The following is a 55,875-nucleotide window of genomic DNA, read 5'->3' on the forward strand; positions in this document are numbered from 1 at the left end:
GATACAGGTATCGCAGTCGGGCGCGCAGGCGCAGGCTGTCGTCCTTGGGGTCGGTTTCGGTCTGGGACACGCTGGTTTCCGGGACGCAGGGTTAGGCCTATATGGCCTGCATGACCCGTCCTTTCGTCAAGATGAACGGCGCCGGCAATGACTTCGTCGTCGTCAATGCGCTGGAACAGCCGTTCGCTCCCAATGAGGATGAGATTCGCGCCTTGGGCGACCGCGCGACGGGCGAAGGCTTCGATCAGTTGATCTCCATCGAACGGTCGGAAACGGCCGACGCCTTCATGCGGGTCTGGAACGCCGACGGCTCGATGGTCGAGACCTGCGGCAACGCCCTGCGCTGCGTCGGCTGGCTGTTGATGCAGGCCAATGGCGCGGACCGCGTCGTCATCGATACGGCAGGCGGCCCGACCACCGCCACGCGCGCCGGCGACCACCGCGTGACGGTGGATATGGGCAAGCCTCGGCTGGACTGGACCCAGGTGCCGCTGGCCGAGGAGATGGACACGCGCGGGATCGAGCTTCAGGTCGGTCCCATCGACGCGCCGATCCTGCACACGCCGGGCGCCCTCTCGATGGGCAATCCGCACGTGGTCTTCTTCACCGACCGTCAGGACGACGGCTTTGTCACCGGGTCCGGCTCGCTGGTCGAGCATCACCCGATGTTCCCGCAGGGGGTCAATGTCGGTTTCGCCAATGTGCTGGGCCGCGACCATATCCGCCTGCGGGTCTGGGAGCGCGGGGCCGGCCTGACGAAGGCGTGCGGCACCGGCGCCTGCGCCGCCCTGGTCGCCACGGCCCGGCGCGGCCTGACCGACCGCAAGGCGACGGTGGTCGTGGACGGCGGCGAACTGGTCATCGATTGGGATGCCGAGAACGATCACGTCCTGATGACCGGGCCGGTCGAGATCGAGCGCACGGGCATGCTGTCGATCTGACGACTTGACGCTGACGCCAACGTCAAGCCTCTCGGCTGATTGCCAGGCTTCCTCCGCGTCAAGGGTTGGCGCGGCCGTTCCCACACTCTAGGACACGAAGGGTTACAGCCCCGACGACGCCCTGGACGACCGATGCCCGATCAAACCGAAAAACAGACCTTCTCCGATCAGGAAGCCCTCGACTTCCACCGCATCCCGACGCCGGGCAAGATCTCCATGGCGCCGACCAAGCCGATGGCGACCCAGCGCGACCTGTCGCTGGCCTATTCGCCGGGTGTGGCCGTGCCGGTGCTGGCCATCGCCGCCGATGCGGACAAGGCCTATGATTACACGGCCAAGGGCAATCTGGTCGCCGTGATCTCGAACGGCACCGCCATCCTCGGCCTGGGCAACCTGGGCCACATGGCTTCCAAGCCGGTGATGGAGGGCAAGTCGGTCCTGTTCAAACGGTTCGCCGACGTCGACAGTTTCGACGTCGAGGTGAAGACCACCGATCCGGACGAGTTCATCACCGTCGTCAAGAACATCGGCGACACCTGGGGCGGCATCAATCTGGAGGACATCAAGTCCCCGGAATGTTTCGTCATCGAAAGCGAGCTTCAGGACCTGCTGGACATCCCGGTATTCCACGATGACCAGCACGGCACGGCCATCATCTCGACCGCCGGCCTGATCAACGCCTGCCACGTCGCGGGCAAGAAGCTGGACGAGGTCAAGGTCGTGCTGGCGGGCGCCGGGGCGGCGGGCCTGTCCTCCATCGCCCTGATGAAGGCGGCGGGCGTCAAGGCCGAGAACACCGTGATCTGCGACCGCGACGGCGTGGTCTATCAGGGCCGCGAACACGGCATGGACCAGTGGAAGGCCGCCCACGCGACCGACACGCCGCTGCGCACGCTCGCGGAAGCCATGGTCGGCGCCGACGTGGTGCTGGGCCTGTCGGCCAAGGGCGCGATCACCAAGGAGATGGTGGCCTCCATGGCCCCCAATCCGATCATCTTCGCCATGGCCAACCCCGATCCCGAGATCACGCCCGAGGACGTCCAGTCGGTGCGTTCTGACGCCATCATCGCCACCGGCCGCTCGGACTATGTGAACCAGGTCAACAACGTCCTGGCCTTCCCCTATCTGTTCCGGGGCGCGCTGGACGTGCGCGCGCGCCGCGTGAACCATGAGATGAAGATCGCCTGCGCCCAGGCCCTGGCCGCCCTGGCGCGCGAGGATGTGCCGGACGAGGTCGCCGCCGCCTATCGCGGGCGCAAGCTGAAGTTCGGGCCGGACTACATCATCCCGACGCCGTTCGATCCGCGCCTGATCTGGTACATCCCGCCCTTCATCGCCCAGGCGGCGATGGATACGGGTGTGGCCCGCGTCCAGATCGAGGACATGGACGCCTATCGCAACGCCCTGCGCTCGCGCGTCGATCCGTCCGCCGCTCTGATGCAGAAGATCAGCTCGGCCGTGCGCGGCGGGCCGAACAAGCGCGTCGTCTTCGCCGAGGGCGAGGAACCCGCCGTCATCCGCGCCGCCTGGGGCTTCAAACAGGCCGACCTGGGCACGCCGATCCTGGTCGGGCGCGAGGACCTGATCCGTCAGAACGCCGCCGAGGCGGGGCTGAACTTCGACGAACTGGGCATCGAGATCACCAACGCCCGCGTCTCCGAACACAATGTCGAGGACACCGACTGGCTGTACGAGAAGCTGCAACGCCGTGGCTATCTGCGCCGCGACGTTGCGCGGATGATCAACCAGGACCGCAACTATTTCGCCGCCACCCTGGTCGCCAAGGGCCGGGCCGACGCCATGGTCGCGGGTGTGACCCGCAACTTCAACATGGCGCTGAAGGAGGTCGGGCGCGTTCTGGACGTCGAGGACACCCTGATCGGCCTGTCGATCCTGCTGGCCAAGGGCCGGACCCTGTTCGTCGCCGACACCACCATCCACGAACTGCCCAACGCCGAGGAACTGGCCGACATCGCCGTCAAGGCGGCCGAGACGGTGCGCAAGCTGGGCCGCAACCCGCGCGTGGCCTTCCTGTCCTATTCCACCTTCGGCAATCCGCCCGGCGACCGCGCCGAGAAGGTGCGCGAGGCCATCCGCATCCTGGACAAGAAAGGCGTCGATTTCGAATACGAGGGCGAAATGCCGCCGGAAGTCGCCCTGGATCCCAAGGGTCACTCGGCCTACGCCTTCAACCGCCTGACCAAGCCGGCCAACATCCTGGTCATGCCCGCCATCCATTCGGCCGCCATCTCGACCAAGCTGGTCCAGGCCCTGGGCGGCGCGACCGTCATCGGCCCGCTGCTGGTCGGTCTGGAGAAGCCGGTTCAGATCGTGTCGCTGGGCGCCTCGGTCAGCGAGATCATCACGGCCGCCACCTTCGCCGCCTATGACGCCGGTCCCGCCTTCCAGGGGTCGGGCCTGACCTCGGCGCCGCGTCCCCCGGCGGCCGTGGTCGAACGTTGAGCGAAGCCTCGCCCTTTCCACCTGCCGCCCCGCCGCCCCGGCGGGTGGAGCCGGGCTTCTATCTGGTCGCCACCCCGATCGGGAACCTGCGCGACATGACGCTGAGGGCGCTGGACGTTCTGGCCGCCGCCGATCTGGTGCTGGCCGAGGACACCCGCGTGACCGCCAAACTTCTGGCGGCCTATGGGCTGAAGGCCAAGCTGGAACGCTGCGACGACCACGCGTCCGGTCGCGCCGCCGAACAGGCCATCGCCCGCCTGCGCGAGGGTCAGGTCGTCGCCCTGGTGTCGGACGCGGGCACGCCGCTGGTCAGCGATCCCGGCTTCGTCGTCGCCCGTGCGGTGATCGCCGAAGGCTTGCCCCTCCATCCTATCCCCGGCCCGTCCAGCCTGCTGGCGGCCCTGTGCATCGCCGGCCTGCCCGCCGACCGGGTGCTGTTCGCCGGCTTCCTGCCGCCCAAGACCGCCGGTCGCACCGCTGCGCTGGAGGCGCTGAAAGGTCAGCGCCAGACCCTGGTCTTCTTCGAGAGCGGACCGCGCCTGAAGGACAGCCTGACCGACATGGCCGCCGTGCTGGGCCCGCGCCCCGCCGCCGTGGCCCGGGAGTTGACCAAACTTTATGAAGAGTGCGTGCGCGGGACGCTGGACGACCTGGCCGTCGATCCGCGCCTGGACGGTCCCAAGGGCGAGATCGTCGTGGTCGTCGGCCCCGGCGAGGAGGTTCAGGCGACCGAGGCCGACGCGGACGCCGCCCTGATCGACGCCTTGCAGACCCTGTCCACCGGCGACGCGGCCTCGGAGGTCGCCAAGGCCCTGGGGCTGAACCGCAAGATTCTCTATCGCCGCGCGCTGGAGCTGAAGGGCAAGTGAAACCGCGCCTGTCGCGCCCCACGCCAGTCCGTCGCCCCAAGGCGGCGTGGCGTCAGGCGAAGGGTGGAGCGGCGTTCAAGGCCGGTCACGCCGCCGAATGGATCGCGGCCCTGTGGCTGATGTTGCGCGGCTATCGGGTACTGGGCTTTCGGCTCAAAAGCCGGGCCGGCGAGATCGATTTGCTGGTCTGTCGCGGCCGGATGCTGGCCGTGGTCGAGGTCAAGCGCCGCGCGACGATGGATGCGGCGATGCTGGCCCTGAAGCCTGATCAGCATGACCGGCTGATCGCGGCAGGCGAGGCGATCCGGCGCAATCGGCCCGGCCTGCAACGTCTTGATTTGAGAATTGATATGGTGGCGCTGGCTCCCTGGCGCGTTCCACGTCATCTTCGCAACGTCGAAAGGCGCTGACGAAGGGATCGCATGACGCGCGAGGAGGCCGAGGCCATCCTGACCGCGGCCGGTCAGGCCGAAGACGACGCCTTCCCCCTGCTGGAGGCCGCGATCGCCTGCGCGATCCACGACCAGCCCTTGCGTGATCCTGAGCCGGTACGCGCCCTGGCTCACAACGCCTGCGAGCGGCTCAAGGAGCGGATCGGCGGCGAAAGCCCGGACGACGCCCTGTCCGAGACCCTGTGTGCGGACCTGAGGCTGAACGGCGACCTGATTCACTTCGACCATCCGGGCAATACGGACATCATCGCGGTCGCCGAGCGGCGGCGCGGCCTGTCCGCCGCCCTGGCCGTCTTCTATCTGCATGCGGCGCGGGAGGCCGGAATTGCGGCGGCGGGCGTGGACTTTCCCGGCCATTTCATGATCCGCGTCGAGACGCCGGAAGGCCCGGTGGCGCTGGACCCGTTCAGCCAGGGGCGGCTGATCCTGCCCAGCGAGCTGACCCGCCGCGCCCTGCGCGCCGGGCTGATGCCGCACGTCGCGGATCGGCTGGACATCCTGATGGCGCCGGTGACGGATCGGCAGTCGTTGATCCGGCTGCAGAACGTGCTGTTCAGCCGCGCGATCCGGGGCCGGGACTATGAGGCCGCCGAACGCTCGGCCCTGCGCCGCGCCCTGCTGGACCCCGAGGACCACCGGCCCTGGCTCGACGTCGCCTCGGCGCGCGAGAAACAGGGGGCGCTGGCCGGTTCGCTACAGGCCCTGTCCCGCGCCCACGGGCTGGACGGGGTCGAGGAGGCGCGGCGTTTCACGACGTTCGAACGCGTGCGGATGCAGTTGAACTGAGCAAAGATTTCTCCCTCCCCGCTCCGGGGAGGGTCGTCGCGCCAGCGACGGGGTGGGGGCGGCCCGGCAGGGACGCACCTGCGTGATACAGAACAGGTTTGTGGGGGACGTCGCCTTGCCGCCCCCACCCGACCTCGCTTCGCTCGGCCACCCTCCCCGAACGGTGAGCGAGAAATTCTCAGACCGTCTCGCCGCGCAGCAGGCGGGGCAGGTCTCCGGTCGCGCCGCCTGCCTCCTGCATGAAGGCGCGGCGCAACGGGCCGATGCGGTTGACCGCCGCCATGCCCAGGTCGCGCGCCAGACGCACCGGCGCGATGTCGTTGGAGAACAGTCGCACGAAGGCGTCGAAGCCTGCCGCCAGGGCCGCATTGTCGAACCGGCGCCAGCGGGCGTAGCGCTCCAGCACCGTCTCGGCGCCCAGGTCCTCGCCCAGGCGCGCGGCCTCGGCCAGAACCTCGGCCAGGGCGGCGGCGTCCTTCAGGCCCATGTTCAGCCCCTGGCCCGCGACGGGGTGGACGCCGTGCGCCGCGTCGCCGATCAGGGCGATGCGCGGCGCGACCAGTGTCTCGGCCAGGCTGAGGGCCAGGGGATAGACGAAGCGCGGCCCCTCGACCGTCGCACCATCCAGAAACTCGCCGAACCGCCGCATCAGATGGGCGCGGAATGCCTCGTCGGAGGCGTCTCGCAAGGCCTCGCCCCGCCGTGTCGTCTCGGTCCAGACCAGGCTGGCGCGCTGGTCCGTCAGGGGCAAGATGGCGAAGGGGCCGCTGGGCAGGAAATATTCGTGGGCGACATTGCCGTGGTCGCGGCCCAACCGCACCGTGGCCACCACGCCGCTCTGGCCATAACCCCAGCCGACCGTCTCGATGCCCGCAGCGCGGCGCACGGTCGAACCCCGGCCCTCGGCGCCGACGACCAGTGGCGCGATCAAGGTCGATCCATCGACCAGGATCACGGTCGCCTTGCCCGCGTCGGTCTCGACCCTGGCGACGGTCGCCGGCGCCCGGACCTCGATCCCCGCGCGCGTGACGGCCTCGGCTAAAGCGACGCGGATGCGGCGGTTCTCGACCATATATCCCAGCGGCTCGCCCCCGGTGCGCCCGCCGATCTCGTCGGCGTCGAAGCGCAGGAAGGCCGGCGAGGCCTTGCGGCTGGCCGCGCCAGGCCTGCGTCCGTCCGTCACCAGAATATGGTCCATCCGGCAGGCGTGCGGCCGCAGACTTTCGCCCAGACCCAGGGCGTCCAGCATGCGGAAGGTGGAAAAGGCCACGGCCGTCGAACGCCCGTCGAACGTCGGCGCCATCTGGACGCTGAACGGCTGCGGATCGATCATGACGACCTTCAACCCGCCCTGCGCCGCCGCCAGGGCGAACGCCGCCCCGGTCAACCCCGCGCCGGCGATGACGATGTCGTAACGTTCGGTGTCAGCCATGACAGGCTTGTCGCGCCGCCGACGCCAAAGGTCCAGAGGGCGGTTTGTCCGTCGCCAAGGTCAAGCTGGTAAACAGCCCCTTAACCCTGAGGGTGCGACAAGGGCGGTCGAACGTCAGCCGCCAGGAAGGTTCGCCCCTTCATGTCCACCGCCCTCGTCATTGGCCGTCAGGCCTGGATCAGCGCCCGCATCCTGTGGGACGCGCCCTTTGTCGTGCGGTTCAGGGGGGTGCTTCAGGCTCTTTTGGCGACCCTGCTGCTGGTCGCCCTAGTGTCGTGGAATCCGGCGGACGCCAGTCTGAATGCGGCCTCCAGCCTGCCGACCACCAACTGGCTGGGGGCGAACGGCGCCCTGTTCGCCGATCTGTTCATGCAGTCTCTGGGTCTCGCCGCCTGGCCCGCCGCCCTGCTGCTGGTCGCCTTCGGCCTGGCCCGCGCGGTCGGCGATGCGATCCAGCAAAGGCTGAAGCCCACGCCGTTGAAGGCCCTGGCCGCGACCGGCGGGACGCTGCTGCTGTCCAGCGCCCTGGCCGCGCTGGCCGCGCCCGCCGCCTGGCCCCTGGCGGCCGGTCTCGGCGGTCTGTGGGGCGATGCGGTCACGGGTCTGGCGGCGCGCGGCATCGGCGCCCTGCATATTCCCGGCGGTCGGATCATCGCCGGCGTCGTCTTCCTGATCGCCGGCCTGTGGCTGGTCGGTTTCGCCATCGGCCTGCGCGCCATGGACTTCCTTGACGCCCTGCAGTGGGGCAAGTCGTTGCGCGCGCCCGCTGCGCCTCGCGCCAAGACCCCGCCCGCCCGCGACAAGGCGCCTGCCAAAGCTCGGACGCCCCGCGCCGCGCCGCCGCTGGACGAGGCGCCGCTTGCCCCGACCTATGCCGAAGATGCGCCCCAGACGGCCTATGACGACCTGCCGCCGTGGGAAGACGACGCCGTCCAGCCCGCGCCGCGCCCTTCGGCCGCCCGCCCTGTCGAGCCGCGCGTCGCCGCGGTCAAGGCGCCCAAGGCCCGCAAGGACGATGTGGACCAGCAGGCCTTCGACTTCGTCCGGCCCGAGGGCGATTTCGACCTGCCGCCGCTGGGCATACTGACCAAGCCGGCCCAGCGCGTCGGTGCGGTGGACGAGGATTCGCTGAAACAGAACGCCAAGATGCTGGAAGGCGTGCTTCAGGAGTTCGGCGTGCGCGGCGTGATCGACCAGATCCGTCCCGGCCCGGTCGTGACCCTGTACGAGCTGGTCCCCGCGCCGGGCGTGAAGCACGGTCGCGTGGTGGCCCTAGCCGACGACATCGCCCGGTCGATGTCCGCCCGCGCCTGTCGCATCTCGGTGGTTCAGGGACGCAACGCCATCGGCATCGAACTGCCCAACGCCAAGCGCGAGACCGTCTATCTGCGCGACCTGCTGTCCAGCGCCGAATACGACAAGAAGGGCCACCTGTTGCCTCTCGCCCTGGGCGAAACCATCGGCGGCGAGCCCTATGTCGCCGACCTGGCGCGGATGCCCCACTTGCTGATCGCGGGCACCACTGGCTCGGGCAAGTCGGTCGGGGTCAACGCCATGATCCTGTCGATCCTGTATCGCCACAGCCCGGCCGAATGCCGCTTCATCATGATCGACCCCAAGATGCTGGAGCTGTCGGTCTATGACGGCATTCCGCACCTGCTGGCGCCCGTCGTCACCGATCCGAAAAAGGCCGTCGTCGCCCTGAAATGGACGGTGCGCGAGATGGAGGACCGCTATCGCCGCATGTCCAAGCTGGGCGTGCGCAACATCGCCAGCTACAACGAGCGCGCCCGCGAGGCCCAGGCCAAGGGCGAGCATTTCGAGCGCACGGTCCAGACCGGCTTCGACGAGCAGGGCCGCCCCGTTTACGAGTCCGAGAAGATCCGTCCCGAGCCCCTGCCCTTCCTGGTCGTGGTCATGGACGAAATGGCCGACCTGATGCTGGTCGCCGGCAAGGACGTCGAAGGCGCCGTCCAGCGTCTGGCCCAGATGGCGCGGGCCGCCGGCATCCACCTGATCATGGCCACGCAACGCCCGTCGGTCGATGTCATCACCGGCACCATCAAGGCCAACTTCCCGACGCGGATATCCTTCCAGGTCACGTCCAAGATCGACAGCCGCACCATCCTGGGCGAACAGGGCGGCGAACAGCTGCTGGGTCAGGGCGACATGCTCTATATGGCCGGCGGCGGGCGCATCACCCGCCTGCACGGCCCCTTCGTCGACGACAAGGAAGTCGAGGACGTCTGCAAACACCTGAAGGCCCAGGCCGAGCCCGACTATCTCGACCTGATAACCGACGAACCGGACGGCGACGCGGACGGCGCTGTGGACGAAGGCGGCGGTGGTTCTGGCGACGACCTCTACGACCGCGCGGTCGCCGTCGTCACCCGCGACCGTAAGGCCTCGACCTCCTACGTCCAGCGCCGGCTCCAGATCGGCTACAACCGCGCCGCCTCCCTGATCGAGCGGATGGAACAGGAAGGCGTGGTCAGCCCCGCCAACCACGCCGGCAAGCGCGACGTGCTGGCCGGCCCGCCGCCGATGGTGTGATGGCCGACTTCCAAACTTTCCCTCCCCGCGGGGGAAGGTGATCGAGCCGTAGGCGAGATCGGGTGGGACGGCAGGGCGAACGTCTCTCGTCAGGTCGGTACGGCCTTGCCGGCCGCCCCCACCCGGTCGCTTCGCGACCACCCTCCCCGGAGCGGGGAGGGAAAAGATCGCGCGCAACCCTAAGCGCGCGTGTCCGTTCTCCACCCCGCTATCTCTCCCAAGCTTCAGCATTTCGATGAACAGGGCTTCATCGCAGCGCCGGAATATGGTCAGGCTCGCGTCATTCCGACGCCAAGCCGACCGGGCAAGACGGCAGGATCGACAACCATCCCGAACGGGAGACGGACTTCATGACCTCCAAGACGCTCGCCATCGCTCCGACCGACCTTCAGCGCCGTAGCCTGCTGCTGGGCGCGGGCCTGCTGACCGGGTTCGCCGCTCTGGGCGTGTTCGACGCCGCCCAGGCCCAATCCAACCTGTCGGCCGAAGACCGCGCGGTGGTTCAGCAGGCGCAGGGCTATCTGCAGGCTCTGACCTCGGCGCAGGGGACTTTCACCGAGACAGGTCCGGGCGGCCAGACCCGCCAAGGACGGTTCTATCTGCAGCGTCCGGGCAAGATGCGGTTCGAATACACCAGCCCTGCCGGGCTGCTCGTGGTGTCGGACGGCTATAACGTCAAACGTTACGACCCCCGCCTGAACAATTTCCAGCAGGTGCCGCTGGGCCGCACGCCGCTGTCCACCTTCCTGGCGCGCAACGTCCGTCTGGACCAGGGCGTGCGCATCGAGCGCGTGACGCGAATGGCGTCCGGCGCCTTCGCCATCACTGCGCGCGACGCCAACCGTCCGAACGACGGACAGGTGATCCTGGCCTTCGCCGGCAATCCGATGCGCCTGCAGGAATGGACCATCACCGATCCGCAAGGGGCGCGCACCCGCACCCAGCTGACCGCCTTGCAGCCGGCGTCGAACCTGTCGGCGCGACTGTTCCAGCTGACCGACCCGACGCGTCGTCCCGGCCGAAACTAAGGCCCTGAGGGGCGGGTGACCATTCCTCAACCCCTGTTCCTCTAGACTGGCCGCATGAGCGCGACCGCCCCGCCATCGCTGAAATGGATCGTGGCGGTCGGTGTCGGCGCCTTCGCCCTGTTCATGCTGGGCGCGCTGGTGCTGGAGCCGGCGGTGCATCACCTGATCGAACCGGCGGATGACACCCCACCTCATCGCCCGACCGGCCGGGTCGAGGTCGGGGACGTGGTACTGGCCGGCCGATACGTCACGGCCGGATCGACGCTGGTGGTCCAGATCGAGGGCGGCGCGCTTTCGACCGACGCGGGCGGGACGCTGAAGTCCGAGCCGCATCGCCTGGTCCCCGCGGATCAGAGGGCCAGCGTCTCCGCCCTCTTCGCCGACGCCATGACCGTGCCGACCCAGGCGCAGATCGAAATCCGGCGCGTGACGGCGGAAGACGACACCCGGCTTTGCGCGGGGCATCCCGTCGGCTGGCTGGCGCTGGCGGTGCGGCGCGACGGCTTCGTGATGATGCCGGTCAGACAGGGGCCGCCGCCCGGCGCCCTGACGCCAGACGATCGGCTGTGCGGTGTTCTGGACCTGAGCCGATGATGCGAGGGCTGGTGCTGGCGGCGTTGATCGGGGCGGTCGCGGCGCTTCTGACCTGGACGAAACCGGGCGATGCGAAGAACTCGGGCGTGCCGAATACGGTCGTTATTCAGGTGCTCGACAACGGGTTCCACACCGATCTGGCCGTGCCGCGCGAGGCGCTGGTGCGACGTGGCGGCCCTCTGGCGCGCGTCGTCGCGGGGCTGGCGCCCGGCGACTGGATTCTGGTCGGCTGGGGCGACGCCCGGTTCTATGTAGACCACAGCCCGATCTCAGACCGGCTGCCCGACGGCGCCCGCGCCTTCTTCCGCCCCGGCAACCCTTCCGTCGTGATGCTGGATCCCGTGGCTGCCGATCCACGCCTCAGCTATGGCGAGGACAGCGCCACCCTGACCCTGACGCGCGCCCGGTTCGACCGCCTGGCCGCCCGCGTGGAGGCGTCGCTGGACCTGTCGGACGGCGCGCCCCGCATCGCAGCAGCCCGCCCCGGCGACGATGCGCGCTTCTTCGCCAGTCGCGAGACCTTTTCCATCCTGCACCTGTGCAACCACTGGACGGCCGGGGTGCTGAACGCCGGCGGGGTACCTGTCCGCCCGGTCCAGTCGATCACTTCGGCCGAGGTGATGCGGTCGGTGCGCGCGGTCGCCACGATCGAGGAGCGGGAGCGAAAACTGGACATGAGGCCGTCGCGAGACTAGACCGCCCGACTTTCGCTTATCCGGTCGGGTCCGAGCCCCGGCGGGCGAACAAGAAGGAGAGGCCGATGGCCCACAAGCAATTTACCCGCAGTTCCTCCACCTCTAGTCCGGCAGGAAAAGCGCCCAGCCAGCGCCAGCTGCGCGCCGGCGAGCTGATCCGCCACGCCCTGGTCGACATTCTGCGCGAGGAGGACATCCGCGACGAAGCCCTGGCCGACGTGTCCATCACCGTGACCGAGGTTCGCCTGTCGCCGGACCTGAAACACGCCACCTGTTTCGTCGAGCCCCTGGGCGCCGGCGTCGAGGCCGCTGCGACCAACGGCCATGAGAGCGAGATCATCAAGGCCCTGAACGTCCACGCCAAGTTCATCCGTGGTCAGCTGGGCCGGCGGCTGGACATGAAGTTCACGCCCGACCTGAAGTTCCGCCACGACGAGAGCTTCGGCGCCGCCAACCATATGGACAAGCTGTTCGCCGACCCGCGCATCCAGGCCGACCTGGCGGCCCGCGACGACGAAGGGGACGAGGCCTAATGATCCTCCCCCGTCCTTCACGGGGGAGGGGGACCGCGCGCAGCGTGGTGGAGGGGGCGACCCCAGACACCGGCCTTGCGTCCGTCCCCTCCACCGCTTCGCGGTCCCCCTCCCCCGCTGCGCGGTGGAGGATTTAGATGGCCCGCAAGAAGAAGGGCGACATCGTCGATGGCTGGGTCTGCCTGGACAAGCCGTTCGAGATGGGATCGACCGAGGCCGTCAGCCGCATCCGCCGCCTGTTCAACGCCCAGAAGGCCGGTCATGCCGGGACGCTGGATCCGCTGGCCAGCGGCATCTTGCCCATCGCGCTCGGCGAGGCGACCAAGACCGTGCCGATGATGATGGAGGCGCAGAAGGTCTATCGCTTCACCATCAACTGGGGCGTCTCGACCGACAGCGTGGACCGCGAGGGCGAGATCATCGGCCGCTCTGACGTGCGCCCCACGGTCGAGGCGGTGAAGGCGGCCCTTCCGGCCTTCGTCGGCGAGATCGACCAGACGCCGCCGCGCTTTTCCGCCATCAAGGTGGACGGCGCCCGCGCCTATGATCTGGCGCGCGACGGGGTGGAGTTCGAGCTTCAGGCGCGGCGCGTGACCATATATTCGGCCGAGGTGACCGACGCGCCGGACGCCGATCATGTCGAACTGACGATCCGCACCGGCAAGGGCGTCTATGTGCGTTCAATGGCCCGCGACCTGGCCGTCGTGCTGGGCGCAGAGGGTCATGTGTCGGCCCTGCGTCGCGAGCAGGTCGGGCCATTCAGCGTCGAAAACGCCGTCACTCTGGATTCTTTGGAGGAAATGGTGCATAGGGGCGCCGCCTCGGAAGGCTTGCTTGCCGTTGCGACCGCCCTGGACGACATCCCGGAGCTGGCCGTGACGGAACAGGACGCCTTCTCGCTTCGGCAGGGACGCCCGATCGTTCTGCTCCCCCGTCAGGTGGAAACCCTCAAGGATCGTCTTCGCGACGGTTCGCGCACGGTTTCAGCCTTTCAGGGCCAGACCCTCGTCGCACTCTGTCAGTTGCGGGCCGGCCGGTTAGAACCCGACCGCGTTTTCAACCTCTAGGCCTGCGCCATCCGGCGAGGGCCGAGACCCCACGGCCTTAAGTCGCGCGAAAGCGCAGTAGGCCAAGAAAGGACTCTACGATGTCGGTTACTGCTGAACGCAAGCACGAGATCATCGCCGATAACGCCCGCACCGCTGGCGACACCGGCTCGGCCGAGGTTCAGGTCGCGATCCTGTCGGAACGCATCGCCAACCTCACCGAACACTTCAAGACCCACAAGAAGGACAACCACTCGCGTCGTGGCCTTCTGAAGATGGTGTCGCAACGTCGCCGCCTGCTCGACCACCTCACCAAGGTCGACGCCGATCGCTACCAAGCGCTCATCGCCAAGCTGGGCCTGCGCCGCTAAGGCGTCGGATCAGTGTAGAATATGCTTTCGAGGCGCGGACGGTCACGTCCGCGCCTCGTTGTGCGACTAGAGACTGCCGCGCGCCGCGGAATTTGCCGGCGCAGATGCGAGGGCCATGCCGGCTCTCAATCGGGTCTTCCGCGATGGCGCGGTGACCCCCGGAGCCGAGGACTGAACGCCCGACGCATCCACCCCCAATGATGGGACCCCGCGCGGAATACGCCGTCCGGGATACGAAAGACGAAATATGTTCGACATCAAACGCAAGACGATCGACTGGGCCGGCCGCCCGCTGACCCTGGAAACGGGCCGCATCGCCCGCCAGGCCGACGGCGCCGTGCTGGCGACCTACGGCGAGACCGTGGTTCTGGCCACCGTCGTCTATGGCCGCGCCCCCAAGCCGGGCCTGGATTTCTTCCCCCTGACGGTCAACTATCAGGAAAAGACCTTCGCCGCCGGCAAAATCCCGGGCGGCTACTTCAAGCGTGAAGGCCGGCCGACCGAGAAGGAAACCCTGGTTTCCCGCCTGATCGACCGCCCGATCCGCCCCCTGTTCGTCAAGGGCTTCAAGAACGAGACCCAGGTCGTCGTGACCGTGCTGCAGCACGACATGGAGAACGACCCGGACATCGTCGGCCTGGTCGCCGCCTCGGCCGCCCTGACCATCTCGGGCGTGCCCTTCATGGGCCCCATCGGCGCCGCGCGCGTCGGCCTGATCGACGGCGAGCTGGTGCTGAACCCGCACATCGACCTGATCGCGACTTCGGACCTCGACCTGGTGGTCGCCGGCACCCAGGACGCCCTGATGATGGTCGAATCCGAAGCCAAGGAGCTGTCGGAAGAGAAGATGCTGGAAGCCCTGATGTTCGCGCACGCGGGCATGCAGCCGGTGATCGACGCCATCATCGAACTGGCCGAACACGCCGCCAAGGAGCCCTTCGACTTCCAGGCCGAAGATCATTCCGACGTGGTCGCCTCGATCAAGTCGTTGGTCGGCGAGGACATCAAGGCCGCCTACACCCACGCCGGCAAGTATGATCGTCGCTCGGGCGTCGATGCGGCCAAGAAGGCCGCCGCCGCCAAGCTGGTGAAGACCGACGAGAACCCCGACGGCGTCGACGGCTCCAAGTTCTCGGCCGCCTTCAAGGAATGCGAAGCCGAGGTCCTGCGTCGCGACATCATCGAGAACGCCCACCGCGTCGACGGCCGCGCCCTCGACAAGGTCCGCGCCATCGTGTCGGAAGTCGGCGTCCTGCCGCGCACCCACGGTTCGGCCCTGTTCACGCGTGGGGAAACCCAGGCCCTGGTCGTCGCCACACTCGGCACCGGCGAGGACGAGCAGTATATCGACAGCCTGTCGGGCACGTACAAAGAGAGCTTCCTGCTGCATTACAACTTCCCTCCCTATTCGGTGGGTGAAGCTGGCCGCATGGGTTCGCCCGGCCGTCGCGAGATCGGTCACGGCAAGCTGGCCTGGCGCGCGGTTCGTCCGATGCTGCCGAGCAAGGAAGACTTCCCCTACACCATCCGTCTGGTCTCCGAGATCACCGAGTCGAACGGCTCGTCCTCGATGGCTACGGTCTGCGGCGCTTCGCTGGCTCTGATGGACGCGGGCGTTCCGCTGATCCGTCCGGTCTCGGGCATCGCCATGGGCCTGATCCTGGAGCCGTCGGGCGAGTTCGCCATCCTGTCGGACATCCTGGGTGACGAAGATCACCTGGGCGACATGGACTTCAAGGTCGCCGGCACGTCGGAAGGCATCACCAGCCTTCAGATGGACATCAAGGTCGCCGGCATCACCAAGGAGATCATGAAGCAGGCTCTGACGCAGGCCTCGGCCGGTCGCCTCCACATCCTGGACGAGATGTCCAAGGCCATGGACGCGCCGCGCACCGAACTGGGCGAGCACGCTCCCAAGATCGAAACGGTCAAGATCCCGGTCGACAAGATCCGTGAAGTGATCGGTTCGGGCGGCAAGGTGATCCGCGAGATCGTCGAGAAGACCGGCGCCAAGATCGACATCGGCGATGACGGCACCATCAAGGTCGCCGCCAACGACCAGGAGAAGATCGACGCCGCCAAGGCCTGGATCCAGTCCATCGCCTCGGAACCTGAAGTCGGCACCATCTACTCCGGCAAGGTCGTCAAGGTCGTGGATTTCGGCGCCTTCGTGAACTTCTTCGGCGCCAAGGACGGCCTGGTCCACGTGTCCCAGATCGCTCTGGAACGCGTCGCCAACCCGGCCGACGTCCTGTCGGAAGGCCAGGAAGTGAAGGTCAAGTTCCTGGGCTTCGACGATCGCGGCAAGACCAAGCTGTCGATGAAGATCGTCGATCAGATCACGGGTGAAGACCTGACCGACAAGATCAACGCCGAACGCGCCGAGCGTGGCGAAGAGCCTCTGTCGGACGACACCGGCGGCCGTCCCAAGCGCGAAGGCGGCGGTGATCGCGGTGGCGATCGCGGACGTCGTCGTCGCGACTAAGCGACTTCGGTATCGAGACTGAAGAGGCCCGGCGGAGCGATCCGCCGGGCCTTTTTCTTTGGCCGCACTATGCAGAGATCGGGGGCCTGTCTGGAATTTCACTTGCCGCGCCCGCGCCTGCGGTCTCCATTGCCGCATCCAATTTCGAGGGGCCGTTCCATGTTCGATCGTCGTCGTCTTCTTCAGTCCGCCGCGCTGGGCGCCGGCCTCGTCGCCGTCGGCGGTCCCGCCTTCGCCAGACAGGCCTCCGCTACTCAGGGCGACGCCGCCGCCCAGCTCAAGACCTTCATGGACGCCACGTTCGAGCAGACGCTGGACAAGAGCCCCGAGGTCGTCACCATGTTCGGCCTGGACAAGGGCGACCGCGCCGCCGCCAAGTCGAAACTGACCGCCCCCACCCGCGCGGAGGAAGACGACCAGCGCGACGTCACCCGTCGCCAGCGCGCCGAACTGGCCCGAATCGACCGCACCAAGCTGGATGCGCGCAACGCCAACTATTACGACAGCCTGGCGCAGAACCTGGACGGGGTGATCGCCACCTTCGACATCCCCTATGGCCAGGGCGGCTGGCCCAATCCGTATCGGGTCAGCCAGCAGGGCGGCGCCTATCAGTCCACGCCGGACTTCCTGGCCAACCAGCACACCATCGAGACGGCCGCCGACGCCGACGCCTATGTGGCGCGCGTCAACGCCTTCGCCGACGTGCTGCTGGCCGAGACGGACCGCGTGAAGGAAGAATATGCGCTGGGCGTCATCCCGCCCGACTTCATCCTGGCCAAGGCGATCCGCCAGCAGGACGGCTTTCTGGCGACCCCGGCGTCGACCTCGCCCCTGGTGCAGTCGGTCGTCGATCGCGCGCGCGCCAAGGGCCTGACCGGCGACTGGGGCGCCCAGGTCGAACGGCTGGTGACCGAGCGGGTCTATCCGGCCCTGGCGGCCCAGAACGCCGTGCTGAAGGCCTCCCAGCCGAACGCCGTGCACGAGGCCTCGGTGCGCCGCCTGCCGCAAGGCGAGCAGTATTACGCCAACAGCCTGCACTACATCACCACGACCCGGCTGACGGCCGACGAGATCCACCGCACCGGCGTCGAGCAGATGGCCGATCTGACGGCGCGCGCCGATGTGCTGCTGAAGGCACAAGGGTTGACGCAGGGCTCGGTCGCCGAGCGGATCAAGGCCTTGGGGGACGATCCCAAATACGTCTACGCCAACACCGACGCGGGCAAGGCCGAGCTGATCGACAAGCTGAACGCCCAGATGGCGGACATGCAGGCGCGGCTGCCTAACGCTTTCGGGCGCCTGCCCAAGGCCAAGGTCGAGATCAAGCGTGTGCCGCCCGAAATCGAGGCCGGCGCGCCGATGGGCTATTACAACTCGCCCAGCCTGGATGGGACGCGGCCCGGCATCTACTGGATCAATCTGAAGGACACGGCGGAATGGCCGTCCTGGACCCTGCCGACCCTGACCTATCACGAGGCCACGCCGGGCCACCATCTGCAGATCAGCCTGCAACAGGAGAGCCCGTCTGCGCCCCTGCTGATGAACCTGTTGGGCTTCTCCAGCTATGTCGAGGGCTGGGGCCTGTACGCCGAGCAGTTGGCCGACGAACTGGGCGCCTATGAGAATGATCCGGTGGGCCAGATCGGCTACCTCCAGTCGCTGATGTTCCGCGCCGCGCGTCTGGTGGTCGACACCGGCATCCACTCCAAGGGCTGGAGCCGCGAACAGGGCATCCGCTACATGATGGAGGCCTATGGCGATCAGGAGGGGGCGGCGACGTCCGAGGTCGAACGCTATTGCGGCTGGCCCGGTCAGGCCTGCGCCTACAAGGTCGGGCACAACGAATGGGTTCGTCTGCGCGAAAAAGCCAAGACGACCCTGGGGTCCAAGTTCGACATCAAGGGCTTCCACGACACGGCCCTGGCCGCCGGCGGCGTGCCGCTGTCGGTGCTGGAGCGGATCGTGGACGGCTGGGTCGCGACCCAGGCCTGATCACATCCCGGTCGCGCCGGGCCTACGTCAAAGACAAGCAGGGACCGCGTCGGCGCGGCGTGGTCCCGTCACCGAGAGTTCACCGCATGATCGATCGTCGCCGCCTTCTGCTGACCACCGCCGCCACGGCTGCGGTCGCGCCCTCTCTGGCGCAGGCTCAAACCCAAGCCGCATCGACCGATGCGGACGGGCGGTTGAACAGCCTTCTGGACGGCTGGTTCGAGGCGGACATCGAGGAGAACCCTGAGGGCGCGACCAACCTGGGTCTGGACCGAGGCGCGCGGGCGGGGCTTTCGTCCAAGCTCAGCGAGGCGGGACCGGCCGCCATCCGCAAGGATCGTGCGAAGGCCGTGACACGCTGGGGCCAGCTGAGCGGCTTCGATCAGGCCGGCCTGACCGAAGCCGGGGCGCTGAACTACGCCATCGCCGCCTTCGGGGCGGAGACGGCGGCGCAGACGGCGCGCTTCGACTACGGGGCGGGGCCGGGACGGCCGTCGCCCTATATCGTGACCCAGTTGTCGGGCGCCTATTTCAGCACGCCGGATTTTCTGGATAACCAGCACCGGGTCGAGGACGCGGCGGGCGCCGACGCCTTCCTGTCGCGGCTGGAGGCCTTCTCGGGCGTGCTGGAGGGCGAGACCGCCAAGGTCCAGGAAGACGCCGGTCTGGGCGTGATCCCGCCGGACTTCATCATCGACCGCATGCTGCCGCAAATCCGCACCCTGCACGACACGCCCGCCGCCGACATGGCCATGCTGAAGTCGCTGGCGCGCAAGACGGCCGGGCTGAACCTAACCGGCTACGACGCCCGCGCCGCCGCCATCGTGGATCAGAAGGTCAAGCCCGCGCTGGCGGCCCAGATCGCCGCGCTGGAGGCTTTGCGGCCTCGCGCGAGCCATGACGCCGGGGTCTGGCGCCTGCCGGACGGCGAAGCCTTCTACGCTGCGGGTTTGAAGGCCAATACGACCACCACCCTGTCGGCTAAGGAGATCCACGCCCTGGGCCGCGAACAGGTCGCCGAGATCAGCGCTGAGATCGACGCCATCCTGAAGGCCCAGGGCTATACGCAAGGCACGGTCGGCGAACGCATCCAGGCCCTGAACAAGGAGCCGGCCCAACTGTTCGCCAATACCGATGCGGGCAAGGCCGAGCTGCTGGCCTGGCTGAACCAGCTGGTCACCGATCTGGAGCCGAAACTGCCACAGGTGTTCGGCCGCCTGCCCAGGTCGCACGTGGAGATCCGCCGCGTGCCGGTGTCGATCCAGTCGGGCGCGCCGGGCGGCTATTACCAGGGGCCGCCGCTGGATGGGTCGCGACCGGGAGCCTATTACATCAACCTGCGCGACAGCGGGAACTGGCCGCGTTTCGCCCTGCCGACCCTGACCTATCACGAGGCGTCGCCGGGGCATCACCTGCAGGTGGCCTTGCAGCGCGAGTCCGGCGAGCTGCCGCAGTGGCGGCGGGCAGGCGGGTTCTCGGCCTATAACGAAGGCTGGGCCCTGTATGCCGAGGCGGTGGCGGCCAACGACTTGGATGTCTATGCGAGCAATCCGCTGGGCCGGGTCGGCTTCCTGATGTCCTATCTGTTCCGGGCCGTGCGGCTGGTTGTGGACACCGGCCTGCATTCCGAGCGCTGGAGCCGCGAACAGGCGGTCGACTATATGGCGGCCTCGGGCGCCAAGCCGCTGGATGCGTCGAACAGCGAGATCAACCGTTACTGCGTCTGGCCCGGTCAGGCCTGTTCCTACAAGGTCGGCCACACCGTCATCGCGCGCCTGCGCAAGGAGGCGGAAGGCCGGCCCGGCTTCGACCTGCGCGCCTTCCACGACAAGGTGCTGGAGAACGGCTCCCTGCCGTTGGCGGTGCTGGAACGGATCGTGAGCGGCCGAATCTAAAATCTGGGCCTAGTCGGCGACGGTCAGGCCGTCGATGCGGCGCAGGCGGTTGTGGATGTCGGTGGCGGCGACGGCGGCCTCTGCGGTCGCCACGGCGATCTGGTTGAGGCCGCGCACCACGTCGCCGGCGGCGTAGAGACCCGACACGCTGGTCGCCTGATGCAGATCGACCTCCAGCCGACCGTCGCCGTAAAGACGCGCGCCCAGACCTTGGGCCAGTTCGGCATTCGGCGACGTGCCCAGCGCCGAATAGACCAGGTCGAAGGCGCGGGTCTGGCCGCCCCAGGTCAGGGCCGTCACCCGATCCTGTTCGATGACAATGGCTTCCAGCGGGGCGAAGATCAGTTCGACGCCAAGGCGTTCCAGTTCGTCGCGGCGGCTGAGGGCGTCGGGCGCGCCGATGTGGATCAGGGTCACCCGGTCGGAATAGGTGCGCATGAAGGCGGCTTCGCGCGCGCCCTTGTCGCTGTGGCCGATCACGGCGACGGCCCTGTCGGTCGCCTCATAGCCGTCGCAGATGGGACAGATGCGGACCAGCGCCTTCTGCACCGCCTGTTCGACGCCCGGCAGGTCGGGATGATGATCGACGACGCCGGTCGCCAGCAGGACGGCGCGGGCGCGGATGGCTCGCCCCTCGATCTCGGCGACGAAACCCTCGCCGTCATGGGCCAGGGTCTCGACCCGGCCCGGCGCGATGACCGCGCCATATTCCTCGGCCTGTTCGCGCATCCGCTTCAGGATGTCGGTTCCCGCGATGCCGGCCGGAAAGCCCGGCATATTGTGACTGAGCGGGATCCAGCAGGCGCGCGGCGCACCGGCGTCGATCACCAGGGTCCGCCGACGAAACCGCCCCAGATAGGTCGCGGCCGTCAGTCCGGCCGGACCCGCGCCGATGATCAGAACCTCCGGGTCGTTCACCGCGTGCGCCAGGCGACAGGCCACAGGTCGGACCGCACGCCCGCGCATTGGCCCATCGTGCTTTCCTCAGTCAGGACGAAACGGTCGCCGGTCCACGCCCAGGTCTGGGCCGAGCCGCAGTCGCCGATGCCGCGCCCCTTGGCGAAGGCCGACAAGGTGCGCGTCTTGGGATCGTAGGTTCCGTTGACGGTGGAATTGTCGGGCATGGTCGGGTCGGCGCCGGGTCCGGCCGTTCCGGCGAGGATCGCAGGCCGAGGGTCGCGACCGCCCGGTCCGGTCAGATACCAGTTGTGGGTGACATTATAGGCTCCCGCACCGCAGGGCACGGCCCACAGCTCTGTGCGGGCGTCCAGCCGGGCGGACATGACCATGTCGCTGATCGCCGGCATGCTGGATTCCTTCAGACAGGTTCCGACCTCGGTGCGGCTGCGAAGGGCGGCGGGCACGGTCTGGTTTACGTCGCCGAAACCGGCCTGATCCACCGCCGGTGCGGGCGTGATCGTCGGCAGGGGCGGGGCCACCGGAACGGTGGCGGCCGGACGGTCGCCGCGTCGGATCAGGGCCGTGGGCGTGTCGAGGCGACCCTGCTTCTCGTCGATCCACAACAGGGCGGCGGCGGCCCCGTGCAATGATACGTCCTGGGTCGAGGCGCCGCGAATGATCATGACCTTGCCCTGGGCCAAGGCGTCGATCGCGGCGCGGGCGTCGGTGCGGATTTCGCCGATGGGCGCCTCGGCCTCGCCCTCGGGGCTGAGCGCGGCCGCAAAAGCGCGACCGTCGATCGTCAACGCGATCTGGCTGGGGCCCTTGGCGTCGCCGTCGGGCCAATAGCCGAACAGAATCTGGGGTTGGGCGTCCGGGCCGGGCGCCAGAGTGATGCGGACCCAGCCGGCGGCGAACTCGGGCGCGAAGCCGAAGGCCCAGCAGGTGCCGTCGTTGCCGCAAGTCGCGCTCCAGTCGCGGAACTGTTTCGTCTCGGCGCGGATCTGAAGCACGGGAGCAGACGCGACTGCAGCGACCGTTGCAGGCATGGCGGCCTGGGGCGCGCCGGGCGCCTTGGCGGCGTCCTTGTCGCCACAGCCGGCGACGGCGAAGGCGGTCAGAGCCAGAGCGGAAAGCGCGACGCCGCAGGACAGGGTCTTCATGCCTTTTTCAACTCCGACGGCTTGTGCGCCGCACGCGCGCCGGTCTTGGCGCTCTCGACGATATACTCGGGATTTTGCGGCGAAGCTGCGACCTTGTAGCCCTTGATGTGGGTTTCTGAGGTGACCTTCTTGATCACCTTGCCGGTCGTCATGCCCTGGCTGTGGTCCCACTTCACGCGGTCGCCGGCCTTGAACGTCTTGTCTGGCATGGCTGCGCTCCCTGCTGTGTCGCTTCCTGTTCAGCGATCAGCCTGCGCATCAGTTCCGCATCGATCACCGGCGGCGTCTCGCAGAAGGCGACGATCCACCGATCGACCAGGTCACGCTCTTCGTTCGTCATTGCGTCGTCCGTCGCTGTTGCCGGGTCAGAGAGAAACCGGAACGCGCGGTCGGGTTCAGCGTAGCCGCAGAAGGTTTTTTCCGGGCGGGGTTAACGGACGGCGGGGTTTGCGTGGGCGCGCGGCCTCGCTATACCGCCGCCACGACATTCCCTTCCCCAACGTTCAGAGGCGGACCGCACGCATGGCCAAGATCAAGGTCGAAAACCCCATCGTCGACATCGACGGCGACGAAATGACCCGCATCATCTGGCAGATGATCAAGGACAAGCTGGTCTTTCCGTTCCTGGATCTCGAACTGGACTACTACGACCTGGGCATGGAGCACCGCGACGCCACCGACGACCAGGTGACGATCGACGCGGCCCACGCGATCCAGAAGCACGGCGTTGGCGTCAAGTGCGCCACCATCACCCCTGACGAAGCGCGCGTCGCCGAGTTCGGCCTGAAGAAAATGTGGAAGTCGCCCAACGGCACCATCCGCAACATCCTGGGCGGCGTGGTCTTCCGCGAGCCGATCATCTGCTCGAACGTGCCGCGCCTGGTTCCCGGCTGGACCCAGCCGATCGTCGTCGGCCGTCATGCCTTCGGCGACCAGTACAAGGCCACCGACTTCCTGATGCCCGGCCCCGGCACCCTGACGATCAAGTTCGTCGGCGAAGACGGCGCCGTGATCGAGCACGAGGTCTACAAGGCTCCCGGCGCCGGCGTGGCCATGGCCATGTACAACCAGGATGAGTCGATCCGCGAGTTCGCCCACGCCAGCTTCGCCTATGGCCTGCAGCGCAACTATCCGGTCTATCTGTCGACCAAGAACACGATCCTGAAAGCCTATGACGGCCGCTTCAAGGACCTGTTCCAGGAAGTGTTCGACGCCCACTACGCCGCCGAGTTCAAGGCCAAGGGCCTGACCTACGAGCACCGTCTGATCGACGACATGGTCGCGGCGGCCATGAAGTGGTCGGGCGGCTTCGTCTGGGCGTGCAAGAACTATGACGGCGACGTGCAGTCGGACGTGGTGGCGCAGGGCTTCGGCTCGCTGGGCCTGATGACCTCGGTCCTGATGACGCCGGACGGCAAGGTGCTGGAAACCGAGGCCGCCCACGGCACCGTGACCCGCCACTATCGCCAGCATCAGAAGGGCGAGGCCACCTCGACCAACTCGATCGCCTCGATCTTCGCCTGGACGCGCGGCTTCAAGCACCGGGCCAAGCTGGACGACAACGCGGCCCTGGCGACCTTCGCCGAGACCCTGGAGAAAGTGGTCGTCGACACCGTCGAGAGCGGCGCCATGACCAAGGACCTGGCCCTGCTGGTCGGCGACCAACAGGGCTGGCTGACCACCGAGGGCTTCCTCGACAAGGTCGCCGAAAACCTGAAGACCGCCCTGCCGGACGTGGGCTGAGTCACCATATCGGGTCGCAACTCTCTGCCGACAGGACGCCCCTAACGTCCTCAAGTAGCCCGAAGGGCGATAGGACAAACAAGAATCCAACCCCGCCGGAGCGATCCGGCGGGGCTTTTCGTTGTGTGATCGGCCGGGGCGTGCATGATCGGCGATAATAAGGAAGCGGTCGTGAAGCGTCTGTTCGGAAATCTGGTGCTGGCGGCCACCGCCGTCGCGGTGCTGTCCTTTTTCACCGCGCCCGCCGTCGCCTTCTTCGCCATTCGGTCGGCGGCCGAGGCGAAAGACGTGGCGGGGCTGTCGCGGCTGATCGACTTCAACGCCGTGCGCCAGTCGCTGCGGCCGCAACTGGCGGGACGGCCCGAGGCGATGGCGCCCGCGCCGTCGTTCCTGGAAGATCCTATCGGCGCCTTTAGGCGTCAGATCGAACAGAACCCCATCCTGCGCCAGCCCGACGTGGACGCCTATCTGACGCCGGCGGCCCTGACGGCCTTGTTGCGGGGCGAGGGACGATACGCCAGCCAGCGCACAGGGGCAGGCGTCGCGCCCGCTTCGGCCCAGGAGCGCAAGCCCTGGCCCAGCCCGGCCTATTGGAGCGTCAACCGGGCGCGGATGGCGGTGACGGACCAGGGCGGGTCGCGCACCCTGTTCACCTTCGAGCGGCGCGGGCCGTTCGAATGGAAGCTGGTCCATATCGGCCTGCCGGACGGGACCGCGCCCGCAGTGACCGTGACCACACGTCCGTAAGGCAACCGGGCGGTCGGGAGCCGCGTTGGCTTTTCAAGGAGACTGCATGAACCGCAAGATCGTCACCGGAGCCCTGATCGCCGTCATCGTCGGCGTGGTCGTCGCCCTGTTCGCCTCGCCCTTCATCGCCGCCCAGGCCCTGGTGCGCGCGGCGCGGACGGGGGATGCGGCGGGGCTAGAACGGCAGGTGGATTTTCCGGCCTTTCGCGCCAGCCTGAAAAGCGAACTGAATGCGCGAGCGGCGCTGGAAATCCGCAGCCGGACCAAGGGGGATCGCGGTCTGGCGGCGCTGGGCATGCTGCTGGCCCCGTCTCTGGTCGAAGGCGCAGTCGACAACTTCGTCACGCCCCAGGGCATCGCCGCCATGGTGCGTTCAGGCGAGACGCCCGAGCCGGAACGGCCGGTGCCCGCCGACGACACGCCCGCCGTGGACAAGGACAAGATCCGCCAATCCTGGGCCTATCGCGGGATCAACACCTTCGCCGTGACCCTGACGCGCGACGACCGGCCGGACGACGCGCTGGTGCTGATCATGGAGCGCCGCACGCCGTTTGCGTGGAAGCTGGCGGGGGTGGATCTGACGCCCGATCCGATGGGTTGAGACGGTCGAGGAGCAAAAAACACCGTCTAAAGTGTCTAATCTGTCTGATTGGACAATGCGTCGCCGATCAAAAAATTGAGTGCAATCGGTGCACTTTTGTCCTGGATGCGCGTCCCCCTCTATGACCGGCGGCGATTATACGCGCGGTTTGGAGGGCGGGCAGGAAGTGAACGCTGCGGCGGCTTAAGCCGCTGATGTTCCTTGAGACGCGGCTCTGAGATGGGATGGAAGGCGACCGGTCGCTTCGATCTTCGTCATCCTCCGGCAAGCCGCTTGCGGCGCAGACCGGGGGACCCAGCGGCGCCGAAGGCGATGTCTCTGCCGCACTCATACCCAGACAGCAGAGCCTCGACAGGGTCGCGCTCTCGCGCGCCGCTGGATCCCCCGGTTCCGCTGCGCGGCCCGGAGGATGACGAAAGCGAGGGCGATCAGCCCGCCAGCGCCGCGCGCACCGCCGCCAGACCGTCTTCGGCCTTGGACCCATCCGGCGCGCCGCCCTGGGCGAAGTCGGGTTTGCCGCCGGCGCCTTGGCCGCCCATGGCGATGACGGCGGCGCGGGCCAGGTCGGCGGCGTTGACGCGGTCGGCCCCGGCGCCGGCGAGATCGGAGGTGACGGCGACGGTGACGGCCGCCTTGCCCTCTGTCAGGCCGATCAGGGCCACAACGCCAGTGCCGACCTGTTTACGGAAGTCTTCGGCGACGCCGCGCAGACCCTTGCCGTCCACGCCGTCCAGGACGCGGGCCATCAGCTTGACGCCATTGATCTCCTCAGGCGCAGACGAGGCGCCCGAGCCGCCGCCGAGCGCCAGTTGCTTCTTCAACTCGGCGACCTGTTTTTCCAGCGTCTTGACCGAGGCGGTCAGGCTATCGACGCGGGCGGGGACGTCGGCGGTCTGGACCTTGAAGCCCTGAGCCAGCGAACGGGCGACGCCGGCCTGGGCCAGCAGATACTGGCGCGCGGCCTCGCCGGTCAGGGCCTCGATGCGGCGCACGCCGGCGGCGACGCCGGTTTCCTGGACGATCTTGAACAGGGCGATGTCGCCGGTGCGGGCGACGTGGGTGCCGCCGCACAGTTCGACCGAATAGGGGGCGTTGTTGTCGCCGGTCAAAGCCCGGCCCAAGGTCAGGACGCGGACCTCGTCGCCGTATTTTTCGCCGAACAGGGCGATGGCGCCGGCCTCGATGGCCTCCTGCGGGGCCATCAGCTTCATCTCGGTCGGGACATTCTGACGGATGACCGCATTGACCTCGGTCTCGATGGCCGAGAGTTCGGCCTCGCTGAGCGGGGCGCCGTGGCTGAAGTCGAAGCGAGCGCGCTCGGCGTCGACCAGCTGGCCCTTCTGGGCGACCGCCGGGCCGAGCACATTCTTCAGGGCCGTGTGCAGCAGGTGGGCGGCGGAGTGGTTGGCGCGGGTCGTGCGGCGTTTCTCGGCGTCCACCAGCTGCGCCGCGCGCGTTCCGATCTCCAGCTTGCCGGCCGTAACCTGGGCCACCAGGACGTGCAGGTCGCCGGCGTGTTTGCGCACGTCGATGATCTCGGCTTCGCCGCCCGGCCATTCGATAATGCCGTGATCGCCGGCCTGGCCGCCGCTTTCGGCATAGAAGGGGGTGGTGTCGAACAACACTTCGACGATGTCGCCGGCCTCGGCCGTCTCGACGGGGGCGCCGGCGTTCATGATGGCCAGGACCTCGCCCGAACCCTCGATAGTGTCGTAGCCGGTGAAGACGGTCGGCCCCATCCGGTCGCGGATCGCCAGCCATTCGTTGGTGTTGGCGGTCTGGCCCGAGCCCTTCCAGTGTTCGCGCGACCGCTGGCGCTGCTCGGCCATGGCGGATTCGAAGCCGTCCACATTGACCGAGAAGCCGCGACGGCGGGCCTCGTCCTGGGTCAGGTCCAGCGGGAAGCCGTAGGTATCGGACAGGGTGAAGGCCGTCTGGCCGTCCAGCATGTCGCCGGGACGGAAGCCCTGAACCGCCGTGTCGAACAGGGCCATGCCCCGGCCCAGGGTGGTGCGGAAGCGGACCTCTTCCTGCTTCAGCGTGTCTTCGATGAAGGGCTGGGCGCGGGCCAGTTCGGGATAGGCGTCGCCCATCTGGGCCACCAGGGTCGGGACCAGACGGTGCATCAGGGGATCGGCGGCGCCCAGCAGGTGGGCGTGGCGCATGGCGCGGCGCATGATCCGGCGCAGCACATAGCCCCGGCCCTCGTTCGAGGGCGTGACGCCGTCGGCGATCAGGAAGGACGACGAGCGCAGGTGGTCGGCGATGACCCGGTGGCTGGCGGCCTGATCGCCGTCCGACTTGGTCGAGGTGGCGTCTTCGGACGCCGCGATCAGGGTCTTGAACAGGTCGGTTTCGAAGACCGAATGCACGCCCTGGAGCACGGTGGTCATCCGCTCCAGACCCATGCCGGTGTCCACGCTGGGCTTGGGAAGGTTGCGAACGATCTGATCGTTCTCCTTCTCATACTGCATGAAGACGTTGTTCCATATCTCGACGTAGCGGTCGCCGTCCTCGTCCGGCGAACCGGGAGGACCGCCGGCGATCTTGTCGCCGTGATCCCAGAAAATTTCGGTGCAGGGGCCGCAGGGACCCGAGTCGCCCATGGCCCAGAAGTTGTCCGAGCCGGCGATGCGGATGATCTTGTCGTCGGAGAAGCCGGTGACCTTTTTCCAGATCGCGGCGGCCTCGTCGTCATCGATATAGACGGTGACCAGCAGGCGTTTGGGGTCCAGGTCGAAGTCCTGGGTGACCAGGTTCCACGCCTTCTCGATGGCGTGTTCCTTGAAATAGTCGCCGAAGGAGAAGTTGCCCAGCATCTCGAAGAAGGTCAGGTGGCGGGCGGTGTAGCCGACGTTGTCCAGATCGTTGTGCTTGCCGCCGGCGCGGACGCACTTCTGCGACGAGGTGGCGCGGGGATAGGGCGGCTTGGCGGCGCCGGTGAAATAGTCCTTGAACGGCACCATACCCGCGTTGACGAAGAGCAGCGACGGGTCGTTCTGCGGCACCAGCGGGGCCGAATGGACCTTGGCGTGGCCGTCCGCCGCGAAATAGTCGAGGTAGGTGGCGCGGATCTCGTTCAGGCTGGGCATGTGGCGGTCTTCGGCTCGGCGGTCGCTAAGGAACCGGCGTCTTATAGGGTTTTGGCGGCGAGCGCATCACCTCCGCACGCCGCACTCAAACGCGTGGCGGCGGGCCGAACTTGCCGGCCTGGTAGTCTTGGACCGCCTGGATGATCTCTTCGCGGGTGTTCATGACGAAGGGGCCGTGGCTGAAGACCGGCTCGTTTATGGGTTCGGCATGGCCTAGCAGGACGACGGCGTCGGTCTGGGCCGTGATCTCGACCGTGTTGCCGTCGCCCAGGGCGGCGAGGTTCCATTGCGGCACGGCGGTTCCGGCGACCGAGACCTCGCCCTTGACGCCATACAGGAAGACGTTGCGACCGGGGGCGACGGGCGTCTCGAACGCCGCGCCAGCGGGCAGGCGGACGACGGCCAGATGGATGTCGATCAGGGACTGGATCGGGGCCGCGACGCCCAGCCATTCGCCGGAGATGGGCTCGACCGTGACGCCGGCCTCGGTGGTGAAGGTCGGGATGTCGGACTTCTGCAGGCCCACATAGTCCGGCTTGGTCATCTTGAGCCGCGACGGCAGGTTCACCCACAGCTGCAGGATTTCCATCGGCCCGCCGTCGCGCTTGAAGGCGGCCGGGGACAGTTCGGCGTGGATCAGGCCGGAACCTGCGGTCATCCACTGGATGCCGCCCGCCTTGATGATGCTCTCGCCGCCGCCGGAATCGTGGTGGGCCAGTTCGCCGTCGAGGATGAAGGTCACGGTCTCGAAGCCCCGGTGCGGGTGGGGGCCGAACGGCAGGCCATTGTTGCCCGGCGCATAGGTCTGGGGCCCGTGGTGGTTCAGGAACAGGAAGGGATCGACCTGATCCAGGCCGGGACCGGGCACGGGGCGACGCGTGATCAGATCGCCGATGTCGTCGCGGTGGGCCGGATGCAGGCGAAGGACGGAACGGGGCTGGGTCATTCGCCACATATAGGGTGACGAATAGGCGATGGCGAGTTAGCCCGCGCGCGAGACCGTCACCGGTCGGGCGCGGCCGTTCTGGATCAGTTCGCCGGTCCAGCCCCTGGCGGCGGGTTGCAGATGCAGTTCGCCGCCGGACAGGGGGATGACGGCGATGTCGCCGCTCTTCGAAGCCGGGCCGGCTGGGCCGCCCTGGTCGGTCCCGGCCGGGGCGTCCAGCCGACGCCAGGCGCCTTCGATCATCCGCCCCCCGCCGAGGTCGGTCAGAGCCAGGGACAGCAGGGGTCTTCCATCGGAACTGGTCACGCGCCAGCGGCCGTCCAGAGGACCGCTGCGGGCGTCCGCGTCGATCTGAGCCTGGGCCACGCCCTGATCATAGGCGATCTCTGCGTCGGTGGGGCTGACCTCGTAACTGCCGACATAGGCGTTCACGTCGACGGGGGCGGTCAGGGGACGGCGGTGCCGATCGGTCGCAGCGTCGCCCTGCGCCTCTTCGCGACCGAAGTCGGAGGGCGGCTCGAACGGGCGGACGACCGGCGCCTGATAGGTCTCGGGCGTAGCGTCCAGCAGACCCGTGGTCTGGATGGCGGGCTCCAAGGCGACGACGGAGATCAGGGCGAACAGGATCATGAGGCCCACCGTGCCAAATACCGCCCTGCATCGGCTAGCCGTCCATGGGCTTGCGAACGCAAACGTGATCCGCCGTGATGGAACGATCGTAGAAACGACAATGCGTCGATGTTCGCCGCTGTGCGTTGACACCGGCCCCCCAGGGTCACAAAAGCCTTCGCAACCGCACACGGCGATTGAATTCATTCGCTTTTGAGAACCATTCGCATGACCCAGCCCAGCCCGACGCCGGGTGGCGCCTCTAGCGACCGGACCGGTCGCTTCGTCACCCAACCGAACGGTCACACCGCGCCTCTATCGCCCCACATGAGCGTCTGGCGCTGGCACGTCACCATGACGGCCTCGATCCTGTTCCGGGCCACGATCATCGCCGCCACCGTCGGATCCGTCTTCGTCATCGGCTGGCTGGGCGCAATGGCCTTTGGCGCCGAGCACTACGCCTGCTTCGCGTCGCTGGCGGGTTCGCCGCTGGGTTTGTTCATCGGCTTCGGCCTGACGGTGGTGCTGTTCTCCTTCATCCTGAACGGCGCGCGTCACACCTATAACGACACCGGCAACGGCCTGACGGTGAAGTCGGCGACGCTGTTGTCCAATATCGCCGTCTGGGCGCCGGTCCCGCTGGCCGTGCTGTTCTGGGTCGTCCTGTTCGCCGTCGGGAGGGTCTCGCTGTGAGCAGCGCCGCCAAGTTCAAGAACAACGTCAAGGTTTCCGAGCGCCACGGCGCCGGCGAATGGCTGATCGAGCGCGTTCTGCTGGTCGCCCTGCTGCCGCTGGGCCTGTGGGTCGCCTCGACCGGCTTCACCCTGGCAGGCGCCGGATATGACGCTGTGCTGGCCTGGTTCGCCAATCCGCTGAACGCGGGCCTGCTGGCCATCACCGTCGTGGTGTTCTTCGGCTATGTCAGCCTGGCCTGGAAAGTGATCCTGGAAGACTACGTGCCGGACGTGCGGACGCGCGGCCTGCTGGTCGGCCTGATCAACATTGTCTTCGTCGTGCTGGCCGCCGCCAGCGTCTTCTTCATCGTGCGGCTGGCGCTGGGTTCTGCGCCGCTGCCCGCCGGCTTCGGAGCCTGATCCCGTAATGACTGCTTACGAACTTATCGACCACGAATACGACGTCGTCGTCGTCGGCGCCGGGGGCTCGGGCCTTCGCGCCGCACTGGGCGCCGCCCAGCAAGGCCTGAAGGTCGCCTGCGTGACCAAGGTCTTCCCGACCCGCTCCCACACCGTCGCGGCCCAGGGCGGCATCTCCGCCTCGCTCGGCAATATGGGCGAGGACAGCTGGCAGTGGCACATGTACGACACCGTCAAGGGGTCGGACTGGCTGGGCGACCAGGACTCGATCGAATATCTGGTCAGGAACGCGCCCAAGGCCGTCTATGAGCTGGAACACTGGGGCGTGCCGTTCAGCCGCACCGAAGAAGGCAAGATCTATCAGCGCGCCTTTGGCGGAATGACCCGCAACTTCGGCGAAGGCCCGGTGCAGCGCACCTGCGCCGCCGCCGACCGCACCGGCCACGCCATCCTGCACACCCTGTACGGCCAGTCGGTGCGTCGCGAAGTGAAGTTCTTCGTCGAATATTTCGCGCTGGACCTGATCATGCAGGACGGCGCATGCACCGGCGTCACCGCGCTTCAGCTCGACAACGGCCAGCTTCACCAGTTCCGCGCCAAGATGGTGGTGCTGGCGACCGGCGGATACGGCCGCGCCTATTTCAGCGCCACCTCGGCCCACACCTGCACCGGCGACGGCAATGCGATGGTGCTGCGCGCCGGCCTGCCGCTGCAGGACATGGAGTTCGTCCAGTTCCACCCGACCGGCATCTACGGCGCCGGCTGCCTGATCACCGAGGGCGCGCGGGGCGAGGGCGGCTACCTGACCAACTCCGAAGGCGAGCGCTTCATGGAGCGTTATGCGCCGACCGTGAAGGATCTGGCGCCGCGCGACATGGTCTCGCGCTCCATGACCATCGAAATCCGTGAAGGCCGGGGCGTGGGTCCGAACAAGGACCACATCTACCTGCACCTGGACCACCTGGATCCGAAGATCCTGCACCAGCGCCTGCCGGGCATCTCGGAGTCGGCCAAGATCTTCGCCGGCGTCGACGTGACCAAGGAGCCGATCCCGGTCCTGCCGACCGTCCACTACAACATGGGCGGCATCCCCACGAACTATCACGGCGAGGTGCTGACGCTGCGCGACGGCAACCCCGACAGCGTGGTTCCGGGCCTGATGGCCGTGGGCGAGGCGGCCTGCGTTTCGGTGCACGGCGCCAACCGCCTGGGCTCCAACTCCCTGACCGATCTGGTGGTGTTCGGCCGCGCCGTCGGCCTGCGCTGCGGTGAAGTCGTCGACAAGGCCTCGGCCGTGCCGTCGGCCTCCAAGTCGCAGACCGACCAGCACCTGGCCCGCCTGGACCGCTTCCGCTACGCCGACGGCTCGACCCCGACCGCCGAACTGCGCCTGTCGATGCAGAAGGCCATGCAGGCCGATGCGGCGGTGTTCCGCACCGGCGAGACCCTGCAACAGGGCACCGACAAGCTGCGCGCCATCGAGGCGGCCGGCGCCGACATCAAGACCACGGATCGCGGCCTGATCTGGAACACTGATCTGATCGAGACGCTGGAATATGACAACCTGATCGCCCAGGCGATGGTCACCATCGAGGGCGGTCTGAACCGCACGGAATCGCGCGGCGCCCACGCCCGCGAGGACTATCCCGATAGGGATGATGCAAGATGGATGAAGCACACCCTGGCGTGGAAGCGTCCGGGCGAGCAGGTCCAGATCGATTATCGTCCGGTCCACAACTACACCATGTCCGACGACATCGCGTATATCGAACCGAAGGCGCGGGTTTACTAAGATGGTCCAGCTTACTCTCCCCAGAGGCTCCAAGCCGACGACGGGCAAGGTCCATAAGGCCGCGCCGGGGTCCAAGGACGTCAAGACCTACAAGGTCTATCGCTACGACCCCGAGGTCGATGCGGACCCGCGCTGGGACACCTATGAGGTGCCGACCGGCGACCACGGCCCCATGCTGCTGGACGCCCTGATCCACATCAAGAACACCATCGACCCGACCCTGTCGTTCCGGCGCTCGTGCCGCGAAGGCATCTGCGGTTCGTGCTCGATGAACGTGGACGGACGCAACGCCCTGGCCTGCACCAAGGGCTGGGACGAGTGCGCGTCGCACAACATCACCATCGCCCCCCTGCCCCACCAGCCGGTGGTCAAGGACCTGGTGACGGACCTGAGCCTGTTCTACGCCCAGTACGACTCGATCCAGCCGTATCTGCAATCGGACGAGCCGGACCCGGAAAAAGAACGCCTGCAGACCCCGGCTGAGCGCGAGAAGCTGGACGGCCTGTACGAGTGCATCCTGTGCGCCTGCTGCTCGACCTCCTGCCCCAGCTACTGGTGGAATCAGGAAGAATACCTCGGCCCGGCGGCGCTGCTGCAATCCTATCGCTGGATTTCCGACAGCCGCGACGACGCGACCGACAAGCGTCTGGACGACCTGGAAGATCCGTTCAAACTGTATCGCTGCCACACGATCATGAACTGCGCCCAGGTCTGCCCCAAGGGGCTGAACCCGGCCAAGGCCATCGCCGAGACCAAGAAGCTGATGGTTTCGCCTAGCCGCAAGAAGGCGGCCTGATTTAGAAACCCCCGGAGCACCGCTTCGGGGGTTTTTGTTGTCTTCTAATCGGCCAGCGTGAGCCCGCAGTGGGCGGCGAAATGACGAAAGTCGGAATCGCCGGAGATCAACGGAATTCCCGCATCGATGCAGGACTGGGCGATCAGGGCGTCGGCCAGGCGCGCCTTGAGACCGCGCATCGCGAGCGCGCGGCGATTGAGCGCCGCCCTTTCCCAATAGCCCTCGATTACCGGTACGAGTGGCGCTGCGCCCAGCAGGGCGTCGAGATCGCTTTCAGGCGACGCGGCGGACAGCAGTTCCGTCAGAACCAGCGGCGGCAGCACCAGCCGCTCGTCGAGAAGGGCGCGGCGAACCGCCGGTCGTGCGGGCCCATCGAAGCCGTGCAGGAAATGCAGGACCGCGCTGGTGTCGGCGGCGATCAAACCGCGCGGTCCGATCCGTCCAGCGTGCGATCCTGGCGCAGGTCGTCGAGATCGACGTCCAACGGCGCGCGCCCTTCTAGGGCCAGCATGCGACGACTCCAATCCGAATGCGCCAGGGTTTCGAGCGCCCGACGCAGGGTTTCCGTCACGCCCTGGCCCGTCGCATCCTGAGCCGCCGCCAGGAGGCGGGCCGGCAGGATGGCGGTGATCTTGCGCATGTCGTTCATGCGTCGATAATGCCATATAGCGATGCTGGCGCCAACTTACGGTCTTGCGCGGGCGGCATGGCTTGATATGAGCGGCCCATGGCCAGCATCACCTATATCGAGCATGACGGAACCGAGCACGTCGTCGACGTGAAGCCGGGGCTTTCCGTGATGGAAGGCGCGATCCGCAACAATGTGCCGGGCATCGACGCGGACTGTGGCGGGGCCTGCGCCTGCGCCACCTGCCACATTTATGTCGACGAGGCCTGGCGCGAGGCGACGGGCAAGCCCAGCGCCATGGAGGAGTCGATGCTGGACTTCGCCGAAGAGGTCGAGCCCAACAGCCGGCTGTCGTGCCAGATCCGCGTCTCGGACGCGCTGAGCGGCCTGGTCGTGCGGTTGCCGCAGAACCAGCACTGAAATGGACGAGCCGGGGCTGATCGAGAGGATCGGCCGCTGGATCCAACAAGCCGACCCGGCCGGACTGCCGCCGATCTTGGGGATCTCAGGGTCGCAAGGGTCTGGAAAATCCACCCTGGCGCAGGACGTGGCCGAGCGGTTCGGCGGGGCGGCCCTATCGCTGGACGACGTCTATCTGACCAAGGCCGAGCGAGCGGATCTGGCGGCGCGGATGCATCCGCTGTTCGCCACGCGCGGGCCGCCGGGAACGCATGACCTGGGTTTGCTGCTGCGGCTTCTGGACCGGCTTTCGAGTGCGGGTCCGGGCGACCGGACGCCGCTGCCCCTGTTCGACAAGCTGACCGACGACCGGGCGCCCGAGGCGGACTGGCCCGTCGTGCAGGGGCGGCCGAGGGTGATCGTGCTGGAGGGGTGGTGCCTGGGGGCGACGGCGCAGGCGGAGACGGCCCTGGTCGCGCCGATCAATGCGCTGGAGGACGCGCAGGATGCGGATGGCCTGTGGCGGCGTGCGGTCAACGATGTCTTGGCTAGGGACTATGCGCCGCTGCGCGCGCGGCTGGACGCCTTGATCTTCCTGAAGGCGCCGTCGTTCGATGTCGTTCTGGATTGGCGCTGCGAACAGGAGGCCGGACTGATGAAGCGCGACGCCGTGCCGCCGGAGCGGCGTGCGGCCCTGGCGGTCTTCGTCCAGCACTATGAGCGACTGACCCGGCACATGATCGAAGGCGGCGTCGCCGCCGACCTGGTCGTCGAACTGGACCGGGATCGCCGGATCGTGGGCCTGGAGGGCGCGGATTTCCTCGCGGCGACAGGGGGCGTGGGGCCGGAGCCGGCCTCGCGCGTTATCGAACCATGAGCTTGTTTGGATCCAAACCCGCCGCCACGGAAGACAGACGGTCGGCGACGCGTCGTCCGGCCAATGCGCGTGGCGTCGTCTGTGCGCCCGGCGTGGAGACGGCGTGTCTGATCGTCGATCTGTCGGACGGCGGCATGAAGGTGCGGCTGGACCGGGGCGCCGCCCTGCCGCGCGAGGTGGTGGTGGTCGACGTCGAGCAAGCCGTGGCCTATCCCGCGACCGTCGTGTGGCAGAGGACGAACGAGGCGGGCTTGAGACAGACGGGCGCCAAATCCTTGCGCGGCCTCGCGCCCGCCCGGCTGATCGGAGCGCGCGAGGCCTGGCTGAGGGCCGGGGGCCGCTAGAGCCCGGCGGGCATGGAGCCGGCGTTGATGGCGATCCGGCCCACCAGTCCCTTGACGATCAAATCGAGCGCCGAACCCTCGCGGTAGTCGGCGGCGGCGACGAAGTTGACGCGGTCCTCCGAGATCAGGGAATAGACCTTCTTCTGATCCTTCTCGTTCGAGCGCGGGTCATAGACGGCGATTGAGAAGCCGCCCTTGGTGTGCATCATCTTCATGGTCGGCACGTCGGTGTCGCCGTCGCCGATGAAGATCATCCGGTCGAACGGCACGGCGCGCTCGTCGTCGGGGATGAAGTGGTTGATCCGCTCGTGCTCCCAGTGGTTCTTCACCCCCTTGTTGATGCGGAACAGATACTGGGTCTTGGTGGTGTAGTTGACGCCCACGGCCGGCCAGGCCGCCTCACCCTTTTCGTCATAGACATAGTGGGACGCGAAAACGTGGTTCAGGGCGGGCCGGATCGGCGTGCCGTCGATCATCTCCTCCAGCCCGGCCGAGATGATGTAGTGCTCGATCTCCAGCCCGTATTTGGCGCCGAAGGCGTTCATCCGGTCGAACCAGCTGAGATCCTTCAGACCCTCGAACAGGGCAACGGCCTCGCCGTGCTGGCGCAGGGTCTCGCGCGTCACCGGCGCGCCGTTCTGGCGGGCGTGATGCAGCATCAGCTGCATGTACATCAGGATGCCGTCGCCGTCGGCGTCCTTGGTCAGGCGCTCGGCCTCCTCCCAGAAGGCGCCGATGCCCATGCCCACCGAGGGGATGAACGACACCTCCTGCATGTTGCCGCGCGCCAGGGTGCCGTCGAAATCATAGATCAGGGCGGTCTTCAGCAGCGGGGTCTTGGGGTCGGACATGAGGGCGAGATCCTTGGTGGAACCCGCCCTCTATATCAGCCCGCCGCGCCCGTCGATTGGCGACGCTGGCCGAAGGTGGGGGCGGCCGCCTTCTGCTCGGCCCAGTAGTCGGCGCCCGTCGTCGGCTTGAACATCGTGCGCGGCGAGCCGTTTCTGGCCACCACGGCGAAGGTGTTGGTCGAGGCCTGATAGATCAGGGTGTCGCCGTTGGGCCGTTTCACCGTCTCGGCGTCGCTGGGCGGCTTGGTGGTGAAGGCGGTGACCTTATCCAAATATTCTTCGGCCGAGCGGGCGTCGAAGTCGGCGCCGTTGCGGTCGTAGAGACGGGTGATTTTCGCATCGACGGTCTCGCGTCGATTGGCGGTCAGGACCGGTTTCTCCTGCGGCGTCGTGGCGTCTTCGCCCGTCGCGGGCATTGAGGTCAGGGCCACCGGCTCGGCCGTCGCCGTCCGGTCTCGCGTCTCGACCGCCGAACTGTTGTCGCAGGCGCTCAGCCCCAGCAGTCCGCACAGGGCCAGCAAGGCCCCTCCCCTCATCAGCGTTCTCATTCTTTCCCTCCAGATACCCGCTGAACGCGACGAAAGCACAACTTTATTGTTCGCGCAATGTTCTCGTCTCGACGGCGTCACGCGGGGCGGCTAGACGGAAGACATGGACAATCGCCCCCTTTCGAACCGCAAGATCCTGCTGATCGTCGGCGGCGGCATCGCGGCCTACAAGGCGCTGGAGCTGGTGCGGTTGATCGCCAAGGCGGGCGGACAGACGCGAGTGATCCTGACCGAATCCGGGGCCGAGTTCGTGACGCCTCTGTCGCTGGCGGCGCTGAGCGGCCATCCGGTGCGGTCGGGCCTGTTCCATCCCGACGACGAGACCAGCATGGGCCATATCGAGCTGTCGCGCTGGGCCGATCTGGTGGTCGTGGCGCCGGCGACGGCGGGACTGATCGCCAAGGCCGCGAACGGCCTGGCCGACGACCTGGCCTCGACGACCCTGATCGCCACAGACAAGCGGGTGCTGCTGGCGCCGGCCATGAATGTGCGGATGTGGGAGCATCCGGCGGTCCAGGCCAATATGGAACGGCTGAAGGCCTTTCCCGGCTTCCACGGCGTGGCGGTTGTCGGACCGGACGAGGGCGAGATGGCCTGTGGCGAATATGGCTTCGGCCGAATGGCGGAACCGGCGGCGATCCTGGAGGCCATCGAGGGCCTGCTGGCCGGCGCTGACGGGCGGCCTCTGGCGGGCAAACGCGCCGTCGTTACGGCCGGGCCGACGTTCGAGCCTATCGACCCGGTGCGGGGCCTGACCAATCGCTCCAGCGGCAAACAGGGCTACGCCATCGCAGCGGCACTGACCGAACTGGGCGCAGAGGTGACGCTGGTGTCCGGGCCGACGGCGCTGGACGCGCCCACGGGCGTGACGCGGATCGATGTGGAGAGCGCGCTGGAGATGCAGGCGGCGACGCGCGCGGCCTTGCCGGCCGACATCGCCGTGCTGTCGGCCGCCGTCGCCGACTGGCGCGTGGACACCATCGCCGGCGGCAAGATCAAGAAAGGGCCAGGCGGACCGCCGACCTTGGCTCTGATCGAGAACCCCGACATCCTGGCGGGCATCGCCGCGCCAGGACCGAAACGACCGGCCCTGGTCATCGGCTTCGCCGCCGAGACCACGGATTTGGAAGCCAATGCGCGAGCCAAGCTGTCGAGGAAGGGCTGTGACTGGATCATCGGCAACGACGTGTCCGACGACGTGTTCGGATCGGACGGCAACGCCGTGCTGCTGGTCACCGCCGACAAGACCGAGACCTGGCCGCGCCAGTCCAAGACCGCCATCGCTCGGGCCGTCGCCGCCCGTATCGCCGCCCATTTCAAGGCCCCCGAATGACCGAGACCACGATCCAGATCCTACGCCTGCCGCATTCCGAGGGCCTGCCCCTGCCGGCCTATGAAACGGCCGGATCGGCGGGCATGGACCTGCGCGCGGCGGTGCCTGAGGATCAACCGATGACGCTGGAGCCCGGACAACGCGCCCTGGTGCCCACGGGGCTGAAAATCGCTCTGCCGCTGGGCTACGAGGCCCAGGTGCGTGCGCGCTCGGGCCTGGCGCTGAAACACGGCATCATCTGCCCCAATGCGCCGGGCACCATCGACAGCGACTATCGCGGCGAATGCGGCGTGATCCTGGCCAACATCGGCGCCGAACCCTTCGTCATCCGCCGGGGCGAACGCATCGCCCAGCTGGTGATCGCCAAGCACGAACGCGCGGACTGGGTCGAGGTGGAGACACTGGACGACACTGCGCGCGGGACGGGCGGGTTTGGATCGACGGGGCGGTAGATGGGGCATTTGACGTGAAGGTTTGCGCTCTTTTGGCGTCCGGCGCCTTGCTTATGGCTTGCGCCAAAGCAGAACCTGAAAACTGCGGCGCGACGTTCTGTTTGCCAAAGGAGGCGACGTTCGTCCAAGTTCAGCCTTGGGGCCAGAACACGACCATCTATTCGGTGTCCAGCGCTGGTCAAACCATCGTCATTCACGAGGGGCTTGGGTTCAGAAATCATTACGCCCCGGAGACACGGCTGAATCTACCGATAGACTCAAATGCGAGCTGGGGGATTGATGAGGGCGGCCAAGCCTACGTGAAGATTAAACCCCCAGGTGACCGATTTGTTGAACTCTATGCTGACTGCCCCACGCGAGAGGACTGTCATTTGCCTGACTTCGCCTTGCAGCTCAGCGCTAAGCCGCGTTGAAGGTCAGCAGCGCGAGCGAAATTTTAGATTTCACCCGAACTGCGTTGAGTCGCTCCGGGTGCTATGAATCGATATGAAGAAGGCGACCTGATCAGACTGGCGGAGCGGTCGGCTGGATCAGGGCGGCCTTGCGGCGGACGTGCTCACGCCAGGCGGTGTAGAGGCCGCTGCTTGCGATCAGGGCGGCGCCGGCCAGGGTGCTGAGGGTCGGGGTCGTGGACATCAGCCACCAGCCGAAGACGATGGCGCCGACGATCTGGAGATAGTCGAAGGGCGCGACCACGGCGACGGGCGCCTTTTGCAGCGAGGCGGTCATGAACAGCTGGGCCAGGCCGCCGGCGATCCCCGATCCGATCAGCAGGGCGAAGGTCAGGGGCGAATGCCAATGACCGACGAAGGGCAACAGGATCGCCCCCACGATCGACGAACCGACGAAGAACCAGAAGACGATGGCGGCGACATGTTCGGTGTCACGCAACTGGCGCAGGGTGATGGTCACGCCGGCCGTCAGCAGGGCCGCGACCAGGCCGAAGGCGATCCCCTCGACCGGTACGGCGTGGTCCGCCCCCGGTCTCATGACGATGATCACGCCGATGAAGCCCACGGCGACGGCGGCCCAGCGGCGTGGCCCGACGGCTTCCTTCAGGATCAGGAAGGACAGCAGGGTGGCGAAGATGGGGGCGGTGAAGCTGAGGGTCGTGGCGTCGGCCAGCGGCAGCAGCGTCAGGGTCTGGAAGACGCACAGGATCGAGACGATGCCCAGGGCGCTGCGACCGACATGGGCGAAGGGCCGGCGCGTGGTCAGGCCCGCAAGACCGCCCGGCTGGGTCAACACCCAGGCCAGCACCACCGGCAGGCCGAAGAAGGCGCGGTAGAACAGCATCTCGGGCGCGACGACGCCGTCCAGCGACGCCAGTTTCAGCACCGCCGCCATGATCGAAAAACACCCGGCGGCCGCGATGCGCAGGGCGATGCCGCGCGCGACATCCTCGCCGCATCCGCCTGTCGCCTGAACGCCCTTGACCATCCGCGCCTTTCGATGCGGCCGGGGCGATGAAGGCCCCAGCCGCAGGACCAGTCGTACGGCTTACGCCTGGCCGGTTTCGACAGGCTGTTGGGCGATCTGCTGCTGGCGGGCGATGTAGATGGCGGCGAAGTCGATGGGGTCGAGCTGGAACGGGGGATAGAAGCCGCCGTCGGCCGTGGCGCCCGAGATGATCTCGCGGGCGAACGGGAACAGATAGCGCGGGCATTCGATCAGCAGCAGGGGCTCGATGTCCTGCTCCTGAACATTGGCCAGCTGGAACAGGCCGCCATAGACCAGTTCGACGTGGAAGACGGGCTGGTTCTCGTGGGTCGCCTTGATCGACAGCTTCAGGTCCAGCTCGAACAGGCCGTCGGGGCGGCCCTGGGCGGCCATTTCGACGCCCAGGTCGATGGCCGGCTTGCCGTCGATGCGCAGGGATTCCGGGGCGCGCGGGTTCTCGAACGAGAAGTCGCGGACATACTGGGCCAGGATGCGGAAGCCGGGGCCGGCGGGCTGGCCCTGTTGGGCGTCGCCTTGCGGGGGCTGTTCGGTGGGAGGAGCGGCGTCGGTCATGTGAACGGTCTTTGGCGCGATTGGAGGCCGATGAGGCCACAATGAGGCGCCGCGACTACCATGCCGGGACGCTTGGCCGCAACGTCGCGCGCGCGATTGGGGGGCGCGCTTCGCCTTGCCTCACCCTATATGACACCGTAATCACGCCAGACACACGTTTGACGCGCCCGTCTTCGCTACAGGAATCTCCCCCTTGAACATACCTGTCCAGTTCCAGGTCGTCGTCTTCGCCTTCATCGCGGCCTTCGTGCTGTTCCAGCTCTATAACGTCCTGGGCAAGCGGGTGGGCCGCCAGCCGCAGGAAGACGCCAAGGCCGTCCTGCCCGGCCCGGCGCCGGCCGAGACGGCCAAGATCCCGGCGATCGACCCGGCCACGCTCGCCTCCATCGCCACGCTGAAGGCGCGCGATCCGGCCTTTGACCCCGCGCGGTTCCTGGACGGGGCCCGTCAGGCGTATGAGACTATCGTACGCGGCTATGCCGCCGGCGACCGGGCGGCGCTGCAGCCGCTGCTGAAGCCCAATGTCATGGCCTCGTTCGAGGCCGGCATCGCTGCGCGCGAGACGCGGGGCGAGACCGAGGCGGTCGAGTTCCTGTTCCCGCCCCGCGCCGATCTGGAAGGCGCCGTCGCCGAGGGCGACCGGGCCGTGGCCAAGGTACGGTTCCTGGCCGAGCTGCGCAGCCGCGTGACCAAGGTCTCGGGCGAGCCCGCCGACGTCGAGACCGGCGAGCCGGTGATCGAAGAGCGTCGCACGGCCGAACACTGGACGTTCGAGCGCACCCTGGGCGCGGCCGATCCCAACTGGGTCCTGGCCCGCGTCGAGCCGGCCAACGCCTGATGTCTGTCGTGCGGCAGGTCGGAGCCTGGCCGCTGACGCTGGCGAGCGTGCTGGCCGTCGCAGCCTGTTCCACGGGGCCCATGACGCCGGTCGTGCCTGTGGGCCCACAGACGGGGCCTGTTCCCTATACGCCGTCACCGACGCCCGGCGCCCAACAGCCCACGCCGTCCAATGCGCTTAGTCCCGCCGTTTTGCCGGGATGGAGCGCGGAGGATCACCTGGCGGCCTTCCGCGCCTATCTGGATGGATGCGGCGCGGCTCGCGATACGGCGGCGCGCGCCGTCTGCGGACGCGCCAAGGCCATGGCGACGACTACCACCGTCACCCCTTCCGACGCCCGCGCCTTCTTCGAGGCCAGTTTCAGCGCGGTCCCGGCCGCGACGGCGGACGGCCGGCCCGGCCTGCTGACCTCCTATTTCGCGCCCGAGTATCCGGCGCGACGCCGGCAGGACGCCGAGTTCTCGGCCCCCGTCCTGCCCAAGCCCGCCAATCCGCGCGGCGCCGGCGACCGGGCCTATATCGAATCCGGCGCCCGACCGGATCAGGCCCTGGCCTGGATGCGGGCCGAGGACCTGTTCTTCCTGCAGATTCAGGGCTCGGGCTATCTGACGTTCGAGGATGGGACACGCGGCCAGGCCGCCTACGCCGCCGACAACGGCAAGCCCTTCGTCGGCATCGCCCGGCCCATGGCCCAGCAGGGCCTGCTGCCCCAGAACGGCACCTCGGGCGACGCCATCCGCGGCTGGCTGGCGAGCCACCGGGGCTATGAGGCCCAGGCCGTCATGGCGCTGAACCCGCGCTACATCTTCTTCCGGCTGGACGCGGACGACGACGGCCATCCGGCCGGCGCGGCGGGGATACCTCTGACCGAGCGGCGCGCCATCGCGGTAGATTCAGCGCACTGGCGCTATGGCGAACTGGTCTGGCTGGAGGCCGACGGCGGCAATCTGCGCGGCGCCACGGCCAGCTATCGCGGCCTGGCCATGGCGCTGGACACGGGATCGGCCATTCGCGGGCCTGTGCGGGCCGACCTCTATATGGGACGCGGCGACGCGGCGGGGGCCGAGGCCGGGACCGTGCGCCACCCTTTGCGGATGTGGCGCCTGGTCCCGAAGGGTTAGGCCCTCCCCTCAGGCCAGGTCCTCGATCTCGTCCTCGGTCAGTTCGCCGGGGACGATGGTGACGGGCAACTTTCGTCCTCCCAGCTGGGCGCCCTGTTTGATGATGGCCGAGACCAGCGGACCGGGACCGCGCGAACCGGTTCCCGCCGCCAGGACCAGGATCTTGATGTCGGGATCGGCGGCGACGACCTTCTTGATCGCGGCCTGGGCCTCGCCCCGTTCGATCAGGAAGACCGGGGCGGCGCCGGAACGGGCCATCGCCTCTTCGCCTACCCGGTTCAGCAGAATTTCCGCCTCTTCGCGCTGCTGACGCTCGATCTCCTCGCGCACGCCCGACCAGTGGGCGTCGCTGTCGGTCGGCAGGACGCGCAGCATGACCACGCGCCCGCCCGTCGATTTCGCCCGGCGCGAGGCGAACCGCAGGGCGGCCTCGAACTCGGGGCTGTCGTCGACGACAACGAGGAATTTTCTCGGCATGGCGGCCTCCCCAGCCTGATCAAGGGCCGAAGAGGCCGTGAGACGCCCGCTTCGTCAAGCGCCGAAGACGATCGCTCGCTTATCCATTCATCGCCGCCGTCGCCAGGTCGCGGATCGTGGCGTTGGCGATGGTCAGCTTGGCGAAGGTCCAGCCCGAGCCGGACTGTTCGATCTCGTCCACCGAGGCGCGCACGCCCTCGACCGAAGCCTGTTTGGAGCCGATCCAGGCGTCCACGGCGCCCTCGGCCGCATCCTCGCTGACACCCACCGACGGATCGGAGGCGCGGGCGACGGCGCGGGTCAGGGTCGCCTGCTCGTTCATCAGATCCTCGATCAGGCGACGGACGGCCAGACGATCGAAATGATCCGCAGACGGAATGGAGCCGGCGGCGGCGCGCAGACGGTCGAAGTCGAAGGCGGCCCCGACCTGGTGATACAGCCGCGCCATGGCCGCGACAGGCCAGTTCGCCTCCTGCGCCAGATCGCCGATGTCGGAGGCGGCGACCAGCGGACGCATGATGGCGATGCTGCGGGTCAGGTCTTCCGGCGCGCCGTGGTCGGCGAACGTCTTGACCCGCGCGTCCAAACGCTCCTGTTCGAAGCGCGACAGGACCAGCGAACCCTCGGCCTGGAGGGCGTCGGCGATGGGACGATAACGGTCGATCAGGGCCTGGACCGACAGGCCGCCCTTGGCGCGACGGGCCAGCCAGAAGGTCTGGCGGCGCAGGACGACGGCGATCTCCTGATAGAGGGCCGTCTGGGCCTCGGCCGAGATCTTCAGGTCCAGGGCCGAGACGGCGTCCCAGGCCTGATCCAGACGGAAGACGCGACGCGCGGCCTCGAAGGCGATGATCAGGGCGGTGGTGTCGCATTCCGCCGAGCCGCGCAGACGGTCGGGGAAGGTCGGGCCGCACATGTTGACGACTTCGTTGGCCATGACGGTGGCGATGATCTCGCGCCGCAGCCGGTGGCTCTTCATCTCCGGTTCGAACCGGGCCAGAGCTTCGGGGAAGTAGCGGACCAGAATCTGTTCGAAGAAGGGATCCTCGGGCGCTTGCGAGGCGACGATGTCGTCCGACAGTTCCAGCTTGGCATAGGCCATCAGGACCGCCAGTTCGGGCCGGGCCAGCGGAATGCCGGCGGCCATCAGCTCCTTGACGCGGGCATCGTTCGGCAGGCCCTCGACCTTGCGGTCCAGTTTGCCGCGCGCCGACAGGGCCTGCATGAACCGCTGCTGGGCGTCCAGAGCGCCGACGCCCTCGGCCTGTTGCAGGGTCAGGGCCAGGGTCTGGTCGTAGTTGTGGGCCAGCACCTTCAGGCCCACCTCGTCGGTCATGGAGGCCAGCAGGGCGGGGCGCTCCTCGACGGGCAGTTCGCCGTTGGTCACGGCCGAGCCGACCAGGATCTTGATGTTGACCTCGTGGTCGGACGTGTCGACCCCGGCGGAGTTGTCGATGGCGTCGGTGTTCATCCGGCCGCCGGCCTGGCCGAAGCCGATGCGGCCCGCCTGGGTGAAGCCCAGGTTGGCGCCCTCGCCCACCACCTTGACCCGCAGTTCGTCGGCATTGATGCGCAGGGCGTCGGTGCCCTTGTCGCCGACCTGGGCGTCGGTCTCGGCCGCCGATTTCACATAGGTGCCGATGCCGCCCAGATACAGCAGCTCGGCCGGCGCCTTGAGGATGGCGCGGATCAGGCTGACGGGGTCCAGCACGTCGTCGGTGATGTCCAGCGCCGCCTTGATCTGGGGCGTCAGCTGGATCGACTTGGCCGAGCGCGAGAAGACGCCGCCGCCTTCGGAGATCAGGCCCTTGTCGTAGTCCTGCCAGGACGAGCGCGGCAGGTCGAACAGGCGCTTGCGTTCCGTCCAGCTCGCCACATGATCCGGGTTCGGATCAATGAAGATGTCGCGGTGATCGAAGGCCGCGACCAGGCGCGTGGCCTTGGACAGAAGGGCGCCGTTGCCGAAGACGTCGCCGGACATGTCCCCAACGCCGACCATGGTGAAGGGCTGGGTCTGGATGTCCTTGCCCATCTCGCGGAAGTGGCGCTTGACCGCCTCCCAGGCGCCGCGCGCCGTGATGCCCATCGCCTTGTGGTCATAGCCGATGGAGCCGCCCGAGGCGAAGGCGTCGCCCAGCCAGAAGCCGTAGGAGGCCGAGACGCCGTTGGCGATGTCCGAGAACGTCGCCGTGCCCTTGTCGGCCGCCACGACCAGATAGGGGTCGTCCCCCTCCCACGCGATAACATTGGCCGGATGGGTCACGGAACCGTCGGCGGCGATGTTGTCGGTGATGTCCAGCAGGCCGGATAGGAAGGTGCGATAGGCGCGGATGGCCTCGCCCTGAATGGCCTCGCGGTCCGTCGTGCGGGGCAGTTGCTTGGGATAGAAGCCGCCCTTTGAGCCGACCGGCACGATGACGGCGTTCTTGACCTGCTGCGCCTTCACAAGACCCAGCACCTCGGTGCGGAAGTCATCGCGACGGTCGGACCAGCGCAGACCGCCACGCGCGACCGGGCCGAAGCGCAGGTGGACGCCCTCGACGTGCGGCGCCCAGACGAAGATCTCGCGATAGGGTTTGGGCAGAGGCAGGTCGTCCAGCTCGCGCGAGGCGATCTTGATCGCGATGTGCGGCTTGGGCGCGCCGTCGGCGTCCAGCTGGAAATAGTTGGTGCGCTTGATCGCCCCGATCAGAGCGGCGATCCGGCGCAGGGCCCGGTCGTGATCCAGGCTCTTCACGTCCTGAAGCAGGGCGAGAATTTTGTCGTTCAGCTCGGCGACGGCAGGCGCGCGGTCGTCGGCCGAGCCGCCGGTCGGCTCGAACTTGGCCTTGAACAGCGACAGCAGGGCGCGGGCCACATCGGGATATTCGCGCAGGGCCTCTTCCTGCACCGTCTGCGATGGGTCCAGGCCGGTCTGCTGGCGATAGTGGGCCAGGGTGCGAATCAGGGCGGCCTCGCGCCATTCGACGCCCAGTTCGATCACCAGCCGGTTGAAGCCGTCGCTCTCGTTGCGGCCGGTCCAGACGGCGGCGAAGGCCTGTTCGAACGGCCCCTTCACGTCGTCGAAGATCAGCGCCTCGCCGCGCGGATCCTCCATCAGGAACTCGTGGACGTGGATCTCGGTCTCGCCCGTCGGCCGGATCGGATAGCCGTACTCCTCCAGCGTCTTCAGGCCCATGTCCGCCAGGATCGGCAGAACGTCGGACAGCGGCACGGCCGGACCACGACGATAGAGTTTGAATCGGAACTGCAGGCGGCTGTCGTCAATGGAACGGAAGGCGCGCACGGCGACGGCCTTGCCCTCGCCCGGCAGACCGGTCTCATTCAGCCGGTTCACATATTGCAGATCGATCGCGGCCTCGTCGGCGTCATAGCGGTCGCGATAGGCGGTCCCGAAGGCGCGGGCCCATTGAGCGCTCAGCGGTCCGACAGCGACTTCCTCGACGCCCGAGCGACGCAGGGCGCCTTCGAAACGATCGATCCAGCCACGTCCGGCCTCGGCGACATCGGCCTCCAGCTGAACCGGATCGGGGATCGGATGCTCACCGGGGTTCACGCCGATGATGTAGTGGACCCGGACCAGGGGCGCGTCCGACAGTTGCGGATACCAGGCCGAGATCCGGCCGCCCCAGGCGCGGGCGACGATCTGGCCGATCCGCTCGCGCACGGCGGAATCGAACTTCTCGCGCGGGATGAAGCACAGGACCGAGACGAAGCGGTCGAACGGGTCCTGACGCGAGAACAGGCGGATGCGCGGCCGGTCGTAGAGGTGAAGGATGCCCAGGGCGATGGACAGCAGTTCGTCCTCGGTGATCTGGAACAGCTCGTCGCGCGGATAATTCTCAAGGATATTCTTGAGGCGTTTTTCATTGTGGCTGCCCGGCGCCTTGTCGGCGCGGGCCAGGGCGTTGGCCACCTTGCGACGCAGCAGCGGCACTTCGGTCGCCAGTTGGTCGTAAGCCTCAGAGGTGAACAGGCCGACGAAACGGGTCTCGCCCGTGGCCTTGCCGTCCGGGCCGTAACGCTTGACCCCGACGTAATCCATGTAGGCGCGGCGATGCACGCGCGAGCGGGCGTTGGCCTTGGCCACGGTCACCGGCTCGCTGAGGTCCAGCTGGCGGCGCATCTGACGCGTCAGGACCGCCGGCTCGGACGCGCGGCGCAGCACGGTGCGTTCCGGGTCGGCCAGAATGCCCAGGCCGTCGGTGGACTGGCCCAGGGGCGCCTCGGCCTCGTAGTCGCCGTCCGCGTTCAGCGGATAGTCGTAGTCGCGTGCGCCCAGGAAGACGAAATGGTCGCTCTTCAGCCATTTCAGGAAGGCGATGTTCTCGGCCAGCACGGCGGGATCGACCGACGGCGGCGTTGCCTCCAGCCGCTGAACCGCCTGGCGCATCAGGGCCGCCATGGCCTCATGGTCGGCGACGGCGGCATGCACGTCCGCCAGGCTCTGGGCCAGGCCCTCGCCGAGAGCGTCACGACGCTCCTGCGGCACGCTGTCGATGACCAGCATGATGATCGAAAGGCGACGGCCGTCCAGCTCCACCACCGGGTGGAACAGGGCGCGCACCGAGACCCCGGCCTCGGCCAGGGCGCCCATGACGCTGTCCACCAGGAAGGGGGCGTCCGTCTGGACGATGCGCACCAGGTCGTAGTCCAGAGCCTTGCCGTCCGCGCCCTGAAGCGGGCCGACGGTGATGACGGGCGCCGCGGCGTCGTTCGGATAGGTCCTGGCGGCGGTCCAGGAGGCGGCGAGCAGGGCGGCCAGATCCTCACCGCTCAGCTCGGGCGTCTCGTCGGCCGCATAGTCCTCTTGCGCCTGGGTCAGATAGGCCTGTTCGACTGCACCGGGCCCGGTTCCAACGATCTTGGCGAAGGCCGCCTCCAGCGCGGCCTTGGTGATCGGCTGAACGGAGGTTTGGCGCAGATCGGGGGCGGTCATGGACGAGCAGTCTCGAACAACGCGGCAGGGCCGCAAGAAATGCGGCGCGACGCGGCGCCACCCCCGCTGACTAGGCCAGGTCCGGTCGCTCGGGAAGCCCCTGGCGACCGATCGTTGTGATGATCAGCGATCAGGTTGGAATTATTGTGCAGCGCCACAAAGCAGAAAGCCGCCGGACTGGGGGAGTCCGGCGGCCTGCGCGAGCGGCGCCTGGAGGGGAGGGGAGGGCGCCGGTCTCGCTTCGCTGCGGTTCGGAGGGGGGAGTGTCCCGCAGCGTCGAAAACAAAAATGGGAAGCCCATGTCGTCGTTCAAGAGCGGGCGCTGGGGATTCTTCGCGACATTTTGGCCTCTGTCCGGCGCCGACTGCTGGCGTGGACAACGGATTTCGATGCTATGCGTTGTGAGGGGTCAACGGTGAAGCTGGAGCACCCGATCATATGCGTCGCTTTCTTATGGGATCGATCGTGGCGGCCGTGGTCGGCCTGTTGCTCGCAGGCGCGGGATACTGGGCCTATTGGAACTTCTATTCGCGGTTCCAGCCGGTCACAATCAGCCGCAATCAGGCCGAAGTCCAACAACTGCTCGACGAGGCCTCATGGGTGTCGGACGGCAGCGGCGGGCAGGCCCTCTATATCGTCACCTATCGCGACAGCGCCTCGGCCCATCGCTACGAACGCGACGAGGTCGCCAAGCTGAAGGCCGCAGGGATCGAGACCCGTTTCATCCTGTTCGCCCGCCCCGATCTGGAGGGCGCGGCGCAATCGACGGCGGCGGAGCGCGCGACGGTCGCCGAACTGTGGCTGACCCGCGACTGGCCCCTGTACGAGCGCTGGATGGCGACGCCGGCGAGCAGCTGGACCGCAGCCGGCCTGCCCCAGGCCGACGGTAATCTGGCGCGCACGGCCGTGGTCGAGGCCGGACGGCGGTTCGACGAGCGACTGAGCCGGCTGCTGAAGGAGTCCGGGGTCGAGATCAGCTATCCGCTGATCCTGTGGCGCGATCAGAACGGCTTCCTGAAAGCCTGCGGCTGCGCCGACCGTCGCGCCTGGGCCTTCATCCGCGACGATGTCGGGGCGCCGGATCGGTTGGGAGCGTCCGAGGATGCGCCGATCGCGCCCGATGCCGAGACCGAGGGTCCGACGGCGCAAGGCGAGGCGCCGGCCATGCCCTATCCGGCGCTTCCGGCTATCCCGCCGGTCGATGCCCCGGATGCGAACACGACGCCGACGCCGGGATCGCCCCAGGCCCAGCCCGCCGCGCCGTCTCGACCGAACCGCCCGGGTTCGATGCCGCGCGCGGCGCCGGCCCCGACCAAGCAGGACGACACGATCTTCTATTGATCAGAGGGTTCGGGAGGCGGCGATCAGGCGATCGACGTCCTCGGCGTCCTGATACAGACCGAAGCCGAAGCGGATCACGTCGTCGCGCACGTCGGTGACCACGTCCGCCTGGCGAAGACCGGCGCACCAGGCCTGGGCGTCGGGGTGACGAAGGGCCAAGAAACGGGCGCGCGGCGCGTCGCCGATCACCGGGTTGAGAATTTCGGCTTGGCTCAGCACACCGGCGCGGCCGTTCTGAACCGCCGTCTGGAAGCGGCCGGCAAGATCGCCGGCGTGGGCGGCGACAGCGGCGGTGTCCAGCCCTTGGTTCTCCAGCATCCGGCGCGCGGCGTTGAACCGATAAAGCGCAGAACAGTCGAAGGTCGCCCCCCAGAAGCGGCCGCCGTCGCTGCGATACTGGACCCCGCCGGGCGGTCCCGACAGATCGCCGAACTCCGCGAACCAACCGGTCACAACGGGGCGCGGACAGAAGCCGGGCGGGGCGTGCAGGAAACAGGCGCCCTCGCCCGCCATGGCGTATTTGTAGCCGCCGGCGACATAGAAGACCCGGTCCGCCACCGACGACAGGTCGGTCGGGGTCGCCATGAAGCCGTGATAGCCGTCGATCAGGACCCAGGGGCCTTCTGGCCGGGCCAAGGCGGCGAGATCCTCGATCTGGTCGAACAGGCCGCCGGTGCGGAAGAAGACCTGGCTGACCACGATCCAGTCGTAGCCGCCCTTGGCCGCCTCGGCGACGAAGCGGTCGGCGAAGGTGTCGAAGGGGGCCAGGGGAATGCGGGTGACCACCGCAGCCCCGATCTCCTCCCACCGCTCGGCCTGACGGCGGAAGGAGTGGAACTCGCCGTCCGTCGCCAGGATGCGGACCGGCGTCCGCTCCACGCCCGAGAACAGGCGCAGCAGGAAATCGTGGGTGTTGGAAGAGAAGACGATACTGTCGGGCGACGACAGGCCCAACTCAGCGGCGACCTGCGCCTGGGCCTCGGGGATCACCTGGCCGAAGACGAGATCCCACTTGTGGTCGGCGTGCAGATTGGCGTCCACCCAGGCCTGCTGCTGCGCCTCGAAACTGGCGTCCGGCCACAGGTGATGGCTGTGCGCCGCGAAGTGCAGCCGCTCGGGGACCGCAGACAGGGCGCGGGAGAAGAGGGACTTGTGGCTCATCGCTTGACCAGATCGAACAGAACGGCGTCGTCCGCTCGCGAACCATGAACGATGGCCAGAAAGCGAAGTTCACCCGGAAGGACGGCGTAGTAGAGATTATAGGCGCCATGGACGGATCGGCGGATGCGCGGATCGAAGTTCGCCTTTAGACGGCTTTCGGGATCTAGCGCCAAGGCGCGGGCGGCGGCGCGAAGCTCACGGACGAAGCTCAGCGCGCGGCGCGGACTGTCCTGCGCGATGTGATCGGCGATCTGTTCGAGATCCCTCTCGCTGCCGGGCGAGAAGACGACCTTCATCCCTTGGACTGATCCGCCGCGACAAGGGCACTGTATTTGGCTTCCAGCCGGTCGAACACCGCCTCGGCGTCTTCGTCGGGGCCATCGCGTTCGGACTGAAGGTGGTGGCGCAGTTCGTCCGGGGTCATCGGGGTCGTGGATCGGCCGACGAGCCAATGCGTCAGGGCCTCGCGTACGGCCTCATCGGTCGAAGCGAACTCGCCGGCGTCCACGGCGGCACGCAGTTCGCCGATCATATAGGCCGGTAGGTCCGTCGATATCCGTTCGTGCCTGCCCATAGCGGTCTCCTTTAGATCAGGATCGTCCAGAGACCGCGCCGAGGCAAGCGGCGCCGCCTAGACCAGCGCGCCGTGGCAGTGTTTGAACTTGCGGCCCGAGCCGCAGGGGCAGGGCGAGTTGCGGCCGGTCATTTCCCAGCCGGGGGGCAGCATCTCGATCGGCAGTTTGGAGCGATCGTCGCCGATCAGCGTGCCTTCCGGGTTCTGGGCCGACGGATTGGCCATCTCGTTCTCGCCGGTGCCGGGGTTCAGGTGGATTTCCTGGAACTCGGGCAGTTCGGGCGGGGCCTGGAAGCGGAACTCGACCGTCATCAGCCAGCGGGTGACGTTGTGACGCAGGTCGTAGAGCAGGCTCTCGAACAGGGAGAAGGCCTCGGTCTTGTATTCGTTCAGCGGGTCGCGCTGGCCATAGCCGCGCAGGCCGATGACGCCGCGCAGGTGGTCCAGGTGGACCAAATGCTCGCGCCATTGCATGTCGATCATCTGCAGCATGAACTGCTTTTCGAGGCCGCGCGTCTGGTCGGCGCCGATTTGTTCCAGGCGTTCGGCGGCGCGGGCGTCGGAGGCGGCCAGCAGCCGGTCCTCGATCTCCTCGTTCGACACGCCTTCCTCGGCGGCCCAGTCATGCAGCGGCAGTTCCAGACCCAGGGTCGAGCGGACCTTCTCGTCCAGACCGTCGATGTCCCACTGCTCGGCATAGGCCTTGGGCGGCATGTAGCGTTCGACCAGGTCGGAGACCACGTCGCGGCGGAAATCGCCGACCAGTTCCGACAGGTCCTCGGAGTCCATGAACTCCTGGCGCTGCTCGAACACGGCCTTGCGCTGGTCGTTCACGACGTCGTCGTATTTCAGCAGGTTCTTGCGGATGTCGTAGTTGCGGGTCTCAACGCGCTTCTGGGCGGTCTCGATGGCGCGGTTCAGCCAAGGGTGGGTGATGGCCTCGCCTTCGGCCACACCGAAGGTCTTCATGATCGAGTCCAGACGGTCGCCTGCGAAGATGCGCAGCAGGTCGTCCTCGCAGGACAGGTAGAATTTCGAGGTGCCGGGGTCGCCCTGACGGCCGGTGCGGCCGCGCAGCTGGTTGTCGATACGGCGGCTCTCGTGGCGCTCGGTGCCCAGGACGAACAGGCCGCCGGCGTCCAGCGCGATCTTCTTCTGGACGGCGATGTCGGCCTTGAACTGGGCCTCCTGGGCCACTTCCATCTCGTGGGTGACTTCGACAGCCATATTGCGCTGTTCGAGCATCCACTTCTGCATCTTCATTTCGAGGTTGCCCCCGAGCTGGATGTCGGTGCCGCGGCCGGCCATGTTGGTGGCGATGGTCACCACGCCCGGCAGACCGGCGTCGGCGACGATATAGGCCTCCTGCTCGTGCTGACGCGCGTTCAGGACGGAGTGCGGGATGCCGCGCAGCTTGGTTTCGTAGCTGATGTCATAGGCCGCGTCGCCGATCTTCTCGGCTTCCTTGGCCTTGCCGGCGTACTCAGGCTTGAGCGTGCGCGAGACCTCGACCTTGTATTCGAACTTGCTCAGCAGGTCCGACAGCTGTTCCGAGCGCTCGATCGAGACCGTGCCGACCAGGATCGGCTGACCGGCCAGGTGGCACTCGGCGATCTGTTTTGCGATGGCCTGGTTCTTCTCGGCGTGGGTCCGATAGACCTCGTCGTCATAGTCCTTACGCTGGATCGGCCGATTGGTCGGCACTTCCAGCACGTCCATCTTGTAGATGTCGCCGAACTCTTGCGCTTCCGTCGCCGCCGTGCCGGTCATGCCCGACAGCTTTTCGTACAGGCGGAAGTAGTTCTGGATCGTCACCGAAGCCAGGGTCTGGTTCTCGGGCTGGATCTTGACGTCTTCCTTGGCCTCGATGGCCTGGTGCAGACCTTCGGACAGGCGGCGGCCGGTCATCATGCGACCGGTGAATTCGTCGATCAGGACGATCTCGCCGCCCTTGATGATATAGTCCTTGTCGCGCTGATACAGGGTGTTGGCGCGCAGGGCCTGGTTGGCGTGGTGGACCAGGCTGATGTTGGCGGCGTCGTACAGGCCGGTCGTGTCGGCGGCGAAATGCCCGCCGCTTTCCAGCGACTCTTCGATCCGCTCGGAGCCCAGCTCGGTCAGCAGGACCTGCTTCTGCTTCTCGTCGAGCTCGAAGGTCTCCTTGTCCTTGATTAACTCTTTGATCAGGCCGTCGAGCACCTTGTAGAGGTCCGAACGGTCCTCGGTGGGTCCCGAGATGATCAGAGGCGTGCGCGCCTCGTCGATCAGGATGGAGTCGACTTCGTCGACGATGGCGAAGTTGTGCGGACGCTGCACCATCTCGCGCCGGTCATAGACCAGGTTGTCGCGCAGATAGTCGAAACCGAACTCGTTGTTGGTGCCGTAGGTGACGTCCGAATTATAGGCCTGCTGACGCTGGCCCTGGCTGAGGCCGTTGACGATGACGCCGACCTCAAGACCCAGGAAGCGATAGACCTTGCCCATCGTCTCGGCGTCGCGGCGGGCCAGGTAGTCGTTGACGGTGATGACGTGCACGCCCTTGCCGGGCAGGGCGTTCAGATAGACCGGCGCCACGGCGACCAGGGTCTTGCCTTCGCCGGTCCGCATCTCGGCGATGCCGCCTTCATGCAGGATCATGCCGCCGGCCAGCTGGACGTCGTACTGACGTTGGCCCAGCACCCGCTTGGACGCCTCGCGCACGACGGCGAAGGCTTCGGGCAGGATCTTGTCCAGGGTCTCGCCGTTCGCCAGCCGGTCACGGAAGGCGTCGGTCATCATCCGCAGTTCGTCGTCGGACAGGGCCTCGAACTTGGGCTCCAGCGCATTGATGCGCTGGGCGTGGTCCTGGAAGGCCTTGACCTTGCGGTCGTTGGAAGAGCCGAAAAGTTTCTTGGCGAAGCCGAGCATGTTGGATCCGGTAGCGGTCGAGCGTCTGCGAGCTGAGCGGCTCTGAAATCCCGTGAGGGGCGGCGATACGGACGCCGCGAGAGAGGCCCTGAACGATCACGGCCCCGGAGCGCCGCATCAGGCGCGCGCGAAGGGCCGCGCAGACGATCAAAACCCCTCGACTTGGGCGCAGGCGGGACTTAAGCACCGGCCTAACCCCTGTCAACGCGAGGGGCTTTCGGCCGCCTTCGACGGAGCGCCCCCTTGACCCCCTTCCGGCGACCTTCAAACCTTCTGACGACGGCGCTTATGGCGGCTGTCCTGGCGACGGGCGCCTGTTCACGCGGCGGCGACGACCGGCCGCCTGAACAGGGCGACCAGGCCGTGGCGACGGTTCAGGACGAGACCATCTGGGCGTCGGACGTGAAGCGCGAGGCGGTGGCGCAAGGCCTGATCGGCGAGGGTGAGGCGCTGGATGCGACCTCGGATCTTTTCCGTCGCGTGCTGGACGAGGTGATCGACCAGAAACTGCTGGCCGGCGAGGCGCAACGCCGCCGGCTGGATTCTTCGCCCCTGGCGCAGCGACGTCTGGAGGCGACCCGCGAGCGGATTCTGGGCGACATGCTGGTCGAGAGCGTGGTCAACAAGGCCGTGTCCGACCAGGCGGTGCAGACCCTTTATAATGAGCAGCTTCGGCTGGCGAAGACCTCCGAGGAGATCCGGGTGCGCCTGATCCTGTCGCGCACCAAGCCCGAAGCAGACGCCGTGATCGGCATCCTGGGCCAGGGCGCCGGCTTCGAGGCGGTGGCGGCGGAGCGGTCGGCGGACGAGGCGACGCGGTTCTCCGGCGGCGACCTGGGCTATTCGACGCTGGACGTCATGCCGCAAGCCTATGCCGACGCCCTGCGCGACAAGCCGGCCGGATCGACCGTCGGCCCCTTCCAGACCGAGGGCGGCTGGGCCGTGCTGCGGGTCGAGGATCGACGCAAGGAAAACCCGCCGACGCTGGAACAGGCGCGTCCACAGATCGTGCGCTATCTGACCTATGAGGGCGTGCGCCAGTTGCTGGAACAGCTGCGTGGCAAGGCCAAGGTCGATGTGCGCCTGCCTGCACAGTCGCCGCCCGCCGCCTCAGCCGCGCCCGCCCCGGCGTCCACCCCGCCTCCCGCACCGGCCGCCTGACATGACCAAGCCCCCCTCCACGACCGGCCAGAAGATCGAACATGTGTTCGAAAAGGCGCTGGATCCGTTCGCCACGGCCCTGAAGCGCGCGACCCGCACGCCGGGATCGGATGCGGCCGTCGCGGCGGCTGCGCCCGCCGCCGGCAAGCCCGGCCTGGCCGTATCGCCCCTGGCCGTGCCGTTTCCGACCATCCCGCCCATCGGCGGGGTCGAGATCGCCACCGCCCGCGCCGGATTCTACAAGCACGAGCGCGACGACCTGGTGGTGTTCCATTTCGCGCGTGGCACCAGCT

The 55,875-nt window shown here is 67.6% G+C and carries 53 protein-coding genes (2 of these 53 cut by a window edge); 32 read left to right on the top strand and 21 right to left on the bottom strand.

From position 1 onward, the window contains the following. A protein-coding gene (locus AC3ISA_RS06400) for a potassium channel family protein (protein ID WP_489179785.1) crosses the window boundary here: on the bottom strand, nt 1-70 show its start. 725 nt of this gene lie to the left of the window's left edge; the window shows 70 of its 795 coding nt (coding positions 1-70); its start codon is at nt 68-70; its stop codon lies off the left edge, out of view. 40 nt (nt 71-110) lie between these two features. Here AC3ISA_RS06400 and dapF point away from each other — a divergent pair, with 40 nt between their 5' ends. The 5 genes from dapF (at nt 111) to AC3ISA_RS06425 (ending at nt 5,511) form a co-directional block, all read left to right on the top strand. Further along, complete coding sequence (gene dapF, locus AC3ISA_RS06405) at nt 111-941, top strand: diaminopimelate epimerase (RefSeq protein ID WP_489179786.1); 831 nt, start codon at nt 111-113, stop codon at nt 939-941. Nucleotides 942-1,073: 132 nt separating this feature from the next. Then, nucleotides 1,074-3,404: an NADP-dependent malic enzyme gene (locus tag AC3ISA_RS06410; RefSeq protein ID WP_372691584.1), complete on the top strand. Its 2,331-nt coding sequence runs from the start codon at nt 1,074-1,076 to the stop codon at nt 3,402-3,404. Further along, nucleotides 3,401-4,273, top strand: coding sequence for a 16S rRNA (cytidine(1402)-2'-O)-methyltransferase (rsmI, locus tag AC3ISA_RS06415; RefSeq protein WP_489179787.1), 873 nt, complete (start codon nt 3,401-3,403; stop codon nt 4,271-4,273). The genes AC3ISA_RS06410 and rsmI overlap by 4 nt, the downstream gene beginning before the upstream one ends. After that, complete coding sequence (locus tag AC3ISA_RS06420; RefSeq protein WP_489179788.1) at nt 4,270-4,683, top strand: YraN family protein; 414 nt, start codon at nt 4,270-4,272, stop codon at nt 4,681-4,683. The genes rsmI and AC3ISA_RS06420 overlap by 4 nt, the downstream gene beginning before the upstream one ends. 12 nt (nt 4,684-4,695) lie before the next feature. After that, entirely contained in the window at nt 4,696-5,511 is an 816-nt protein-coding gene (locus AC3ISA_RS06425; RefSeq protein ID WP_489179789.1) for a transglutaminase family protein, read from the top strand. Nucleotides 5,512-5,689: 178 nt separating this feature from the next. Here AC3ISA_RS06425 and AC3ISA_RS06430 read toward each other — a convergent pair whose 3' ends face one another. Continuing rightward, on the bottom strand, nt 5,690-6,943 hold the full coding sequence (locus tag AC3ISA_RS06430) for a UbiH/UbiF/VisC/COQ6 family ubiquinone biosynthesis hydroxylase (protein ID WP_489179791.1): 1,254 nt from the start codon (nt 6,941-6,943) through the stop codon (nt 5,690-5,692). Nucleotides 6,944-7,084: 141 nt separating this feature from the next. Here AC3ISA_RS06430 and AC3ISA_RS06435 point away from each other — a divergent pair, with 141 nt between their 5' ends. The 10 genes from AC3ISA_RS06435 to AC3ISA_RS06480 all read left to right on the top strand — a co-directional run bounded on the left by AC3ISA_RS06435 (nt 7,085) and on the right by AC3ISA_RS06480 (nt 20,135). Beyond that, nucleotides 7,085-9,496 carry an FtsK/SpoIIIE family DNA translocase gene (locus AC3ISA_RS06435; protein ID WP_489179792.1) on the top strand — a complete coding sequence of 804 codons (2,412 nt, stop codon included), beginning with the start codon at nt 7,085-7,087 and terminating at the stop codon, nt 9,494-9,496. A gap of 350 nt (nt 9,497-9,846) precedes the next feature. Continuing rightward, nucleotides 9,847-10,524: a LolA family protein gene (locus AC3ISA_RS06440; RefSeq protein ID WP_489179793.1), complete on the top strand. Its 678-nt coding sequence runs from the start codon at nt 9,847-9,849 to the stop codon at nt 10,522-10,524. A 54-nt stretch (nt 10,525-10,578) separates the two neighbouring features. Continuing rightward, entirely contained in the window at nt 10,579-11,118 is a 540-nt protein-coding gene (locus AC3ISA_RS06445) for a hypothetical protein (protein ID WP_489179794.1), read from the top strand. Then, nucleotides 11,115-11,813 carry a DUF2459 domain-containing protein gene (locus tag AC3ISA_RS06450; RefSeq protein ID WP_489179795.1) on the top strand — a complete coding sequence of 233 codons (699 nt, stop codon included), beginning with the start codon at nt 11,115-11,117 and terminating at the stop codon, nt 11,811-11,813. The genes AC3ISA_RS06445 and AC3ISA_RS06450 overlap by 4 nt, the downstream gene beginning before the upstream one ends. A gap of 65 nt (nt 11,814-11,878) precedes the next feature. Then, entirely contained in the window at nt 11,879-12,346 is a 468-nt protein-coding gene (rbfA, locus tag AC3ISA_RS06455; protein ID WP_489179796.1) for a 30S ribosome-binding factor RbfA, read from the top strand. 137 nt (nt 12,347-12,483) lie between these two features. Continuing rightward, nucleotides 12,484-13,413, top strand: a complete 930-nt coding sequence (gene truB / locus AC3ISA_RS06460; RefSeq protein WP_489179797.1) for a tRNA pseudouridine(55) synthase TruB — start codon at nt 12,484-12,486, stop codon at nt 13,411-13,413. 80 nt (nt 13,414-13,493) lie between these two features. Then, a complete protein-coding gene (gene rpsO / locus AC3ISA_RS06465) occupies nt 13,494-13,763 on the top strand; it encodes a 30S ribosomal protein S15 (RefSeq protein WP_135194257.1) in 270 nt (89 codons plus the stop codon). A 247-nt stretch (nt 13,764-14,010) separates the two neighbouring features. Beyond that, complete coding sequence (pnp, locus tag AC3ISA_RS06470) at nt 14,011-16,248, top strand: polyribonucleotide nucleotidyltransferase (protein WP_489179798.1); 2,238 nt, start codon at nt 14,011-14,013, stop codon at nt 16,246-16,248. A gap of 159 nt (nt 16,249-16,407) precedes the next feature. Further along, nucleotides 16,408-18,240 (top strand): DUF885 domain-containing protein, encoded by a 1,833-nt coding sequence (locus tag AC3ISA_RS06475; protein ID WP_489179799.1) that lies wholly within the window; start codon nt 16,408-16,410, stop codon nt 18,238-18,240. A gap of 86 nt (nt 18,241-18,326) precedes the next feature. Beyond that, a complete protein-coding gene (locus tag AC3ISA_RS06480) occupies nt 18,327-20,135 on the top strand; it encodes a DUF885 domain-containing protein (RefSeq protein ID WP_489179800.1) in 1,809 nt (602 codons plus the stop codon). A 9-nt stretch (nt 20,136-20,144) separates the two neighbouring features. On the opposite strand, the gene AC3ISA_RS06485 is transcribed toward AC3ISA_RS06480, so the two are convergent. The 4 genes from AC3ISA_RS06485 to AC3ISA_RS06500 are packed head-to-tail and all read right to left on the bottom strand — an operon-like array spanning nt 20,145 to nt 22,538. Next, entirely contained in the window at nt 20,145-21,053 is a 909-nt protein-coding gene (locus tag AC3ISA_RS06485) for an NAD(P)/FAD-dependent oxidoreductase (protein WP_489179801.1), read from the bottom strand. Continuing rightward, on the bottom strand, nt 21,050-22,198 hold the full coding sequence (locus AC3ISA_RS06490) for a DUF1176 domain-containing protein (protein ID WP_489179802.1): 1,149 nt from the start codon (nt 22,196-22,198) through the stop codon (nt 21,050-21,052). Before AC3ISA_RS06490 ends, AC3ISA_RS06485 begins: the two co-directional genes overlap by 4 nt. Next, nucleotides 22,195-22,407, bottom strand: coding sequence for a hypervirulence associated TUDOR domain-containing protein (locus AC3ISA_RS06495; protein WP_489179803.1), 213 nt, complete (start codon nt 22,405-22,407; stop codon nt 22,195-22,197). The genes AC3ISA_RS06490 and AC3ISA_RS06495 overlap by 4 nt, the downstream gene beginning before the upstream one ends. Then, a complete protein-coding gene (locus AC3ISA_RS06500; protein ID WP_489179804.1) occupies nt 22,371-22,538 on the bottom strand; it encodes a hypothetical protein in 168 nt (55 codons plus the stop codon). Before AC3ISA_RS06500 ends, AC3ISA_RS06495 begins: the two co-directional genes overlap by 37 nt. Nucleotides 22,539-22,720: 182 nt before the next feature. Here AC3ISA_RS06500 and AC3ISA_RS06505 point away from each other — a divergent pair, with 182 nt between their 5' ends. The 3 genes from AC3ISA_RS06505 to AC3ISA_RS06515 all read left to right on the top strand — a co-directional run bounded on the left by AC3ISA_RS06505 (nt 22,721) and on the right by AC3ISA_RS06515 (nt 25,289). Next, complete coding sequence (locus AC3ISA_RS06505) at nt 22,721-23,941, top strand: NADP-dependent isocitrate dehydrogenase (RefSeq protein WP_489179805.1); 1,221 nt, start codon at nt 22,721-22,723, stop codon at nt 23,939-23,941. A 171-nt stretch (nt 23,942-24,112) separates the two neighbouring features. Next, nucleotides 24,113-24,688, top strand: coding sequence for a DUF2939 domain-containing protein (locus tag AC3ISA_RS06510; protein WP_489179806.1), 576 nt, complete (start codon nt 24,113-24,115; stop codon nt 24,686-24,688). Nucleotides 24,689-24,734: 46 nt separating this feature from the next. Next, nucleotides 24,735-25,289, top strand: coding sequence for a DUF2939 domain-containing protein (locus tag AC3ISA_RS06515; protein ID WP_489179807.1), 555 nt, complete (start codon nt 24,735-24,737; stop codon nt 25,287-25,289). Between the two features lie 428 nt (nt 25,290-25,717). Here the strand turns inward: AC3ISA_RS06515 and alaS are convergent, their stop codons facing one another. The 3 genes from alaS to AC3ISA_RS06530 form a co-directional block, all read right to left on the bottom strand. Continuing rightward, nucleotides 25,718-28,381 carry an alanine--tRNA ligase gene (gene alaS, locus AC3ISA_RS06520; protein ID WP_489179808.1) on the bottom strand — a complete coding sequence of 888 codons (2,664 nt, stop codon included), beginning with the start codon at nt 28,379-28,381 and terminating at the stop codon, nt 25,718-25,720. Nucleotides 28,382-28,466: 85 nt separating this feature from the next. After that, complete coding sequence (locus AC3ISA_RS06525) at nt 28,467-29,327, bottom strand: pirin family protein (protein ID WP_489179809.1); 861 nt, start codon at nt 29,325-29,327, stop codon at nt 28,467-28,469. Nucleotides 29,328-29,363: 36 nt separating this feature from the next. Continuing rightward, nucleotides 29,364-29,957, bottom strand: a complete 594-nt coding sequence (locus AC3ISA_RS06530) for a hypothetical protein (RefSeq protein WP_489179810.1) — start codon at nt 29,955-29,957, stop codon at nt 29,364-29,366. Nucleotides 29,958-30,164: 207 nt separating this feature from the next. Here AC3ISA_RS06530 and sdhC point away from each other — a divergent pair, with 207 nt between their 5' ends. From sdhC to AC3ISA_RS06550, 4 genes are read left to right on the top strand one after another with little or no spacing between them, the layout of a single operon-like run. Further along, complete coding sequence (sdhC, locus tag AC3ISA_RS06535) at nt 30,165-30,629, top strand: succinate dehydrogenase, cytochrome b556 subunit (protein WP_489179811.1); 465 nt, start codon at nt 30,165-30,167, stop codon at nt 30,627-30,629. After that, on the top strand, nt 30,626-31,030 hold the full coding sequence (gene sdhD / locus AC3ISA_RS06540) for a succinate dehydrogenase, hydrophobic membrane anchor protein (protein WP_489179812.1): 405 nt from the start codon (nt 30,626-30,628) through the stop codon (nt 31,028-31,030). Before sdhC ends, sdhD begins: the two co-directional genes overlap by 4 nt. Nucleotides 31,031-31,037: 7 nt before the next feature. Then, nucleotides 31,038-32,822 (top strand): succinate dehydrogenase flavoprotein subunit, encoded by a 1,785-nt coding sequence (sdhA, locus tag AC3ISA_RS06545; RefSeq protein ID WP_489179813.1) that lies wholly within the window; start codon nt 31,038-31,040, stop codon nt 32,820-32,822. 1 nt (nt 32,823) lies between these two features. Then, a complete protein-coding gene (locus AC3ISA_RS06550; protein ID WP_489179814.1) occupies nt 32,824-33,618 on the top strand; it encodes a succinate dehydrogenase iron-sulfur subunit in 795 nt (264 codons plus the stop codon). Nucleotides 33,619-33,662: 44 nt separating this feature from the next. Here the strand turns inward: AC3ISA_RS06550 and AC3ISA_RS06555 are convergent, their stop codons facing one another. Both AC3ISA_RS06555 and AC3ISA_RS06560 read right to left on the bottom strand, forming a co-directional pair. After that, complete coding sequence (locus AC3ISA_RS06555; RefSeq protein WP_489179815.1) at nt 33,663-34,040, bottom strand: PIN domain-containing protein; 378 nt, start codon at nt 34,038-34,040, stop codon at nt 33,663-33,665. Continuing rightward, the gene (locus AC3ISA_RS06560) at nt 34,037-34,267 is read right to left on the bottom strand and encodes a hypothetical protein (protein ID WP_372691618.1); all 231 of its coding nucleotides are present in this window, start codon (nt 34,265-34,267) and stop codon (nt 34,037-34,039) included. Before AC3ISA_RS06560 ends, AC3ISA_RS06555 begins: the two co-directional genes overlap by 4 nt. 78 nt (nt 34,268-34,345) lie before the next feature. Here AC3ISA_RS06560 and AC3ISA_RS06565 point away from each other — a divergent pair, with 78 nt between their 5' ends. The 3 genes from AC3ISA_RS06565 to AC3ISA_RS06575 are packed head-to-tail and all read left to right on the top strand — an operon-like array spanning nt 34,346 to nt 35,866. Further along, complete coding sequence (locus AC3ISA_RS06565) at nt 34,346-34,666, top strand: 2Fe-2S iron-sulfur cluster-binding protein (protein WP_372691619.1); 321 nt, start codon at nt 34,346-34,348, stop codon at nt 34,664-34,666. A gap of 1 nt (nt 34,667) precedes the next feature. Then, nucleotides 34,668-35,522 carry a kinase gene (locus AC3ISA_RS06570; RefSeq protein ID WP_489179816.1) on the top strand — a complete coding sequence of 285 codons (855 nt, stop codon included), beginning with the start codon at nt 34,668-34,670 and terminating at the stop codon, nt 35,520-35,522. Continuing rightward, on the top strand, nt 35,519-35,866 hold the full coding sequence (locus AC3ISA_RS06575) for a PilZ domain-containing protein (protein ID WP_372691621.1): 348 nt from the start codon (nt 35,519-35,521) through the stop codon (nt 35,864-35,866). Before AC3ISA_RS06570 ends, AC3ISA_RS06575 begins: the two co-directional genes overlap by 4 nt. Here AC3ISA_RS06575 and AC3ISA_RS06580 read toward each other — a convergent pair. Next, entirely contained in the window at nt 35,863-36,717 is an 855-nt protein-coding gene (locus AC3ISA_RS06580) for a haloacid dehalogenase-like hydrolase (protein ID WP_489179817.1), read from the bottom strand. The two genes, AC3ISA_RS06575 and AC3ISA_RS06580, sit on opposite strands and share 4 nt — an antisense overlap. Nucleotides 36,718-36,752: 35 nt before the next feature. Beyond that, the gene (locus AC3ISA_RS06585) at nt 36,753-37,265 is read right to left on the bottom strand and encodes an S-type pyocin family protein (protein WP_489179818.1); all 513 of its coding nucleotides are present in this window, start codon (nt 37,263-37,265) and stop codon (nt 36,753-36,755) included. A gap of 103 nt (nt 37,266-37,368) precedes the next feature. Between AC3ISA_RS06585 and coaBC the strand changes: the two genes are divergently transcribed. Together coaBC and dut are read left to right on the top strand one after the other, a co-directional pair. Next, nucleotides 37,369-38,598, top strand: coding sequence for a bifunctional phosphopantothenoylcysteine decarboxylase/phosphopantothenate--cysteine ligase CoaBC (coaBC, locus tag AC3ISA_RS06590; RefSeq protein ID WP_489179819.1), 1,230 nt, complete (start codon nt 37,369-37,371; stop codon nt 38,596-38,598). Then, a complete protein-coding gene (gene dut, locus AC3ISA_RS06595; RefSeq protein WP_425986969.1) occupies nt 38,595-39,050 on the top strand; it encodes a dUTP diphosphatase in 456 nt (151 codons plus the stop codon). Before coaBC ends, dut begins: the two co-directional genes overlap by 4 nt. 504 nt (nt 39,051-39,554) lie before the next feature. Here dut and AC3ISA_RS06600 read toward each other — a convergent pair. Continuing rightward, nucleotides 39,555-40,490, bottom strand: coding sequence for a DMT family transporter (locus AC3ISA_RS06600; protein WP_489179820.1), 936 nt, complete (start codon nt 40,488-40,490; stop codon nt 39,555-39,557). Nucleotides 40,491-40,550: 60 nt separating this feature from the next. Further along, nucleotides 40,551-41,063: a protein-export chaperone SecB gene (secB, locus tag AC3ISA_RS06605; RefSeq protein ID WP_489179821.1), complete on the bottom strand. Its 513-nt coding sequence runs from the start codon at nt 41,061-41,063 to the stop codon at nt 40,551-40,553. 199 nt (nt 41,064-41,262) lie between these two features. Between secB and timA the strand changes: the two genes are divergently transcribed. Together timA and AC3ISA_RS06615 are read left to right on the top strand one after the other, a co-directional pair. Beyond that, a complete protein-coding gene (timA, locus tag AC3ISA_RS06610) occupies nt 41,263-41,901 on the top strand; it encodes a TIM44-related membrane protein TimA (RefSeq protein ID WP_372691744.1) in 639 nt (212 codons plus the stop codon). Further along, nucleotides 41,901-43,022, top strand: coding sequence for an MltA domain-containing protein (locus AC3ISA_RS06615; protein WP_489179822.1), 1,122 nt, complete (start codon nt 41,901-41,903; stop codon nt 43,020-43,022). The genes timA and AC3ISA_RS06615 overlap by 1 nt, the downstream gene beginning before the upstream one ends. A 9-nt stretch (nt 43,023-43,031) precedes the next feature. Here AC3ISA_RS06615 and AC3ISA_RS06620 read toward each other — a convergent pair whose 3' ends face one another. Further along, on the bottom strand, nt 43,032-43,499 hold the full coding sequence (locus AC3ISA_RS06620; protein WP_489179823.1) for a universal stress protein: 468 nt from the start codon (nt 43,497-43,499) through the stop codon (nt 43,032-43,034). Nucleotides 43,500-43,578: 79 nt separating this feature from the next. Further along, a complete protein-coding gene (locus AC3ISA_RS06625; RefSeq protein WP_489179824.1) occupies nt 43,579-48,438 on the bottom strand; it encodes an NAD-glutamate dehydrogenase in 4,860 nt (1,619 codons plus the stop codon). Between the two features lie 438 nt (nt 48,439-48,876). On the opposite strand from AC3ISA_RS06625, the gene AC3ISA_RS06630 reads away from it, so the two are divergent. Continuing rightward, nucleotides 48,877-49,779 carry a hypothetical protein gene (locus AC3ISA_RS06630; protein ID WP_489179825.1) on the top strand — a complete coding sequence of 301 codons (903 nt, stop codon included), beginning with the start codon at nt 48,877-48,879 and terminating at the stop codon, nt 49,777-49,779. Here the strand turns inward: AC3ISA_RS06630 and AC3ISA_RS06635 are convergent, their stop codons facing one another. From AC3ISA_RS06635 to secA, 4 genes are read right to left on the bottom strand one after another with little or no spacing between them, the layout of a single operon-like run. Further along, a complete protein-coding gene (locus AC3ISA_RS06635) occupies nt 49,780-50,940 on the bottom strand; it encodes an aminotransferase class V-fold PLP-dependent enzyme (protein ID WP_489179826.1) in 1,161 nt (386 codons plus the stop codon). Further along, nucleotides 50,937-51,236, bottom strand: coding sequence for a type II toxin-antitoxin system RelE/ParE family toxin (locus tag AC3ISA_RS06640; protein ID WP_489179827.1), 300 nt, complete (start codon nt 51,234-51,236; stop codon nt 50,937-50,939). Before AC3ISA_RS06640 ends, AC3ISA_RS06635 begins: the two co-directional genes overlap by 4 nt. Continuing rightward, nucleotides 51,233-51,514, bottom strand: a complete 282-nt coding sequence (locus AC3ISA_RS06645) for a ribbon-helix-helix domain-containing protein (RefSeq protein WP_372691635.1) — start codon at nt 51,512-51,514, stop codon at nt 51,233-51,235. Before AC3ISA_RS06645 ends, AC3ISA_RS06640 begins: the two co-directional genes overlap by 4 nt. A gap of 57 nt (nt 51,515-51,571) precedes the next feature. Next, the gene (gene secA / locus AC3ISA_RS06650; protein ID WP_489179828.1) at nt 51,572-54,421 is read right to left on the bottom strand and encodes a preprotein translocase subunit SecA; all 2,850 of its coding nucleotides are present in this window, start codon (nt 54,419-54,421) and stop codon (nt 51,572-51,574) included. A gap of 288 nt (nt 54,422-54,709) precedes the next feature. Here secA and AC3ISA_RS06655 point away from each other — a divergent pair, with 288 nt between their 5' ends. Together AC3ISA_RS06655 and argJ are read left to right on the top strand one after the other, a co-directional pair. Next, a complete protein-coding gene (locus AC3ISA_RS06655; protein ID WP_489179829.1) occupies nt 54,710-55,582 on the top strand; it encodes a peptidylprolyl isomerase in 873 nt (290 codons plus the stop codon). Between the two features lies 1 nt (nt 55,583). After that, nucleotides 55,584-55,875: the beginning of a bifunctional glutamate N-acetyltransferase/amino-acid acetyltransferase ArgJ gene (gene argJ / locus AC3ISA_RS06660; RefSeq protein ID WP_489179830.1), read on the top strand. The gene runs 1,097 nt beyond the window's last position; 292 of the gene's 1,389 nt are visible here — the first part of the coding sequence; it begins with the start codon at nt 55,584-55,586; its stop codon lies off the right edge, out of view.

Source organism: Brevundimonas sp. KH_058, assembly GCF_057838505.1.

Coding starts and splice junctions, on each gene's coding strand:
- AC3ISA_RS06560 (WP_372691618.1), bottom strand. CDS start 34,267: ATGAACGACATGCGCAAGATCACCGCCATCCTGCCGGCCCGCCTCCTG.
- AC3ISA_RS06500 (WP_489179804.1), bottom strand. CDS start 22,538: ATGACGAACGAAGAGCGTGACCTGGTCGATCGGTGGATCGTCGCCTTC.
- AC3ISA_RS06565 (WP_372691619.1), top strand. CDS start 34,346: ATGGCCAGCATCACCTATATCGAGCATGACGGAACCGAGCACGTCGTC.
- AC3ISA_RS06475 (WP_489179799.1), top strand. CDS start 16,408: ATGTTCGATCGTCGTCGTCTTCTTCAGTCCGCCGCGCTGGGCGCCGGC.
- AC3ISA_RS06620 (WP_489179823.1), bottom strand. CDS start 43,499: ATGCCGAGAAAATTCCTCGTTGTCGTCGACGACAGCCCCGAGTTCGAG.
- alaS (WP_489179808.1), bottom strand. CDS start 28,381: ATGCCCAGCCTGAACGAGATCCGCGCCACCTACCTCGACTATTTCGCG.
- AC3ISA_RS06645 (WP_372691635.1), bottom strand. CDS start 51,514: ATGGGCAGGCACGAACGGATATCGACGGACCTACCGGCCTATATGATC.
- AC3ISA_RS06480 (WP_489179800.1), top strand. CDS start 18,327: ATGATCGATCGTCGCCGCCTTCTGCTGACCACCGCCGCCACGGCTGCG.
- AC3ISA_RS06530 (WP_489179810.1), bottom strand. CDS start 29,957: ATGATCCTGTTCGCCCTGATCTCCGTCGTCGCCTTGGAGCCCGCCATC.
- AC3ISA_RS06505 (WP_489179805.1), top strand. CDS start 22,721: ATGGCCAAGATCAAGGTCGAAAACCCCATCGTCGACATCGACGGCGAC.
- pnp (WP_489179798.1), top strand. CDS start 14,011: ATGTTCGACATCAAACGCAAGACGATCGACTGGGCCGGCCGCCCGCTG.
- AC3ISA_RS06515 (WP_489179807.1), top strand. CDS start 24,735: ATGAACCGCAAGATCGTCACCGGAGCCCTGATCGCCGTCATCGTCGGC.
- secB (WP_489179821.1), bottom strand. CDS start 41,063: ATGACCGACGCCGCTCCTCCCACCGAACAGCCCCCGCAAGGCGACGCC.
- dapF (WP_489179786.1), top strand. CDS start 111: ATGACCCGTCCTTTCGTCAAGATGAACGGCGCCGGCAATGACTTCGTC.
- AC3ISA_RS06450 (WP_489179795.1), top strand. CDS start 11,115: ATGATGCGAGGGCTGGTGCTGGCGGCGTTGATCGGGGCGGTCGCGGCG.
- dut (WP_425986969.1), top strand. CDS start 38,595: ATGACCGAGACCACGATCCAGATCCTACGCCTGCCGCATTCCGAGGGC.
- AC3ISA_RS06575 (WP_372691621.1), top strand. CDS start 35,519: ATGAGCTTGTTTGGATCCAAACCCGCCGCCACGGAAGACAGACGGTCG.
- AC3ISA_RS06625 (WP_489179824.1), bottom strand. CDS start 48,438: ATGACCGCCCCCGATCTGCGCCAAACCTCCGTTCAGCCGATCACCAAG.
- AC3ISA_RS06525 (WP_489179809.1), bottom strand. CDS start 29,327: ATGACCCAGCCCCGTTCCGTCCTTCGCCTGCATCCGGCCCACCGCGAC.
- AC3ISA_RS06585 (WP_489179818.1), bottom strand. CDS start 37,265: ATGAGAACGCTGATGAGGGGAGGGGCCTTGCTGGCCCTGTGCGGACTG.
- AC3ISA_RS06410 (WP_372691584.1), top strand. CDS start 1,074: ATGCCCGATCAAACCGAAAAACAGACCTTCTCCGATCAGGAAGCCCTC.
- AC3ISA_RS06655 (WP_489179829.1), top strand. CDS start 54,710: ATGGCGGCTGTCCTGGCGACGGGCGCCTGTTCACGCGGCGGCGACGAC.
- truB (WP_489179797.1), top strand. CDS start 12,484: ATGGCCCGCAAGAAGAAGGGCGACATCGTCGATGGCTGGGTCTGCCTG.
- sdhC (WP_489179811.1), top strand. CDS start 30,165: ATGACCCAGCCCAGCCCGACGCCGGGTGGCGCCTCTAGCGACCGGACC.
- AC3ISA_RS06630 (WP_489179825.1), top strand. CDS start 48,877: ATGCGTCGCTTTCTTATGGGATCGATCGTGGCGGCCGTGGTCGGCCTG.
- AC3ISA_RS06635 (WP_489179826.1), bottom strand. CDS start 50,940: ATGAGCCACAAGTCCCTCTTCTCCCGCGCCCTGTCTGCGGTCCCCGAG.
- secA (WP_489179828.1), bottom strand. CDS start 54,421: ATGCTCGGCTTCGCCAAGAAACTTTTCGGCTCTTCCAACGACCGCAAG.
- AC3ISA_RS06440 (WP_489179793.1), top strand. CDS start 9,847: ATGACCTCCAAGACGCTCGCCATCGCTCCGACCGACCTTCAGCGCCGT.
- AC3ISA_RS06570 (WP_489179816.1), top strand. CDS start 34,668: ATGGACGAGCCGGGGCTGATCGAGAGGATCGGCCGCTGGATCCAACAA.
- AC3ISA_RS06495 (WP_489179803.1), bottom strand. CDS start 22,407: ATGCCAGACAAGACGTTCAAGGCCGGCGACCGCGTGAAGTGGGACCAC.
- AC3ISA_RS06430 (WP_489179791.1), bottom strand. CDS start 6,943: ATGGCTGACACCGAACGTTACGACATCGTCATCGCCGGCGCGGGGTTG.
- AC3ISA_RS06580 (WP_489179817.1), bottom strand. CDS start 36,717: ATGTCCGACCCCAAGACCCCGCTGCTGAAGACCGCCCTGATCTATGAT.
- rbfA (WP_489179796.1), top strand. CDS start 11,879: ATGGCCCACAAGCAATTTACCCGCAGTTCCTCCACCTCTAGTCCGGCA.
- rpsO (WP_135194257.1), top strand. CDS start 13,494: ATGTCGGTTACTGCTGAACGCAAGCACGAGATCATCGCCGATAACGCC.
- AC3ISA_RS06550 (WP_489179814.1), top strand. CDS start 32,824: ATGGTCCAGCTTACTCTCCCCAGAGGCTCCAAGCCGACGACGGGCAAG.
- AC3ISA_RS06425 (WP_489179789.1), top strand. CDS start 4,696: ATGACGCGCGAGGAGGCCGAGGCCATCCTGACCGCGGCCGGTCAGGCC.
- AC3ISA_RS06615 (WP_489179822.1), top strand. CDS start 41,901: ATGTCTGTCGTGCGGCAGGTCGGAGCCTGGCCGCTGACGCTGGCGAGC.
- AC3ISA_RS06490 (WP_489179802.1), bottom strand. CDS start 22,198: ATGAAGACCCTGTCCTGCGGCGTCGCGCTTTCCGCTCTGGCTCTGACC.
- sdhA (WP_489179813.1), top strand. CDS start 31,038: ATGACTGCTTACGAACTTATCGACCACGAATACGACGTCGTCGTCGTC.
- AC3ISA_RS06445 (WP_489179794.1), top strand. CDS start 10,579: ATGAGCGCGACCGCCCCGCCATCGCTGAAATGGATCGTGGCGGTCGGT.
- AC3ISA_RS06435 (WP_489179792.1), top strand. CDS start 7,085: ATGTCCACCGCCCTCGTCATTGGCCGTCAGGCCTGGATCAGCGCCCGC.
- AC3ISA_RS06640 (WP_489179827.1), bottom strand. CDS start 51,236: ATGAAGGTCGTCTTCTCGCCCGGCAGCGAGAGGGATCTCGAACAGATC.
- AC3ISA_RS06600 (WP_489179820.1), bottom strand. CDS start 40,490: ATGGTCAAGGGCGTTCAGGCGACAGGCGGATGCGGCGAGGATGTCGCG.
- coaBC (WP_489179819.1), top strand. CDS start 37,369: ATGGACAATCGCCCCCTTTCGAACCGCAAGATCCTGCTGATCGTCGGC.